Origin of the sequence: Entomohabitans teleogrylli, from assembly GCF_001484765.1 — a bacterium.
GTDB classification, from domain to species: Bacteria; Pseudomonadota; Gammaproteobacteria; order Enterobacterales; family Enterobacteriaceae; genus Entomohabitans; species Entomohabitans teleogrylli.
Genome location: NZ_LLXO01000021.1, coordinates 1 through 56970, shown reverse-complemented (window position 1 = coordinate 56970; position 56970 = coordinate 1). Strand labels below are relative to the sequence as shown.

At 56.9% G+C, this 56970-nt stretch carries 58 protein-coding genes (1 of these 58 only partly in view); 17 read left to right on the top strand and 41 right to left on the bottom strand.

The genetic code is table 11. From position 1 onward, the window contains the following. From sucA to sdhC, 5 genes are all read right to left on the bottom strand, one after another. Positions 1-1332, bottom strand: the 5' end (the start) of a protein-coding gene (sucA, locus tag AQ981_RS20345; protein WP_058913587.1) for a 2-oxoglutarate dehydrogenase E1 component. It extends 1482 nt beyond the left edge of the window; 1332 of the gene's 2814 nt are visible here — the first part of the coding sequence; it begins with the start codon at positions 1330-1332; the stop codon falls past the left edge of the window. A 300-nt stretch (positions 1333-1632) separates the two neighbouring features. Continuing rightward, complete coding sequence (gene sdhB, locus AQ981_RS20340; protein WP_058913586.1) at positions 1633-2349, bottom strand: succinate dehydrogenase iron-sulfur subunit SdhB; 717 nt, start codon at positions 2347-2349, stop codon at positions 1633-1635. Between the two features lie 15 nt (positions 2350-2364). After that, on the bottom strand, positions 2365-4131 hold the full coding sequence (sdhA, locus tag AQ981_RS20335) for a succinate dehydrogenase flavoprotein subunit (RefSeq protein ID WP_058913585.1): 1767 nt from the start codon (positions 4129-4131) through the stop codon (positions 2365-2367). Further along, entirely contained in the window at positions 4131-4478 is a 348-nt protein-coding gene (sdhD, locus tag AQ981_RS20330; protein ID WP_058913584.1) for a succinate dehydrogenase membrane anchor subunit, read from the bottom strand. Before sdhD ends, sdhA begins: the two co-directional genes overlap by 1 nt. After that, on the bottom strand, positions 4472-4876 hold the full coding sequence (sdhC, locus tag AQ981_RS20325; RefSeq protein ID WP_058913583.1) for a succinate dehydrogenase cytochrome b556 subunit: 405 nt from the start codon (positions 4874-4876) through the stop codon (positions 4472-4474). The genes sdhD and sdhC overlap by 7 nt, the downstream gene beginning before the upstream one ends. 641 nt (positions 4877-5517) lie before the next feature. On the opposite strand from sdhC, the gene AQ981_RS20320 reads away from it, so the two are divergent. Both AQ981_RS20320 and AQ981_RS20315 read left to right on the top strand, forming a co-directional pair. Continuing rightward, on the top strand, positions 5518-6804 hold the full coding sequence (locus AQ981_RS20320; protein ID WP_058913582.1) for a citrate synthase: 1287 nt from the start codon (positions 5518-5520) through the stop codon (positions 6802-6804). Positions 6805-7003: 199 nt separating this feature from the next. Next, positions 7004-7456, top strand: coding sequence for a nuclear transport factor 2 family protein (locus AQ981_RS20315; RefSeq protein ID WP_058913581.1), 453 nt, complete (start codon positions 7004-7006; stop codon positions 7454-7456). 52 nt (positions 7457-7508) lie between these two features. Here the strand turns inward: AQ981_RS20315 and fliR are convergent, their stop codons facing one another. The 13 genes from fliR to fliF form a co-directional block, all read right to left on the bottom strand. Then, positions 7509-8294, bottom strand: coding sequence for a flagellar biosynthetic protein FliR (gene fliR / locus AQ981_RS20310; protein WP_058913580.1), 786 nt, complete (start codon positions 8292-8294; stop codon positions 7509-7511). Positions 8295-8297: 3 nt separating this feature from the next. Further along, positions 8298-8567: a flagellar biosynthesis protein FliQ gene (gene fliQ, locus AQ981_RS20305; protein WP_058913579.1), complete on the bottom strand. Its 270-nt coding sequence runs from the start codon at positions 8565-8567 to the stop codon at positions 8298-8300. 19 nt (positions 8568-8586) lie between these two features. Then, a complete protein-coding gene (fliP, locus tag AQ981_RS20300; protein ID WP_058913578.1) occupies positions 8587-9351 on the bottom strand; it encodes a flagellar type III secretion system pore protein FliP in 765 nt (254 codons plus the stop codon). Beyond that, complete coding sequence (gene fliO, locus AQ981_RS20295) at positions 9348-9758, bottom strand: flagellar biosynthetic protein FliO (protein WP_058913577.1); 411 nt, start codon at positions 9756-9758, stop codon at positions 9348-9350. Before fliO ends, fliP begins: the two co-directional genes overlap by 4 nt. Next, on the bottom strand, positions 9758-10162 hold the full coding sequence (gene fliN, locus AQ981_RS20290) for a flagellar motor switch protein FliN (protein ID WP_058913576.1): 405 nt from the start codon (positions 10160-10162) through the stop codon (positions 9758-9760). The genes fliO and fliN overlap by 1 nt, the downstream gene beginning before the upstream one ends. A 6-nt stretch (positions 10163-10168) precedes the next feature. Continuing rightward, entirely contained in the window at positions 10169-11167 is a 999-nt protein-coding gene (gene fliM / locus AQ981_RS20285) for a flagellar motor switch protein FliM (protein WP_058913575.1), read from the bottom strand. Between the two features lie 5 nt (positions 11168-11172). After that, entirely contained in the window at positions 11173-11670 is a 498-nt protein-coding gene (gene fliL, locus AQ981_RS20280) for a flagellar basal body-associated protein FliL (RefSeq protein WP_058913574.1), read from the bottom strand. A gap of 143 nt (positions 11671-11813) precedes the next feature. Then, complete coding sequence (locus tag AQ981_RS20275; protein ID WP_058913573.1) at positions 11814-12884, bottom strand: flagellar hook-length control protein FliK; 1071 nt, start codon at positions 12882-12884, stop codon at positions 11814-11816. After that, positions 12884-13330, bottom strand: coding sequence for a flagellar export protein FliJ (fliJ, locus tag AQ981_RS20270; protein WP_121500699.1), 447 nt, complete (start codon positions 13328-13330; stop codon positions 12884-12886). Before fliJ ends, AQ981_RS20275 begins: the two co-directional genes overlap by 1 nt. A gap of 15 nt (positions 13331-13345) precedes the next feature. Continuing rightward, the gene (fliI, locus tag AQ981_RS20265; RefSeq protein WP_058913572.1) at positions 13346-14698 is read right to left on the bottom strand and encodes a flagellar protein export ATPase FliI; all 1353 of its coding nucleotides are present in this window, start codon (positions 14696-14698) and stop codon (positions 13346-13348) included. Next, the gene (locus AQ981_RS20260; protein WP_082683235.1) at positions 14695-15390 is read right to left on the bottom strand and encodes a flagellar assembly protein FliH; all 696 of its coding nucleotides are present in this window, start codon (positions 15388-15390) and stop codon (positions 14695-14697) included. The genes fliI and AQ981_RS20260 overlap by 4 nt, the downstream gene beginning before the upstream one ends. Beyond that, complete coding sequence (fliG, locus tag AQ981_RS20255) at positions 15383-16369, bottom strand: flagellar motor switch protein FliG (RefSeq protein WP_058913571.1); 987 nt, start codon at positions 16367-16369, stop codon at positions 15383-15385. The genes AQ981_RS20260 and fliG overlap by 8 nt, the downstream gene beginning before the upstream one ends. After that, a complete protein-coding gene (fliF, locus tag AQ981_RS20250) occupies positions 16369-18027 on the bottom strand; it encodes a flagellar basal-body MS-ring/collar protein FliF (protein WP_058913570.1) in 1659 nt (552 codons plus the stop codon). The genes fliG and fliF overlap by 1 nt, the downstream gene beginning before the upstream one ends. A 261-nt stretch (positions 18028-18288) precedes the next feature. Here fliF and fliE point away from each other — a divergent pair, with 261 nt between their 5' ends. From fliE to AQ981_RS20210, 8 genes are all read left to right on the top strand, one after another. Beyond that, on the top strand, positions 18289-18603 hold the full coding sequence (gene fliE / locus AQ981_RS20245) for a flagellar hook-basal body complex protein FliE (protein WP_071608966.1): 315 nt from the start codon (positions 18289-18291) through the stop codon (positions 18601-18603). A gap of 118 nt (positions 18604-18721) precedes the next feature. Further along, positions 18722-19585 carry a CheR family methyltransferase gene (locus tag AQ981_RS20240; protein WP_058913569.1) on the top strand — a complete coding sequence of 288 codons (864 nt, stop codon included), beginning with the start codon at positions 18722-18724 and terminating at the stop codon, positions 19583-19585. Next, entirely contained in the window at positions 19582-20628 is a 1047-nt protein-coding gene (locus AQ981_RS20235; RefSeq protein WP_058913568.1) for a protein-glutamate methylesterase/protein-glutamine glutaminase, read from the top strand. Before AQ981_RS20240 ends, AQ981_RS20235 begins: the two co-directional genes overlap by 4 nt. Before the next feature lie 62 nt (positions 20629-20690). After that, entirely contained in the window at positions 20691-21080 is a 390-nt protein-coding gene (gene cheY, locus AQ981_RS20230; RefSeq protein ID WP_058913567.1) for a chemotaxis response regulator CheY, read from the top strand. A 23-nt stretch (positions 21081-21103) separates the two neighbouring features. After that, positions 21104-21724, top strand: a complete 621-nt coding sequence (gene cheZ, locus AQ981_RS20225) for a protein phosphatase CheZ (RefSeq protein ID WP_058913635.1) — start codon at positions 21104-21106, stop codon at positions 21722-21724. 90 nt (positions 21725-21814) lie between these two features. Continuing rightward, positions 21815-22963 (top strand): flagellar biosynthesis protein FlhB, encoded by a 1149-nt coding sequence (flhB, locus tag AQ981_RS20220; RefSeq protein ID WP_058913566.1) that lies wholly within the window; start codon positions 21815-21817, stop codon positions 22961-22963. Continuing rightward, a complete protein-coding gene (flhA, locus tag AQ981_RS20215; RefSeq protein ID WP_058913565.1) occupies positions 22963-25062 on the top strand; it encodes a flagellar biosynthesis protein FlhA in 2100 nt (699 codons plus the stop codon). Before flhB ends, flhA begins: the two co-directional genes overlap by 1 nt. Beyond that, entirely contained in the window at positions 25059-25490 is a 432-nt protein-coding gene (locus AQ981_RS20210; RefSeq protein ID WP_058913564.1) for a flagellar protein FlhE, read from the top strand. The genes flhA and AQ981_RS20210 overlap by 4 nt, the downstream gene beginning before the upstream one ends. Positions 25491-25574: 84 nt before the next feature. On the opposite strand, the gene AQ981_RS20205 is transcribed toward AQ981_RS20210, so the two are convergent. The 3 genes from AQ981_RS20205 to fliD all read right to left on the bottom strand — a co-directional run bounded on the left by AQ981_RS20205 (position 25575) and on the right by fliD (position 27821). Further along, complete coding sequence (locus tag AQ981_RS20205; protein WP_249226357.1) at positions 25575-25913, bottom strand: flagellar protein FliT; 339 nt, start codon at positions 25911-25913, stop codon at positions 25575-25577. Beyond that, positions 25906-26313 (bottom strand): flagellar export chaperone FliS, encoded by a 408-nt coding sequence (gene fliS, locus AQ981_RS20200; RefSeq protein WP_058913563.1) that lies wholly within the window; start codon positions 26311-26313, stop codon positions 25906-25908. Before fliS ends, AQ981_RS20205 begins: the two co-directional genes overlap by 8 nt. A 68-nt stretch (positions 26314-26381) precedes the next feature. Continuing rightward, positions 26382-27821, bottom strand: a complete 1440-nt coding sequence (gene fliD / locus AQ981_RS20195) for a flagellar filament capping protein FliD (protein WP_058913562.1) — start codon at positions 27819-27821, stop codon at positions 26382-26384. Positions 27822-28367: 546 nt separating this feature from the next. Between fliD and AQ981_RS20185 the strand changes: the two genes are divergently transcribed. Then, complete coding sequence (locus tag AQ981_RS20185; RefSeq protein WP_058913560.1) at positions 28368-29492, top strand: FliC/FljB family flagellin; 1125 nt, start codon at positions 28368-28370, stop codon at positions 29490-29492. A 115-nt stretch (positions 29493-29607) separates the two neighbouring features. Here the strand turns inward: AQ981_RS20185 and AQ981_RS20180 are convergent, their stop codons facing one another. The 18 genes from AQ981_RS20180 to flgB form a co-directional block, all read right to left on the bottom strand. Further along, positions 29608-30114, bottom strand: coding sequence for a chemotaxis protein CheW (locus tag AQ981_RS20180; RefSeq protein ID WP_058913559.1), 507 nt, complete (start codon positions 30112-30114; stop codon positions 29608-29610). A gap of 21 nt (positions 30115-30135) precedes the next feature. Beyond that, positions 30136-32115 (bottom strand): chemotaxis protein CheA, encoded by a 1980-nt coding sequence (gene cheA, locus AQ981_RS20175; protein WP_058913558.1) that lies wholly within the window; start codon positions 32113-32115, stop codon positions 30136-30138. Beyond that, positions 32084-32977, bottom strand: coding sequence for a flagellar motor protein MotB (motB, locus tag AQ981_RS20170; protein ID WP_071608965.1), 894 nt, complete (start codon positions 32975-32977; stop codon positions 32084-32086). The genes cheA and motB overlap by 32 nt, the downstream gene beginning before the upstream one ends. Next, positions 32974-33861 carry a flagellar motor stator protein MotA gene (motA, locus tag AQ981_RS20165; RefSeq protein ID WP_058913557.1) on the bottom strand — a complete coding sequence of 296 codons (888 nt, stop codon included), beginning with the start codon at positions 33859-33861 and terminating at the stop codon, positions 32974-32976. The genes motB and motA overlap by 4 nt, the downstream gene beginning before the upstream one ends. 104 nt (positions 33862-33965) lie before the next feature. Beyond that, positions 33966-34523 (bottom strand): flagellar transcriptional regulator FlhC, encoded by a 558-nt coding sequence (gene flhC, locus AQ981_RS20160; RefSeq protein ID WP_058913556.1) that lies wholly within the window; start codon positions 34521-34523, stop codon positions 33966-33968. A 14-nt stretch (positions 34524-34537) separates the two neighbouring features. Next, positions 34538-34876 (bottom strand): flagellar transcriptional regulator FlhD, encoded by a 339-nt coding sequence (flhD, locus tag AQ981_RS20155; protein WP_058913555.1) that lies wholly within the window; start codon positions 34874-34876, stop codon positions 34538-34540. Between the two features lie 348 nt (positions 34877-35224). Beyond that, the gene (locus tag AQ981_RS20150; RefSeq protein WP_058913554.1) at positions 35225-35974 is read right to left on the bottom strand and encodes an RNA polymerase sigma factor FliA; all 750 of its coding nucleotides are present in this window, start codon (positions 35972-35974) and stop codon (positions 35225-35227) included. A 400-nt stretch (positions 35975-36374) separates the two neighbouring features. Continuing rightward, positions 36375-37298 carry a flagellar hook-associated protein FlgL gene (gene flgL / locus AQ981_RS20145; protein ID WP_058913553.1) on the bottom strand — a complete coding sequence of 308 codons (924 nt, stop codon included), beginning with the start codon at positions 37296-37298 and terminating at the stop codon, positions 36375-36377. Between the two features lie 51 nt (positions 37299-37349). Next, entirely contained in the window at positions 37350-38993 is a 1644-nt protein-coding gene (flgK, locus tag AQ981_RS20140) for a flagellar hook-associated protein FlgK (RefSeq protein ID WP_058913633.1), read from the bottom strand. 115 nt (positions 38994-39108) lie between these two features. Beyond that, on the bottom strand, positions 39109-40044 hold the full coding sequence (gene flgJ, locus AQ981_RS20135; protein ID WP_058913552.1) for a flagellar assembly peptidoglycan hydrolase FlgJ: 936 nt from the start codon (positions 40042-40044) through the stop codon (positions 39109-39111). After that, the gene (locus AQ981_RS20130) at positions 40044-41165 is read right to left on the bottom strand and encodes a flagellar basal body P-ring protein FlgI (RefSeq protein WP_058913551.1); all 1122 of its coding nucleotides are present in this window, start codon (positions 41163-41165) and stop codon (positions 40044-40046) included. The genes flgJ and AQ981_RS20130 overlap by 1 nt, the downstream gene beginning before the upstream one ends. A gap of 11 nt (positions 41166-41176) precedes the next feature. After that, positions 41177-41839, bottom strand: a complete 663-nt coding sequence (locus tag AQ981_RS20125; protein WP_058913632.1) for a flagellar basal body L-ring protein FlgH — start codon at positions 41837-41839, stop codon at positions 41177-41179. Between the two features lie 126 nt (positions 41840-41965). Further along, complete coding sequence (gene flgG, locus AQ981_RS20120) at positions 41966-42748, bottom strand: flagellar basal-body rod protein FlgG (RefSeq protein ID WP_058913550.1); 783 nt, start codon at positions 42746-42748, stop codon at positions 41966-41968. 20 nt (positions 42749-42768) lie between these two features. Beyond that, a complete protein-coding gene (locus tag AQ981_RS20115) occupies positions 42769-43521 on the bottom strand; it encodes a flagellar basal body rod protein FlgF (RefSeq protein WP_058913549.1) in 753 nt (250 codons plus the stop codon). Positions 43522-43532: 11 nt separating this feature from the next. Then, positions 43533-44759 (bottom strand): flagellar hook protein FlgE, encoded by a 1227-nt coding sequence (gene flgE, locus AQ981_RS20110; RefSeq protein ID WP_058913548.1) that lies wholly within the window; start codon positions 44757-44759, stop codon positions 43533-43535. Between the two features lie 44 nt (positions 44760-44803). Continuing rightward, on the bottom strand, positions 44804-45481 hold the full coding sequence (locus AQ981_RS20105) for a flagellar hook assembly protein FlgD (RefSeq protein ID WP_058913547.1): 678 nt from the start codon (positions 45479-45481) through the stop codon (positions 44804-44806). Positions 45482-45492: 11 nt separating this feature from the next. Further along, positions 45493-45897: a flagellar basal body rod protein FlgC gene (gene flgC / locus AQ981_RS20100; RefSeq protein WP_058913546.1), complete on the bottom strand. Its 405-nt coding sequence runs from the start codon at positions 45895-45897 to the stop codon at positions 45493-45495. An 8-nt stretch (positions 45898-45905) separates the two neighbouring features. Continuing rightward, entirely contained in the window at positions 45906-46319 is a 414-nt protein-coding gene (flgB, locus tag AQ981_RS20095; protein WP_058913545.1) for a flagellar basal body rod protein FlgB, read from the bottom strand. 280 nt (positions 46320-46599) lie between these two features. Between flgB and flgA the strand changes: the two genes are divergently transcribed. From flgA to AQ981_RS20065, 6 genes are all read left to right on the top strand, one after another. Then, complete coding sequence (gene flgA, locus AQ981_RS20090; RefSeq protein ID WP_071608970.1) at positions 46600-47277, top strand: flagellar basal body P-ring formation chaperone FlgA; 678 nt, start codon at positions 46600-46602, stop codon at positions 47275-47277. A gap of 73 nt (positions 47278-47350) precedes the next feature. After that, positions 47351-47635, top strand: coding sequence for a flagellar biosynthesis anti-sigma factor FlgM (gene flgM / locus AQ981_RS20085; RefSeq protein ID WP_058913543.1), 285 nt, complete (start codon positions 47351-47353; stop codon positions 47633-47635). A gap of 17 nt (positions 47636-47652) precedes the next feature. Next, the gene (locus AQ981_RS20080; RefSeq protein ID WP_058913542.1) at positions 47653-48096 is read left to right on the top strand and encodes a flagella synthesis protein FlgN; all 444 of its coding nucleotides are present in this window, start codon (positions 47653-47655) and stop codon (positions 48094-48096) included. A gap of 230 nt (positions 48097-48326) precedes the next feature. Then, positions 48327-49589: an SrfA family protein gene (locus AQ981_RS20075; protein ID WP_058913541.1), complete on the top strand. Its 1263-nt coding sequence runs from the start codon at positions 48327-48329 to the stop codon at positions 49587-49589. A 4-nt stretch (positions 49590-49593) separates the two neighbouring features. Next, complete coding sequence (locus AQ981_RS20070) at positions 49594-52542, top strand: virulence factor SrfB (protein ID WP_058913540.1); 2949 nt, start codon at positions 49594-49596, stop codon at positions 52540-52542. Continuing rightward, positions 52539-54692 carry a virulence factor SrfC family protein gene (locus AQ981_RS20065; RefSeq protein ID WP_058913539.1) on the top strand — a complete coding sequence of 718 codons (2154 nt, stop codon included), beginning with the start codon at positions 52539-52541 and terminating at the stop codon, positions 54690-54692. The genes AQ981_RS20070 and AQ981_RS20065 overlap by 4 nt, the downstream gene beginning before the upstream one ends. Positions 54693-54784: 92 nt before the next feature. On the opposite strand, the gene AQ981_RS20060 is transcribed toward AQ981_RS20065, so the two are convergent. Together AQ981_RS20060 and AQ981_RS28200 are read right to left on the bottom strand one after the other, a co-directional pair. Next, on the bottom strand, positions 54785-56455 hold the full coding sequence (locus tag AQ981_RS20060) for a methyl-accepting chemotaxis protein (protein WP_058913538.1): 1671 nt from the start codon (positions 56453-56455) through the stop codon (positions 54785-54787). Positions 56456-56747: 292 nt separating this feature from the next. Beyond that, a partial coding sequence (locus AQ981_RS28200; RefSeq protein WP_249226356.1) for a hypothetical protein occupies positions 56748-56970 on the bottom strand: 223 nt, incomplete at its 5' end.

Genomic DNA, 56970 nt, shown 5'->3' with positions numbered 1-56970 from the left:
GAAATCCAGCGCCAGGCGAGTCACAAAGGCCACCGCTTCCGGGTCGTCGGCATTGACGTGGAAAATCGGCGCCTGCACCATTTTACCGATATCGGTACAGTACGGCGTTGAACGCGCATCCAGCGGGTTAGAGGTTGTAAAGCCTACCTGGTTGTTGATAACGATACGCACCGTACCGCCCACTTCATAACCACGCGCTTTCGACATGTTCAGGGTTTCCTGAACCACGCCCTGGCCGGTTACCGCGGCATCGCCGTGAATGGTGATCGGCAGAACCTGCTGGGTGCTGCCCGGCTGATCCAGACGGTCAAGACGGGCGCGTACGGAGCCAATCACCACCGGGCTGACAATTTCGAGGTGCGACGGGTTAAACGCCAGCGCCAGATGCACCAGACCGCCTTCGGTCTCGACGTCGGACGAGAAGCCCATATGGTATTTCACGTCGCCGGTGCCGAGATGCTCTTTATGTTTACCGGCGAATTCGTCGAACAGATCCTGAGGTTTCTTACCCAGTACGTTGATCAGTACGTTCAGACGACCGCGGTGCGCCATCCCCAGCACCACTTCGCGGGTACCGTTATTACCGGCATGGCGAATAAGCTCTTTGAGCATCGGAATTAGCGCATCGCCCCCTTCCAGGGAGAAACGCTTGGCGCCCGGGAACTTCGCCCCCAGGTAACGCTCCAGCCCTTCGGCGGCGGTCAGTTCGCTTAAGAAACGCTTTTTCTCCTCAGCGCTAAAGCTGGGTTTACCTACCACGGATTCAACGCGCTGCTGAATCCAGCGTTTCTCTTCCGTGCTGGTGATATGCATATACTCCGCGCCAATCGAGCCGCAGTAGGTCTGCTTCAGGGCTGCAATCAGATCGCCGAGCTTCATGGTCTCCTTGCCGATGGCAAAAGAACCCACGTTAAAACTTTCCTGGAAATCGGCTTCGGTCAGGTTATGGAATGCCGGATCGAGATCCGCCACCGTATCCTGTTTCCACAGCCCGAGAGGATCAAGGTTTGCCTGCTGATGCCCGCGGAAGCGGTAAGCATTGATAAGCTGCAGGACTTTTACCTGCTTGGCATCCGCTGCCGGGTCCGTAATCGAAGAAGAGGTATAACGTGAGGCATCCTTCGCCAGACGACGGAAATAATCACGCGTTTTGGAGTGGAATTGTTCCGGTCCTGAACCGTTCGCGGGCAACTGCTGAAACAGTGTCCGCCAGTGGGTGTCCACTGAATCAGGATCGGTTAAGAAGTCTTCATAGAGCTGCTCTATGTAGGACTGGTTTGCGCCCGCCAGCCAGGAAGAGTCCAGCCAGGGCTTCATCGCGCCGTTCTGCATCGTGATCCCTTAAGCATTTTTATGCTTATTTCGCCGTAGAAACTACCACGCACACCGGAGTATGCGTACCGGGGTTCACTTTCGCGGGCTTATTGTTCATCCCGCAAAGGAACCTTTAAAAACTGCCATTAATCGCTGACTTTCAGACTGCGGCGCTATCGACCACCCCGCGAGCGCTGAACGCCCTGACTAATACCGGACCACCACACCTGGCGGTTTTTAAAGGTTTCCTGCAATTTCGCCCCTCTCCCCTGAGAGAAGAGGGGGCGAAGACAGAGAAATGATGTTCTCTCGTCTGACTTACGCGCTGCGCTGTAGCAACATCGACTTAATATGGCCGATAGCCCGCGTCGGGTTCAGTCCTTTCGGACATACACTGACGCAGTTCATGATGCTGTGACAGCGGAATACGCTGAATGCATCGCTGATGCCTTCCAGACGACTGTCGGTTTCAGTATCGCGACTGTCGATCAGGAAGCGATACGCCGCCAGCAGCCCCGCCGGGCCGATAAACTTATCCGGATTCCACCAGAACGACGGACAAGACGTTGAACAGCAGGCGCACAGGATACACTCGTACAGACCATCCAGTTTTTCACGCTGTTCCGGCGACTGTAAATGTTCGCGAGCCGGCGGATTTTGCCCATTATTCAACAGGTAAGGCTTAATCTTCTCATATTGGGCATAGAATTGCCCCATGTCTACCACCAGATCGCGCACCACCGGCAGCCCCGGCAGCGGACGGATGACAATTTTCTTGCCCGCGTTAACCAGCGCAGAGACCGGCGTAATACAGGCCAGACCGTTCTTGCCGTTCATGTTCACGCCGTCAGAACCGCAGACCCCTTCGCGGCAGGAGCGGCGAAACGCCAGGGTCGGATCTTTCTCTTTAAGCTGAATCAGCGCGTCCAGCAGCATCATGTCCCGGCCTTCTTCCGCTTCGAGGGTGTAATCCTGCATCCGCGGCGCGTCATCAACATCCGGGTTATAGCGATAAATAGAAAATTCGAGTCTCATTTCCAGGTCTCCGCATTAGTAGGTACGCACTTTCGGCGGGAACGCCGGACGCAGTTTAGGCTCCATGTTGACCGTACGGCGCGTCATGGACTCATGCTGCGGTTGGTACAGGGAATGGCACAGCCAGTTTTCGTCATCGCGATCCGGATAGTCGAAACGGCTGTGGGCGCCGCGGCTCTCGGTACGGAAATTCGCCGATACCGCCGTGGCATATGCCGTTTCCATCAGGTTATCCAGTTCCAGGCATTCAACGCGCTGGGTGTTGAATTCGCTGGAAGTATCGTCCAGACGGGCATTTTTCAGGCGTTCGCGGATCACTTTCAGTTGCTCCAGCCCTTTTGCCATCGCATCGCCTTCGCGGAATACCGAGAAGTTATGCTGCATGCACTCCTGTAGCGCTTTGCGGATTTCTACCGGATCTTCGCCGCTGCGGGTATTGTTCCAGCGGTTGAGGCGATCCAGAGACCCTTCGATATCCGATTCGCTGGCCTCGCGCAGCGCGCCCTGCTCCGCGATCGACTCCTGCAGATGCAGACCAGCGGCGCGGCCAAATACCACCAGGTCAAGCAGCGAGTTGCCGCCGAGGCGGTTAGCGCCATGAACCGATACGCAGGCGATTTCACCCACCGCGAACAGCCCCGGAATCACCACATCTTCACCGTTTTCATTCACGGTCAGCGCCTGACCGGTCACTTTGGTCGGAATACCGCCCATCATATAGTGGCAGGTCGGGATAACCGGGATCGGCTCTTTGACCGGGTCAACGTGGGCAAAGGTGCGCGACAGTTCGAGGATCCCCGGCAGACGGGATTCCAGCACCTCTTTACCCAGATGGTCGAGTTTCAGTTTCGCGTGCGGACCCCACGGGCCGTCGCAGCCGCGACCTTCGCGGATTTCGATCATGATGGAACGCGCCACCACGTCACGGCCCGCCAGGTCTTTGGCGTTCGGCGCATAACGCTCCATAAAGCGCTCGCCGTGTTTGTTCAGCAGGTAACCGCCTTCGCCGCGGCAGCCTTCGGTGACCAGAACCCCGGCGCCGGCGATACCGGTCGGGTGGAACTGCCACATTTCCATATCCTGCACCGGCACGCCGGCGCGCAGCGCCATACCGACACCGTCGCCGGTATTAATGTGGGCGTTGGTGGTGGACTGATAGATACGGCCGGCGCCGCCGGTCGCCAGCACCGTGGCGCGGGCTTTGAAGTAAACCACTTCACCGGTTTCGATACACAGCGCGGTACAGCCGACCACCGCGCCATCCTGGTTTTTCACCAGATCCAGCGCATACCACTCAGAGAAAATCGTGGTGTGGTTTTTCAGGTTCTGCTGATACAGGGTGTGCAGCAAGGCATGGCCGGTACGGTCAGCCGCCGCCGCGGTGCGCGCCGCCTGCTCGCCGCCGAAGTTTTTCGACTGGCCGCCGAACGGGCGCTGATAAATACGACCGTCATCAAGACGGGAGAACGGCAGACCCATATGCTCCAGCTCAAGAATGGCTTCCGGGCCGGTCTTACACATATATTCAATGGCGTCCTGGTCACCGATATAGTCGGAACCCTTTACCGTGTCATACATATGCCATTCCCAGTTATCTTCATGGGTATTACCGAGCGCCACGGTGATGCCACCCTGCGCGGAAACGGTATGGGAACGGGTCGGGAATACTTTGGACAGCAGCGCACAGGACTGTCCGGACTGGGAAATCTGCAGCGCCGCGCGCATACCTGCGCCGCCTGCGCCAATAACAACAGCATCAAATTCTCTGACTGGCAGTTTCATTACACACCCCACACCACAACAAATCCATAAATCACGTAAACCACTAAGGCAACCACAATCGCCAGTTGCAGAAACAGGCGAATCGCCAGTGGTTTAACGTAGTCGGTCAACACCTGCCACATGCCGATCCAGGCATGAATCAGCACTGAAACCAGCGCCAGCAGAGTAAACACCCTGGTGAAAGAGGAAGAGAAAAAACCGTACCAGACATCCCAGGTCACTTCACCGCTGGTCGCGAAGAAGCCCACCATGTAGAGAATGTAAAGCGTCAGGACAATAGCGGTGGCGCGAATCAGAATGAAGTCATGTACGCCGTTGCGTCCAAGTGCTGAGGCGTTGCTTACCATACGAGGACTCCTGCGAGAAGTGAAAGCACGACAGTAATAATGAAAGATAATGTCGCGGAGCGTTTACCCGCCTCCAGCGTCTCTTCCAGATAACCAAAATCCATCAGCATGTGGCGAACCCCTACCACAACGTGATAAGCCAACGCGGTCAGAATGCCCCACATGATGAATTTAACGAAAAAGCTTCCCATGATGGCCGAAGCGGTCAGGAAACCTTCCGGAGAAGAGAGCGAGAGGCCCAGCAGCCAAAGCAGAATACCAATCGCCACAAAAGTTATGACGCCGGAGACGCGATGGAGGATAGAGGCAATTGCCGTGACAGGGAACTTGATCGTTGTCAGATCAAGGTTAACAGGTCGTTGTTTTTTCACGTTTTTTATCATGAATAGCGCCCACATGCTGTTCTTATTATTCCTTCCTCCGGGGTCTGCAGGCGGGTCAGACAGCGTTTCGTTTCCATAACTGCGGCTCATATAAAAACGGCCTGTCCACAGAGAAAAACGGCAACTCACTACGCTGGTGGCTCCCGGTAGCAGGGTATTCCGGAGACCTGGCGGCAGTATAGGCCGTTCACAATATCATTACAATTAACACACAAATAGTTTGCCGATTTTTGTCCCAAACAGTGACACGGGTCACGAATACAACATTATTTTAAAATTTACTTATTTGATTTGACATGAATTAAACATTATTGTTACAAACATAACCAGAAATGCCGTATAATTCGTAAAAGTTATAGGGCTACTCTTTCACGTGAATATAAGTTATGTAACAGTGAGGTGGTATTGACCGAACTGACCAGTCCCGGTATTAGTGATATACAGGTTTGATTACTACGGACTGCTAACTTTCTGATTTGCTGCTGTTTCACCATGGTCGGGACGGTTGCCAACAGCGCCCTTTGCTCTGTACCCTGGTTACCTCCTCTCACACAGAGCTACGAGCCGAATAACAAACCGGCAACGTCTGCCCAGGGCTTGAATGCAAATCCGGATACGTGCAGTCTACTGCATACAAGGCGCTAAGGAGACCGTAAATGGCTGATAAAAAAGCAACGCTCACCTGTCAGGGTGAAGCTGCCGTCGAACTGGATGTGCTAAAAGGCACACTCGGTCAGGACGTTATAGATATCCGTAGTCTTGGTTCGAAAGGGGTGTTTACTTTTGACCCGGGTTTCACCTCTACCGCATCATGTGAATCCAAAATCACATTTATCGACGGAGATGAAGGCATTCTCCTGCACCGCGGCTTCCCGATTGACCAACTGGCGACCCACTCCACTTATCTGGAAGTGTGCTACATCCTGCTGTATGGCGAAAAACCCACCGCAGAACAGTTTGAAGAGTTCAAAACAATTGTTACCCGCCACACCATGATCCACGAACAGATTACCCGTCTGTTCCACGGTTTCCGTCGCGACTCACACCCAATGGCGGTGATGTGCGGCGTTACCGGCGCGCTGGCGGCGTTCTACCATGACGCAATGGACGTCAACAATCCGCGCCACCGCGAAATCGCCGCATTCCGCCTGCTGTCCAAAATGCCGACCGTGGCGGCGATGTGTTACAAATATTCGATTGGTCAGCCGTTCGTATACCCGCGTAACGACCTGTCCTATGCCGGCAACTTCCTGAATATGATGTTCTCCACGCCGTGTGAAACCTACGAGGTGAACCCGGTACTGGAGCGCGCCATGGACAGGATCCTGATCCTGCACGCGGATCACGAGCAGAACGCGTCAACCTCAACAGTGCGTACCGCAGGCTCTTCCGGCGCTAACCCGTTCGCCTGTATCGCTGCCGGTATCGCCTCCCTGTGGGGACCGGCGCACGGCGGCGCCAACGAGGCCTGCCTGAAGATGCTCGAAGAGATCAACCGTAAAGAGCATATTCCGGAATTCATTCGCCGCGCTAAAGACAAGAACGACTCTTTCCGCCTGATGGGCTTTGGTCACCGTGTCTACAAGAACTACGACCCGCGCGCCACCGTTATGCGCGAAACCTGTCACGAAGTGCTCAACGAGCTGGGCATGAAGGACGATCTGCTGGAAGTGGCCATGGAGCTGGAGCATATTGCGCTCAACGACCCCTACTTCATTGAACGCAAGCTCTACCCGAACGTGGACTTCTACTCCGGCATCATCCTGAAAGCGATGGGTATTCCGTCGTCGATGTTTACGGTTATCTTCGCTATGGCGCGTACCGTAGGCTGGATTGCCCACTGGAACGAAATGCACGACGACGGCATTAAGATTGCCCGTCCGCGTCAGTTGTACACCGGCTATGACCGTCGCGACTTCGTCTCTGATGTGAAGAAAGGCTGATAAGCGAACCGCTGAACGCCTCTGTTAACGCGTTTAAGATACTGACAAACCCCATACTGCGGTGTGGGGTTTTTTATTTTTATTTGCTTAAGCCACTGGCCCCCCTGTGGCGGGGATCCTACCCTTTTAGCAGCCAGTTCCGACACGCGCTGGCGGTTTTCCTGACAGTCACCCCGTTATCCACCTGTGCGAGATCTTTATGTTAAAACAATCGCTGCTGATACTTTCCCTGTTTGGTGCCCTGGCCACTCCCGCGCTGGCAACCCAGACCGATAATGAACAGAAAAACAAAGAAAACGTGGTCAATTTTTATAATAAGGCGCTGAATGATAAAGATTTCGCCGCGGCCAGACCCTACCTGGGCGATGAATACATCCAGCACAACCCTACCGCCGCCGATGGCGTTGAAGGCTTCCAGCGCTTTATTGAGTTTCTGAAAAATAAATATCCCAACTCGCGCAGTGAAATTAAGCGAGTGCTGGCGGATGGCGACTATGTGATTTTACATGTCCAGACAACGGGCCGGGAACCGGGCGTGACCAAAGCCATCGTCGATATTTTCCGGCTCAATAAGCAGAACAAAATCGTCGAGCACTGGGACGTTATCCAGACGGTTCCGGAAAAAGCGGCAAACAATAACGGCATGTTCTGACCCTGATTCCGGCGCACGCAGGAGCCAATCGCCAGGCTCTGCCGGCGCCGGATTAATCGGCCCCCAGCAACACCAGCAGTTGCCCAAGATGTTCAAACATCGTCATCAGCAACCTTTCAAAAAACGGCCCCAATGTGGACATACCGGCCATCAGCGCCCACATTCCGACGGTCAGCGTCAGGGGAAACCCCACCACAAAAATGGAGAGCTGCGGCGTCAGGCGGTTAAGCAGGCCGAGGGAAAAGTTAATTGCCAGCAGCAGCGTGACAATCGGTAGCGCCAGCATCAGACCGCTGCGAAAGACGACGCCCGCCGAGTGGGCAAGATAGTAAAACGCCCCACTGTTCAGCCCCTGCGTCCCCACCGGCAGCGCGACAAAGCTGTCGCTGAGTACGGAAAGAAACCACAGATGACCATTGAGCGACAGCAGTAACAGCATCGCCAGCAGATTGAGGATCCGCGCAATCACCGGCATATTGGTGCCGCCGGAAGGGTCGAAAAAGGTGGCGAACGACAGTCCAATCTGCAAACCTATAATCTCGCCGGCGGTACGCACCGTCACGAAGATCAGCTGCATCATCAGCCCCATCGCGGCGCCAATCAACAATTGCTGACCCATCACCAGCAGACCCGACAACGAGACGATAGCCAGCTCGATTTCCGGCAGACCGGGGCTGATGAGAAAGGTAATCAACAGCGCCAGGCCGATTTTCACCTTCTTCGGGATTTCGCTTTCATTAAAGACCGGCGCGGTAGTGAAGATAGCCAGCACCCGCAGCGCCGGCCAGAATAGCTGGTTGACCTGCTGCGTCAGCGCTTCTATAGACAGGGTCAGCATCGCTTAGCCGATAATGTAAGGCAGGTTGCTGTACAGCGTGCGCATATAGTCAATGAACAGGGTCAACATCCACGGGCCGAGGCAAATGGCCACCGCCAGAATGACCAGAATCTTGGGAATAAAAGAGAGCGTCATCTCATTAATTTGCGTCGAGGCCTGCAAAATACTGATGATCAACCCGGTAAACAGCGCCGCCAGCAGTAGCGGCACCGCAATCATCAGGCCGACTCTCACCGCCTGAAACCCCATCGCCAACACGCTTTCTGGCGTCATTCCGATCTCCTTGCGCAGGCTAACTAAAGAAACTCTGGGCCAGTGAACCGATGATCAACTGCCAGCCGTCCACCAGCACAAACAGCATCAGTTTGAACGGCAACGAGATAGTCGCCGGCGGCACCATCATCATCCCCAGCGCCATCAGAACGCTGGCGACCACCAGATCGATAATCAGGAACGGAATAAACACCGTGAAGCCTATCTGGAAAGCGCTTTTCAGCTCGCTGGTGACAAAGGCCGGCAGCAAAATACGCAGCGGCACCGCCTGCGGCGTGGCGAAATTGTCCTCTTTAGCCATGCGCGTATACAGCGCCAGATCCGTTTCACGGGTCTGCTGCAGCATAAACTCCTTCATCGGCGTCGCCGCCCGCTGTAACGCAGTCTCCATCGATATCTTATCTTCGCTCAGGGGCTGCCAGGCGTGACGGTAGATATCATTAAACACCGGCGACATCACGTAGAAAGTCACAAACAGCGCCAGCCCTAACAGCACCTGATTCGGCGGCGTGGAGGGGGTACCCAGCGCGTTACGCAACAGCCCCAGCACAATGATGATGCGGGTAAAACCGGTCATCATCAGCAGTATCGCGGGCAGAAAGGTGATGGAAGTCAGCAGGAATAAGGTTTGGAGCGGCAGAGACCAGCTTTCTGCCCCGGAACGCAGCAGCATGACATCGCTATTGGCCGCCAGCCCTGCCGGAGCCGCCAGCAGCAGCGCGCATCCCAGCCCCCACAGCGCTCCCCTGATGCGCCGCCGGGCGGCATTTCGCGCACTTTTCATGATGCCGGCTCCGGTCGGTTTTTCCTGAGTATTCTGTCCAACAGGCGCTGGAAATGGCGCTCCGGCAACGTCCCGGGAAGCGGATCGCTGGCCTCCTCTTTCCCCAGGGTAGCAAGGTAGCTGATATGCGACGACGTCACCCCCAGCAGCAGCCGTTTGCCCTCCACCTCAACAATTACCACCCGCTCACGGGGTCCCAATAGTTGGCTGCTGGTGACTTTCAGCGGCTTGTGACCGCGCACCGCGCCGGGGGCCAGCCCCGCGCGCCGGACTATCCACGCCACCGCAGCGATAAACAGTAAAATCAGCGCCAGAGCGCCGCCAACATCAAACAGCAGCGCGCCGGGCGCCGCGCTGTCAAGCGCTGGCGCCAGCCCGACCATCTCGCCGGAAAGAGGATTTTTCATTAGCGGCTCAGGCGGTGCATACGTTCCGAAGGGGTAATAATATCGGTAATGCGGATCCCGAATTTATCGGACACCACCACCACCTCCCCCTGGGCAATCAGATAACCGTTAATCAGGATATCCAGCGGTTCTCCGGCCAGACCGTCCAGCGTGACTACCGAGCCCTGACTCAGGCGCAATAACTCCTTGATAGTCATTTTGGTGCGCCCCAGTTCCACCGTCATCCGCACCGGAATATCAAGAATCAAATCCAGATCTTGCGAAAAATGACTCATCGCGGCTTCCGCCGTTCCGGGAGCGGCGGCCCCGGCGCTTTCCGCGCCGAGCTGTTCGCTCATCGCCTCGCCCCACAGATCGTCAATGGCGGATTTATCAGCATCCGCAGTGGATGTGGTGTTACTCATGGGTAACTACTCCTTTTTTAAAGATCCTAAAACGGGGTTGATCATCTGCTCGACTTTCAGGGCATATTGCTTATTCACACAGCCATACAGGCCGGAAAATACCGCGACACCGTTCACTGAAACCTCAACACTGTCCGGCTTGTCGATGGTTATCACATCCCCCTGTTTCAGCTTCATAACGCGCGACAGACGGGTTTCTATTTCCGCGAAATTAGCCACCAGTTCCAGTTCGGTCTCGCGCACCTGCGACGCCAGAGTGTCGCGCCACTGGGCATCTTCCTGGCGGGAGTTTTCCATCGGCGGGTTGGTCAACAGTTCGCGCAGCGGTTCAATAATGCTGAAGGGGATGCAGATCTCGAACTCGCCGCGGTGGGGACCGATTTCGACATAAAACGGCGTAGTCACCACAATATCGTTGGGCGACGAGGTGATATTGGTGAATTTGACCTGAACTTCCGCACGGACATATTCAGTGCGCAGCTTGTAGATTGAACTCCACGCGTAGTCGTAGGCCTCCAGCGCCATTGTCATGATGCGCTGAATAATGCGCTGCTCGGTCGGGGTAAATTCACGCCCGTCCACCTTGGTAGGGAAACGACCATCGCCGCCAAACAGATTATCCACCGCCATAAACACCAGATTGGGCGAAAAGACGAACAGCGCAGTGCCGCGTAGCGGATTCATATGGACCAGATTCAGGTTCGTCGGTACCGGCAGGTTGCGCGCAAATTCGTGGTAGGGCTGGATTTTAATATGACCGGCGGTGACATCCGGGCTGCGGCGCAGCAGGTTAAACAGCCCGATGCGAAACTGGCGGGCAAAGCGTTCATTAATAATTTCCAGCGAATGCAGGCGTTCGCGCACCACACGGCGCTGAATATTCGGATCGTAGGGTTTAATCCCGTCATCCCCTGGCGCCACGGTGCTATGGTGTTCGCTTTCGCTACCGCTGCCGCCATTTAACAGACGGTCGATTTCCGCCTGGGACAATGCACCGTCAGACATAATCGCTACCGCAGAATAAAGGCGTTAAATAACACATCGGTCACCGTAATGCGCTGGCTGGTGGAGAATGGCTGATTCACCACCTCTTTAATTTTATCTACCAGACGATATTTCCCCTCGTCGGTAGATAACTCTTCGGCGGTCTGTTTCGAAAATAAAATAAGCAGTCGACTACGTACTTCGGGTAAAAAACTGTCGAGCACGTTTTTCGCTTCGTTATCCGCTACCCGCAGCGTTAAGCCAATATACAGCACCCGATCAATTTCCTGCTCGGTGGGTTTCAGGCTCACCGTAAAAGTATCCAGCGGCATATATATCGGATTGATCGGCGGCGCCGGTGGGATATTCTGCTGGCTGACATTGCCATGCTGCTTAATATTATTCATCTCATACAGCGTATAGCCCGCCGTGGCGCAGGCGCTCAACGCAACCAAAAGTAACAGCGGGATAATAAACACATTTCGATTACCCCCTGATGGCGTATTTTGATTCCTTTTTGGCATGGTATGAAAATCCTGATGTCTGTTATTTGGATGCTGGTATGCGTCTTTTGAATTATATCCGCCATTCTATTACAGCCAGGCGACGGAACAATTCGCTAAACAGGTGAAATTACTGCTGGCTGATTTATGGTTAACAATGGCGCTCAGACATAAGTATTAATTCCCCCACGGCGCGGAGTCACCCCCATAGCGCCGTCCGCTGCGCTATCAAACTCCTCAGGGTGAGCGCCCTCCTCTTGCTGGCGGCGCGCAGAAGATGGCGGACGATGTTCATCATCCCGCGCCGCGGCGGATTCCGATCCGACGCTGCTGTGGCTGAGCTGAATCCCCGCCTCCGACAGGGCGTGGCGCAGAGTCGGCATCGCCGCCTCCAGCGCGGCGCGCACCTGGTGATGTTCACTGAACGCCTGCAGACTGACCTGCTCATTATTGAGGCGTAGGTGAATTTTAATCACCCCCAGCTCCTGCGGATTGAGACGGATTTCAGCGTGATGGATATGGTTGCGGGTAAATACCGCCAGTTGCTGACCCAGCGCATGGCGCCAGGCGTCACTGCCCGGCGGCGGCGCAATGAACGCTGTCGCGGTCGGCGGCGCCGCGCTTAATGACGCAGTATGCGCAACGCCAGCCGCCGGGCTACTGACGGAGGCGCTGAGCGGCGCCGGATTGTCTGCCGTCATCGCCACCTTCACCGGCTGGCGCCCTTCCCCTGCCAGCGGCGCCGCCTCATTGCTGCGGCCCGCGCCCTCCCGCAACGGTGTGATAGCAGGCAATCGCGGCTCCTTTACTTCCGTGGTCAAAGGGGCTTTTTCCGCGATCTCCCGCACCGGCGTCGGCGGGCCATCGCTAAAGGAGAAAGCCGCCATCGCTTTGCTCAACGGCGTGGGATCGCCCGGCATCTGTGCAGTACGCAGCGGCATAGCGAGCTCATTGCCTTCATCAGCGACCGGCGGCGGTACCGCCTGCGGCGCCAGTAGCGCAGCGACCTGTTCGATATCGATCAATAACGCGGGCAACACCGCCGTCGGCGGAGGATCGCGCTCCGGCGGCGCCTTTTCAGGCGGCGCAGCGAGTAATACGGGCGTTTCCGGCAGCAGCAACTGGGCCATTTTCTCTTCCAGATCGGCGGCAAAAGCGCCGGTCTCTCCACCTGGCATCAGGTGCTCGTCAGACAGTGGGCTGGAAACTATTAACCCGGGGAGGATATTCACCATCACATTCCCTCTTTGCTATGGCCGGCGCGCCGGGCAAACTCATCCATCTCTTTCTGTTCCTGACGCTGTTCCCGGGCCAGGCGTAGCGTATCGGCGCGCTGCTTCAGGATATCGAAGGCATTCAGACGCTGCTTATCCTGGCGCCATGACGCCAGCGCCTGGTTAACCGACTGCTGGCAATCATTGACATGACGGGCGTGCTGACCCATAGCCTGGCCGAGAGAATCGATAAACAGTTGCAGGTTAACCAGCTCCCCCATCGTCAGACCTTTGCCGACAATATGGTCATGCAGCGCCTGTTGGTACTCCTGCTGGTAACCGGTAAGTTGCTCCATCTGGTTTACCGCCCGGCTATAGTCCTGCTGAACCCTCCCCAGTTCCGCTGTGGCGTCCTCAAGCTTCTGCTGCGCCAGATGGCGCAGCATCTCCATCGCAGTGGTGGTCATCGCGTCATCCTCCTCTTAACCGGCAAAAATCGCCTCCAGCAGACGCCCGGCGTCATCGTAGCTGCAGTTTTCATTGATGTTCTGGCGCAGCCAGGCTTCCATCTGTGGATACAGCGCCACCGCGCTGTCCAGCAGCGGATCGCTGCCCGCGGCATAGGCGCCGACGCTGATCAAATCGCGGTTGCGCTGGAAAGCGGAAAGCAGCTGTTTAAACCGACATACCGTGGCGTGGCGCTGGCTGGTCACCAGTTCAGTTATCGCCCGGCTGACAGAGGCTTCAATATCGATCGCCGGATAATGGCCCGCCTCCGCGAGGCGGCGCGACAGCACAATATGACCGTCAAGAATGGCGCGCGCGGAATCGGCGATCGGGTCTTGCTGATCGTCCCCTTCGGTAAGCACGGTATAGAAAGCGGTGATCGACCCGCCGCCCTTAATCCCGTTACCGGCGCGCTCAACCAGCGCCGGCAGTTTGGCAAAAACTGAAGGCGGGTAACCTTTGGTCGCCGGCGGTTCGCCGATCGCCAGCGCGATTTCGCGCTGCGCCATGGCGTAACGCGTCAGGGAATCCATGATCAACAGCACATCTTTGCCGCGATCGCGAAAATCCTCGGCGATGCGCGTGGCATAAACCGCCCCCTGCATGCGCAGAATCGGCGAGATATCCGCCGGGGCGGCGATCACCACGGAACGCTTCACCCCTTCTTTGCCGAGAATGTTTTCAATAAAATCTTTGACTTCCCGCCCGCGCTCGCCAATCAGCCCGACGACAATCACGTCCGCCCGGGTGTAGCGCGCCATCATCCCCAGCAACACACTTTTACCCACCCCGGAGCCGGCAAACAGCCCCATCCGCTGGCCGCGCCCCACGGTCAGCAGGCCGTTAATCGCCCGTACGCCGACATCCAGCACATCTTTAATCGGGTCGCGCAACAGGGGATTGAACGGCGCAGTAAACAGCGAGTCGCAGTGCTGGCGGCCAGGCGGCGGCAACCCATCCAGCGGACGGGCGCAGGCATCCAGAACCCGCCCCAGCAGCGCCGGCCCCAGCGGTAATTGTTTGCCAGCGCTGCCCTCCAGCGCGTAAACGCGGGCGCCGGGCAACACACCGTCGACGTTCTCCAGCGGCATCAGGTACAGCACATTGCCGTTAAACCCCACCACCTCGCTTTCCACCCTGGCGATGCCGTTATTGTGGCGACGCTCGACAATACACAGGGTGCCGATCGGCAACTGTAGCCCCACCGCCTCCATCACCAGCCCGGTGGCGCGGGTGAGCTTACCGTAGCGGCGGAACGCCGGCAGCGTGGCGATGCGCGCTTCCTGGCTATCGATAGCCCCCAGCCAGTGGGTGAGACGCGCCATCATCGGCACGACTCCTCGCGGCTCAGATCGCACAGCTCCCGCCAGCGGGTCTCCAGGGTGGCGTCAATCTCCCCCAGCGGTGAAGTGATGCGGCAGCCGCCCGGCAACATATGCGCATCGCCGCGCAACTGCCAGCCCAGCGATTTCAGCGTAGCGCCGAGATGCTGCTCCACCAGCGCGACCTCTTCATGGTTGACCCACAGTTGCGCCTCCCCCTTCAGCAACGGGTCCTCTTCCACCAGTTGCTGAATTTTTTCCAGCAGCAAAGCGTTATCAATGACCACGCTTTTACCTACCAGGGCGCGCACCGCGCTCAGCGAAAGCTGTACCAGACGCGATGGAATCACGCAGTCGAGACTATCCAGCGCGGATTTAAACGCCTCCAGAAGCTGGTTGAGCTGCCCGGCATTGTGCGCCAGCTGCGCCTGCGATTCGGCCAGCCCCTGCTCCAGCCCCTGCTGGCGACCCTGGCTCAGCCCCTCTTCATAACCGCGTTGGCTCCCTTCTTCGAGGCCGCGCGCCTCGCCCTGGGCAAATCCGGCTTTCTCAGCCTGCTGGCGCAAACGGGATAATTCAGCCTGGAGCAGTTCTTCTGACGGGTAGTTTTTGGCCGGCGCCGTTATCTCGGGTTCGCGGTGGCGGGATTCCGCCAGTAAATCCGTCGGCTGCCAGTGCTGCCAGTTTTTATCAGACATAGACATCCTCGCTGCCGCCAATCACCACTTCGCCGCTCTCCGCGAGGCGGCGCACCACCAACAGAATATTTTTCTGCTCGGCCTCGACCTGCGACATACGCACCGGCCCACGCGAGTTGAGATCTTCCTGCATAATCTCCGCCTGGCGGCGTGACATATTGCGGAAGAATTTATTACGCAACGGCTGATCGGAACCTTTCAGGGCGACAATCAGCGATTCGTTATCCACTTCCTGAAGAATGCGCTGGATACTGCGGTCTTCCATATCCACCAGATTTTCAAACAGGAACATCTCATCGATAATTTTCTGAGCCAGATCCTGGTCAAATTCGCGCACCGCCTCGATAGCCGACTCTTCCTGCTGGGTTTTCATCAGATTGAGGATCTCCGCCGCCGGACGAACGCCGCCCATTTTGCTGCGCTTAAGGTTCTGACCATGCAACAGGCCATTGAGGACTTCGGTCAATTCCTGCAGCGCGGCGGGCTGGACGCCGCCGAACGTAGCGATACGCAGCATGATGTCATTGCGTTCGCGATCGTCGAACTTCGCCAGCACATCCGCCGCCTGGCCGCGCCGCAGGTGTACCAGAATGGTAGCGATGATCTGCGGGTGTTCGTCGCGAATTAAATCGAACACCATCGCCGGCTCCATGAAATTGAGCGTTTCGATGCCGTTATGGCTGTTTTGCGAATCCAGCAAATCTTCCAGCATGCTGGAGGCGCGCTCTTCCCCGAGCGCCTTCACCAGTACGCTGCGCAGGTAGTCGCTGGTATTGACGCTCAGCGCCGCGAATTCAGTCGCGTCTTTCTGAAACTCCCTGAGAACGCTGGACAATTCTTCATGGGTGAAACCGCTGATGCTGACCATAGCCGAGCTGATTTGCGTGACTTCCCGGGTATTGAGGTGCTTAAACACTTCCGCCGCACGCTCATCGCCCAGCGTCAGCATCACCACGGCGCTCCTTTCATAAGCATTCATTACTGAGCGTGCTCCTTATTCATCCACTGCCGCAACACCAGCGCGATCACCTGCGGATCCTGTTCCGCCATTTCACGTAGCTGCTGCGTATGTAGTTCGGCATCCACGCGCTGCTGCGCTTTAACTCTGGCTCCGCTCTCTTTTTCACGGACCAGGGCATCCAGTTCCGCCTGGCGTGCCTCTTTCTCCAGCTCCAGGCGCTGCAGCGCCAGCTCCTGATGGCGTAACCAGGAAGGCTGAACCGCTTTGCGCCATAACACCCAGGCGACAATGCCGATCAACAGATAACGTACCGCCGCCATCAGCAGATCGATCACATCAGGCTGGCGCCACAGCGGGATATCCGCCTCTTTATCGGCGCTGCTGAACGGCGAATTGACGACATTGACGGTATCGCCGCGCGCCGCGGAATAGCCAACGGCCTCTTTCACCAGCGCGTCAATTTGCGCCATCTGCTGCTGTGATAGCGCTTCGTCCACGCCCTCTTTTCCCGGCAGGTGATTGATGACCACCGCCACGGAAAGGCGTTCGATAGTGCCACCGCCGCGCCTGATATGGGTCAGGGTACGGTCCAGTTCATAATTGACCGTTTCATCTTTGCTGCTGTTAATGGGCGTCAGCGCCGTTGATTTGTCGCCTGCCGCCGTCCCCTGAGACGCGGTTATCGGTTGGGTGAGCGGCGCTGCGGCCGGCGTCGGCGGCTGATTACTTAGCGCTCCCGGTACGCCGCCCACGCCAGAGCTTCCCCCCTGCTGCGCATCGCTGCTCTGACGGCTGCGGATCGCCCGCTTTTCCGGGGCGTTATTCGGCTGATACTGTTCGGCGGTCTGTTCGTGGCTGGTAAAATCCAGTTGGGCGGTCACCTGCGCTCTGACGTTTCGGGAACCGACCAGCGGCGCCAGGATAGCGTGAATCCGCTGCTGATAGTCGGTCTCCACCTCCGCGGTATACTTTAATTGCGAAGAGTGCAGTTGCCCGGCGCCGTTCTGGGTCAGTAACCGACCGCTCTGATCCACCACGGTGACGCTTTCGGCGCTCAGACCCGGCACCGCGCTGGCGATTAAGTAGCCTATGGCGCTCACCTGTCCGGGCTCCAGCATCCGGCCCGGGTGCAGATTCACCGTCACTGACGCGGTCGGTTGCTTTTGCTCACGAACAAACAGCGAAGGTCTGGGAATAGCCAGATGGACGCGGGCGCTTTGCAGCGGTCCCAGAGATTCAATCGTCCGCGACAGCTCCCCTTCCAGCGCCCGCTGGTAGTTCACCTGCTCACTGAACTGGCTGATACCGAATTTTTCCTGGTCGAGCAGTTCAAAACCCACCGAGCCGCCCTTCGGCAACCCCTGCTGAGCCAGTTTCAGGCGCGCATCATGTACCTGGTCCGCCGGCACCATAATCGCCCCGCCCCGGTCGCTAAACCGGTACGGGATATTCATCTGCGTCAGTTGCGCGACAATCGCCCCGCCGTCCCGGTCGCTAATATTGCTGTATAGCACCCGATAAGCTGGCGCGGTGGCCCACAATGTCAGAGCGATGATCGCCGAAAGGGCCGCGGCGGCACTCACCAGTAATACAAGTTTTGGATGTGCGCGCAGGCGTTCAAGCGCCGTCATCAGAGTAGCAATGTTATTCTTACTGGCATTAGTTGTGGCATGCATGCCGAATTCCCGTAACAAATAAATAACGCCCCCGACACGCCTTATTACGTGCCGATATGCCGCCCGATGGCAAACTGAAACCACACTTGTGAATCGTTGGCAAAATTCAGAATCCTATTATCAGTGAAACGGTTTTTTTTTAAGTCGTAATAAGCGAAAACTTCTGTCTGCTTATCGTATTTTTTCCGCCGCGCCACACCATGGTAAGCTGCAAAAATAAGCCCCACTGTATTCGACAAACATAAATAACAGGAAAATCTAATGACCATTAATCCAGTAAACGGACTGGCGGAATCCATCCCCGTCAGTCAGGCGCCGGTGATTCCCGCGCCGGGAAATAACAACCATAAACCGGTCTCCTTTTCCACACTGTTATTTAACGGCGTAAATAAAATTAATACTCTGCAATCCGCCGCCAGAGCGCAGTCAGAAGGTTTTATCTCCGGTTCGCCGGATATTGCGCTTAATGATGTGATGGTCGCACAACAAAAATCATCTATCGCTTTAAACCTCGGTATTCAGGTACGTAATAAAATGGTTAGTGCCTACCAGGAAATTATGAATATGGCGGTATAAACCGTGTCATTAACGCCCAATAAACACACCAGCAACACTGTATTGACCGAAGTATTGATGTTTCTCTTCGCTGGCGGCGATAACCCGTCTGTTGATCATCCTGCGCCGGATGCCATATATGAATAATATTTGTCGTGCTGCTCAAACCACCCCTCGCGCATTATCGATCGAGGAAAGTATTAGCAGCGCTGAAATTGCCAGAATCGGCGCCCTGATTTACCAGCGCGCCGGTATTGTGCTCACCCATCAGAAACGCGATATGGTCTATAACCGTCTTTCACGCCGCCTGCGTGAATTGAACATGACCCATTTTAGCGACTATCTGCGCTATCTGGAGGACAACCCTCACTGCGCCGAGTGGCAGGCATTTATTAACGCGCTCACCACCAATCTGACCTCATTTTTCCGCGAGTCTTATCATTTTCCGATTCTCGCCGGGCACGCGCAGGCGCGACGCGGCGCCTACAGCGTATGGTGTACCGCCGCCTCCACTGGCGAGGAGGCCTGTTCCGTCGCTATCACACTGGATGAAACGTTAGGCCGCTGCGCCGCCGGCCCACGGGTATGGGCGACAGATATCGATACCGATGTTCTGTCCACCGCCAGAGCAGGTATTTATCGCTTAAACGACCTCAGCAGCCTGACGGCTGAACAAAAAAAACATTACTTCCTGCGCGGCGTCGGCGCCCAGCAAAATCGGGTGAAAGTCAGAAAAACGCTGCTGGAGACGATTCATTACCAGCACCTCAATTTACTGGATCAGACCTGGGATGTTCCCGCGCCGTTTGACGCGATTTTCTGTCGCAATGTGATGATCTATTTCGACCAGAAAACCCAGACCCTGCTGCTCAAGCGCTTTGCCGGATTACTCAAGCCAGGCGGTCTTTTATTCGTTGGTCATTCTGAACACTTCGGCAATATCAATGGGTCTTTTCGCCTGCGCGGCCAATCCGTGTATGAACTGTCCGGGGAGAGAGGATGAACAAGATTAAAGTGCTGTGCGTGGATGACTCCGCGCTTATCCGCAATATTATCAGCGACATCGTCAATCAACAGCCCGATATGGAGATGGTAGCCACGGCGCCGGACCCGCTTATCGCCCGCGATCTGATCAAACGTTTTAACCCCGACGTCCTGACCCTGGATGTCGAAATGCCGCGCATGGATGGCCTCGATTTCCTGGCGCATCTGATGCGCCTGCGGCCCATGCCGGTCGTGATGATCTCTACCCTGACCAGCAAAGGCTCAGAGATTACCCTGAGCGCGCTGGAACTTGGCGCCGTCGATTTTGTCGCCAAACCGCAAATGGGCATTAAAGAGGGCATGCAGCAATACAGCGAAACCATTGCGGAAAAAATTCGCATTGCGGCAAACGCCGTGGTTCGCCGCCGTCCCGCTCACACGCCGCCCCCCACGATGCTCTGCGCGCCGCGACCGGGCAGCGAGAAAATCATTGCCATCGGCGCTTCCACCGGCGGTACGGAAGCGCTGCGTCAGGTCCTGGAGCCGCTTCCGGGTTCCTGTCCGGGTCTGGTGATCACTCAGCATATGCCCGCCGGTTTTACCCACTCTTTTGCCGCCCGGCTGGACAAACTGTGCCGCATCGCCGTCAGGGAAGCGCAGGACGGCGAGCGGGTGCTCCCCGGCCATGCTTATATCGCCCCGGGAGCGCGGCATATGGAACTGGCGCGCAGCGGCGCTAATTACCATATCCGTATCCACGACGACGCGCCGGTTAACCGCCATCGTCCGTCAGTGGATGTCCTGTTCCACTCTGTCGCCGCCTGCGCCGGGAAAAACGCCACCGGCGTTATCCTCACCGGCATGGGCAACGACGGCGCCAAAGGGCTACTGGCCATGCGCCAGGCCGGCGCCCATACCCTGGCGCAGAGTGAAAAAAGCTGCGTGGTTTTTGGTATGCCGCGTGAAGCCATCCTGTCAGGCGCCGCCTGTCAGATAGTCGACCTGGAACAGATGAGCCAGCAGATGCTGAATAGCGTGACGGGCCAGGGACACCGAATCTAACGCAGCCGTCGCTGCTTACTTACCTGCCCCGCCAGCGGGGATAACCAATATCAGGAATCAATATGGCCGATAAAAATTTACGCTTCCTGGTGGTCGATGATTTCGCCACCATGCGTCGCATTGTCCGTAACCTGCTTAAAGATCTTGGCTTTAATAACGTCGACGAAGCGGAGGACGGCCTTGATGCGCTGGGGAAATTACGTGAAGAAAAATACGACTTTGTCATCAGCGACTGGAATATGCCCAATCTGGACGGACTGGAACTGTTGTCAGCGGTTCGCAAGGACGGCGCCCTCAGCCACCTGCCGGTGCTGATGGTGACGGCGGAAGCCAAGCGGGAAAATATCATTGCCGCCGCCCAGGCCGGCGCTAGCGGCTATGTGGTGAAACCATTTACCGCCGCCACGCTGGAAGAAAAGCTCAGCAAAATTTTTGAAAAGCTCGGGTGGTAAGCATGGATGCGCAAAAGGAAAAAATGACGCCCCCAGACGAGAATTTCAAAGAGCTTTTCTCGCGCATTGGCCATCTCACCCGTCTGCTGCGCGACAGCCTGACCAATCTTGGCCTTGAGCGGGCGATTATTGACGCCGCGGAGGCGATCCCCGATGCCCGCGATCGCCTGTGCTATGTGGTGGGGAAAACCTCCCAGGCCGCCGACCGCGCCCTGACCTGCGTGGAGACCGCGCGCCCGCTGCAGGATGAACTCAGCGCCTCCGCCAGCGCCCTGAGCGCGCGCTGGGACGCCTGGTTCGCGGCCCCACAGGAACTGACGCTCGCCAAAGCGCTGGTCAACGATACCCGTCGTTTCCTCAGCGATACCCCGAAAATCGCCGCCCAAACCAATGAGCAACTGATGGAAATCATGATGGCCCAGGATTTTCAGGATCTCACCGGCCAGGTTATCCAGCGGATGATGAATCTTATCGAGCAGGTTGAAAAAGAGCTTATTCAGGTGCTGCTGGAAAATGTCCCCTACCCTCAGGAGTCGCAAACCACGAGCAACCTGAAAAACGGGCCGCAAATCGATCAGTCAAAAAGCGGCGTCGTCGCCACCCAGGATCAGGTTGACGATCTGCTGGAAAGCCTGGGCTTTTAACGCGCCCGAATCCGCTAACCCACGCCGCCCACTCACCCCCGCGGCCTGGATCAGCAACACCCTTTTACCGCCACAGAGAATCCGGAGCCAATGTCACAGCAGGACAGTGATGCAGAAAAGACCGAAGAACCTACCCCCCAGCGCAAGGCGAAAGTTCGCCAGGAGGGCAATGTTCCCCGCTCCAGGGAACTGACGTCACTGCTGATGTTACTGGTGGGCTGGGGGCTTATCGTCTCTGGCGGCGATCTCATCGCCCGGCGGCTGGCGCTGTTGCTGCACAGCGGCCTGAGTTTCGACCGCATGCTGCTACTCGACGCCAGCGCCATGGCGCGCCAGTTGCGACACCTGCTGGTCATGGCGGCGACCTCGGTGGTGCCGCTGCTGCTGGGATTGCTGCTTACCGGGCTGGTGGCGCCGATGCTGCTCGGGGGCATCAATTTCAGCGCTAAATCGCTGAAAGTCGATCTTAAACGCCTCAATCCGCTGTCTGGTCTGAAGCGCATGGTGTCTGCGCAGATGGTTTCGGAACTTCTCAAAAGCGTCCTTAAGGTAGCACTGGTGGCCACGGCCGCCGGACTGTTTCTCTACGCCAGTAAACACTCGTTGCTGCAACTCAGCGCCATGCCGCCAGGGGAGGCGCTCGGCGCTGCCCGCGGGCTGATCGCCGGATGTTTGCTGATGGTGATCCTCGCGCTAATCCCAATGGTCGGTTACGACGTGTTCTGGCAGATTTTCAGCCACCTGAAGAAACTGCGTATGACGCGTCAGGAAATCCGCGACGAAATGAAACAGACCGAAGGCAATCCGCATATTAAAGGGCGCATCAGGCAGCTCCAGCGCGCTGCCGCGCGCTCGCGCATGATGAGTGAAGTCCCGAAAGCCGATGTCATCATCACCAACCCCACCCACTACGCCGTGGCGCTCAACTACCGGGAGGGCACAATGGCCGCCCCGGTGCTGCTGGCTAAGGGCGCCGGGGAAACGGCGTTGAAAATCAGAGAGCTGGGTCGCGAGCACCGTATTCCGACGCTCGAAGCGCCGCCGCTGGCGCGAGCGCTGTTCCGCCATTGCGAACCCGGCGAACCGATCCCCGGCGAACTCTACAGCGCGGTGGCGGAGGTGCTGGCCTGGGTCTATGGCCTGCGCCAGTGGCGCCAGAACGGCGGTACCGCGCCCGCTAAACCAACCAACTTACCGGTGCCCGCGGCACTGGATTTCCCACAAGAGAGTCAAGAGTAATGGCCGGCTACGCTAGCAAACTACGCATCCCTGATCTGAAACAGACCCAGTGGCAGATCCTCGCCGGGCCAGTATTCATCATGATGATCCTCGCCATGATGGTACTGCCGCTGCCGCCTTTTATCCTCGATATGCTGTTTACCTTTAACATTGTCCTGTCGCTGATGATATTGCTGGTGGCGATGTTTACTCAGAAGACCCTCGATTTCTCGGCGTTTCCCACCATACTGCTGTTTTCCACCCTGCTGCGTCTGGCGCTGAATATCGCCTCAACGCGCATTATCCTGATGGAGGGGCATAACGGATCCCATGCCGCGGGGCGGGTGGTTGAAGCCTTTGGCCATTTTCTGGTCGGCGGCAATTTCGCCATCGGTATCGTGGTTTTCGCCATCCTGGTGATTATCAATTTTATGGTCATCACCAAAGGCGCCGGACGTATCGCGGAAGTGGGCGCCCGTTTTGTGCTGGACGGGATGCCGGGTAAACAGATGGCTATCGATGCCGATCTCAACGCCGGGCTAATCGGTGAAGAAGAGGCCAGAAAGCGTCGCAATACCGTCACCCAGGAATCCAATTTTTATGGTTCGATGGACGGCGCCAGCAAATTCGTGCGTGGCGACGCCATCGCCGGTTTGATAATCATGGCCGTCACGATTATCGGCGGCCTGCTGGTGGGTATTCTGCAACACGATATGAATCTCTCCACGGCAGGCCAGACCTACACTCTCCTGACCATTGGCGACGGTCTGGTAGGACAAATTCCGGCGTTGATTATCTCGACCGCCGCCGGGGTTATCGTCACTCGCGTCGCCACCGACCAGGATGTCGGCGAACAGATGATCGGCCAGTTGTTTAACAACCCGCGCGTCATGGTGCTGACCGCCGCTATCGTCGGCCTGCTGGGGATTATTCCCGGTATGCCGAACCTGGTGTTTCTGCTGTTTACCGGTTCTCTGCTCGGCGTGGCCTGGTGGCTGCGCGGGCGCGAGTTGCAAAACGACGCCAGCCCCCGGCGCAATGAGGAAAAAGCCAGCGCCCAGGCCCAGGCTGAAGCCGCGCAGATCAGCGAAGCCTCCTGGGCTGATGTGCAACTGGAAGACGCACTCGGGCTGGAGGTCGGCTACCGCCTGATCCCGATTGTCGACAGCGCGCAAAACGGCCAGTTGTTGACGCGTATCCGCGGAATCCGCAAGAAGTTCGCCCAGGAGATGGGATTTCTGCCGCCGCCGGTCCATATCCGCGATAATCTCGAACTGTCGCCCTGCGCGTATCGCATTCTGCTCAAGGGGGTGGAGATTGGCCGCGGCGAAGCGCAGCCTGACCGGCTGATGGCGATTAATCCCGGCTGTTCGGAAGGCTCCCTGCCCGGCACGCCCTGCCAGGAGCCGGCATTTGGCCTGCCGGCCATCTGGATTGATGAGGTGCTGCGCGAACAGGCCCAGACCCTCGGCTATACCGTGGTGGACGCCAGTTCGGTCATCGCCACGCATCTTAATCACCTGATCGCCAGCCATACTGATGAGTTGTTTGGTCGCCAGGAGACCCAGCAGTTGCTGGAGCGTCTTGGCAAAGAGATGCCGAAACTGACCGAAGATCTGATCCCCGGCGTGATATCCCTGACCACCTTCCACAAGGTGCTGCAAAACCTGCTGGCGGAACGTATCTCGATTCGTGATATGCGCACCATCATCGATACCCTGGCCGAATTCCCGGGCCAGCAGCACGATGCTGACGAACTGACCGCCCAGGTGCGTATCCGGCTGGGCCGCGCGATTACTCAGCAGTGGTTCCCGGGGGACGACGAGATTCAGGTTATTGGTCTCGATCTTAACCTTGAGAGGCTCCTGATTCAGGCCAGCCAGAGCGGCAGCGCTATTGAACCGGGCATTGCCGAAAATCTGATGCGCCAGACGGAGAAAGCGATTCTCCAGCAGGAGTCGCTGGGCGCGCCGCTGGTGCTGCTGGTTAATCAACCGCTGCGATTTATGCTGTCACGCTTCCTGCGGCGGGTTTTCCCACAACTGGCGGTGCTGTCAAACCTTGAGATCAGCAGCAACCGCACCGTGCGTATGACCGGGATTATCGGCGGTGCATCATGAAGCGGGGAGTGCGCTGCGCGCTCCTGTTCTGCCTGTCATTACCGCTAACGCTGCACGCCGCCAGCGGCGCCTGGAGTCAAAAGAGCGCTGGCGGCGTGCTGAGCGTCGGCAATCAAAAACTCAGTAGCTCACGCCTGGCCGCGCCGCCGGGTACCACGGCGCAGGCCCGGGTGACCCGTATTTCATGGCAGATAGCTTTACTGACGCCGCCCCCGCCAGAGCTGGAGGCACACCTGTGCAGCCCCGCCCGCTGCATTAAACTTCACGGCCTGGCGGGCAGGCTAACACCGGATGTCGCGCTGCCTTCACGCGGTCCGTTCTGGTTTGTCTATATCGTTAAGCGTCGCGGGCCGCTTACGCCGCCGCTACATGTGGTGAGCAATACCCTGACCGTCAACCACGCCGTCTCCCTGGCCACAGATGAATAGCCCCGGGGACGGGCGGAGATTAACAGAAAAACAAACAATCAGCGCCATTCGCTGCCGGACTGGCAGCGAATATAGCGCGGCGGGTTACTGGAGCATGGAGGTGAAGTGGCTTGAGTAGGCCTGGGTATACTTTTTGCCGCGGTTCAGCGCCGACATATCCCGGCACAGAACATCAAGACGATCCTGCAACACGCGATTAATTTCAGCTTCATTTTCTATCAGGCGGTTAACAATCCCCCTCAATTGCGCTTTCTCGTCGGGCATCAGTTCACTGTGCTGGCGTTCCACCATCTCCTGCAGCGTGGTGACATAGTCCCCCGCCAGTTCAATAAATCGCTGCCACTCGCCCTGTCTGGCCATCGCCAGGAGTAGCGTGTTCTGTTGATAGAGCGTTTCATAGTCTGCAATAAAAGACTTAGCCATGAGGTAGCCGCCTGTGCTGAGGGTCAATTTCTTTCCAGGTACTGGCCAGGTTCATTAACAGCTCATCAATATGGGCCAGTTTTTCCGGTTCGTTGCGTAAATTGCATTCCAGTAAAGTACGTGACATGTATTCGTAGAGCATCTCAAGCTGGCCGGCAATCTCTTTACCCCGATCGTGATCGAGGGCGGCGCGCAGCCCGTTATCAATGATATTAATGGCCTTTGAGATCATCTCGCCGCGCTTCGCGACCTCGCCGTTGGCGAAATAGATTTGCGCGCGCACAAGCGCATTGTGCGCGCCATCAAACAGCATCGAGATGAGTTGATGCGGCGTCGCCCCCGCCAGTTGGCTCTCCAGACTCACCTGGGCATAGGCTTTAATTTCCCGGCTACCGTACATAGCGAAACTCCATGGTGAACGGGCAGAACGCACCGGTGTCCTACCCGGAATGGTTTACATCATCAATATCAGCGCAACGTCTGCAAAATCGCCGAAAGCTGGGCGCTCATACTGTTAAGCCGACTCATGGTGGTATCAAGCTGCTGGAACTGTACCCGGTGGCGCTCAACGGAAGCGTCAATCAGACGCTGTGTTTTGTCTATCTGATTTTGCAGAATATCGACCTGCGAGTTCAGGCTGTCGGTGGACATCTGGATAATGCCGTCGATTTTATTCTCTTTATCCCCGATATATTTGGTGATGATACTGTCCAGCGTGGCGGCGAGCCCCGGGTTCTCTTCACTCCCGACAAACATCAGCGCGATGCCGTCGGCATTGTCGGAAATCGCCGCATCAAGCTTGCTTTCATCAAGGGTCATCTGGCCGGTGGCGGCATCAATCTTAATGCCGATATCCGCCAGAGCGCCAAACTGCGCATCGCCAGGGCCATACACGCCATTCGCCGCCGAACGCAGCTCCCCTACCATACCGCGCAGGGTCGCATCCCCCATCAGGGCGCCATTTTGCGCATTGGCGCTGGCCAGTTCGTTATTCCCGAGACTCGAAGCATCATAAGGGACATACTTACTGGAGCTGGCCGTAAGTCCCATCAGCGAGTTGTACTGGGCGACAAACTCCTGCACGCGGCTTTTGACGGCTGAAGGGTCTTTATTCAGCGTTAACTGTTCGGCCTCCGTGGATTCGGCCTTCAGGGTCAGGGTAACGCCGTCCAGAATATCGCTGATGGTGTTGTTGGAACGGGTAAAATCGCTGCCGTCGACGGTCAGCCGGGCATCCTGCGCCGCGGAGACCACCGTCATGCGGTCCCCCTGTTGCTCATCGCCGCCATGGCGGGTATTTAACACGTCGCCAAGCTGGTCATCGCCGTCCACACGCACGCTCATCTCGCCTGCGGAGCCGGTTTTTTTCGAGCTCAGTACCAACTGATACCCCTCGTCGGTACGCTGAACAGAGGCGCTGACATCGCCATTTTCCCGGTTAATCGCCCGGGCTATCTGACTCAGAGAGGTTTCATCATCCCTGAGCTTCACTTGCATTTTGCTGCCGTCCTGCTGGGCGATAGTGATGGTGCGCGTCTCTCCGGTCTCTGCGCCCAGCCGTTGCTCCTGGCTCTGATGAGGCGCGGTTTTGATCTTATGCGCCATCGCCAGTTGGTGTACCGTCACCGAATGGGTATCCGCACGCGCATCGGAGGTGGCAGTGGCGGTAAATGCCGTGTTACTGCTCACCGCCAGCGTGTTAAACGCTTCGCCATTGAGCTTTGCGACGTTGGTTTGCAGCGCCGCCAGCGAACCGGAGATCAATCCCCAGGCCGATACCCTGGATTTATAGCTACTCTGCAACGCGGTATAAGGGGTCAGGCGCGCCTGTTCGCCGCGCCTGATTTGCTCAAGCATCGTTGCCGTATCCAACCCGGAACCAATACCTAAGGATGATATAGTCGCCATCCGGCTCTCCTTGTGGCGTTATTTTATACATTCATGGTCATACTATTAATTATCGGTTTTAGCGCTGCAAAGATTAATTTTTTTACAGTTATCCGGCAACCCGACAACGCCACCAAAACACTTACTGGCGTTTTTCAGGAATTCAGCGAATATTTTCCGTGTTGTACCGGCGTGCCCGTTGTTCAAAACAATGAAATAACCACAAACCTGACAGCAATTCAGCGGATTGCCATAAAAAATTAAAAATAAAAATAATCACCAACAAAAACAATGCACTAATAAAACAGCGAAAGTAAGCGCACTTATGCGCGCAATTCTAAGGCTAATCGTCGGAACTAACATTGACTGACAAAAAAGTCTTAAATATGGCCCTTTTCTTATCAACCTCGCGCGATACAACCCACCCCCGTTGATGCATTTAAGAAAATTTCACTCGGTAGCTAATTTTAGTTTTTTAGTCGCCAACCGATATTTCTGGTATGCGCAAGATATTACGCATAACTAAAAAACGATTCGTTTTTAGAGATATTAAATAAGGAGCTAAATATGTCACAGGTCATTAATACCAACGCACTGAGCCTGGTTGCGCAAAATAACCTGAACAAATCCCAGTCTGCGCTGGGCACGTCTATCGAACGCCTCTCTTCCGGCCTGCGTATCAACAGCGCCAAAGACGATGCGGCGGGTCAGGCGATCAGTAACCGCTTCACCGCCAACATCACCGGTCTGACCCAGGCGTCGCGCAACGCCAACGACGGTATTTCTATCTCTCAGACAACCGAAGGCGCTCTGAACGAAGTTAACGACAACCTGCAGAACATCCGTCGTCTTACCGTACAGGCGCAAAACGGCACTAACTCTGAGTCCGATCGCAAATCCATCCAGGACGAAATCAACGCCCGTCTGGATGAGATCAACCGCATCTCTGAACAGACCGAGTTTAACGGCGTGAAAGTTCTGAGCAAGGATCAGACGCTGGGGATTCAGGTCGGCGCCAACGACGGCCAGACCATTGATATCAACCTGAGCAAAGTGGATTCGACCACTCTCGGGATGAGCGGCTTTGATGTCACCACTATCGCCAGCAAAGTGAACGCAGGCGCCACCATTGCGACGGCCGGCGCCGCCTCCAGCTATCAACTGGAAGACGCTGACTTAACCAGTATGAAAGAAACTGCGTTCGGCGTAGGCGGCAGCGGCGATATTTTCCAGGTTAAAGATGACAACGGTAATGATGTACTGGTTGCGGTAGGTAAAAACAGCAGCGGCGCCGATGTCGCGAAAGTGGTTACCGCCACGACGACGCAAAAAGTGGACGGTTCCAGTAACCCGATTCCCGGGGAGTTCACCGTCGCGTTCACAGCAGCCACCGATGCCACAGCCGCCCAGTTATCGAAAACGTCGCCGCTGGATACCATTGACGCCGCCATGGCCCAGGTCGACGAACTGCGCTCCGCGCTGGGCGCCACCCAGAACCGCTTCGATTCGGTCATCAGCAACCTGAACAGCACGGTGAATAATCTTTCCGAGTCCCGTTCACGTATCCTGGATGCCGATTTCGCTTCTGAAGTCTCTGAGATGAGCCGCGCCAACATCCTGCAATCCGCCGGTATTTCGGTGCTGGCCCAGGCCAACCAGGTTCCGCAGAACGTTCTGTCTCTGCTGCGTTAATCGTCCTGAGTAATAAAAAGCCCGGCCAGTACAACACTGGCCGGGCTTTTTTGCGCCTGCGGTTCGGGGAATACCTCGCCGTCAGCAGAAGATTCCCCCCACGCGCCGCGGGAAATTACGCCACCTCCGCAGCGGAAATTTTCTCCACCAGCGCCATCTCCTCACTGCTGAGCAACTTCTCAATATCCACCAGAATCAGCATCCGCTCATCCACGGTGCCCAATCCGAGCAAATATTCCACCGCCAGCGTCGAGGAGATATCCGGCGCCGGCTTAATGTGATTGCCGTCCAGCGTCAGCACGTCGGAGACGCCATCGACAATGATCCCCACCACGCGGTCGGAAAAATTGACAATAATAATGACCGTATTGGCATTAAATTCCGCCGCATCAAGGCGAAATTTAACCCGCAGATCGACAATCGGGACGATCACACCGCGCAAGTTGGTTACGCCAATAATAAAGTCCGGGGTATTGGCAATGCGCGTAACGCGATCGTAACCACGAATCTCCTGTACCTTAAGGATTTCGATGCCGTACTCTTCTTCACCCAGCGTGAAGACCAGATAGCCCTCACCCATGTTCTGCTCACTAAACTGCTTTTCTGCACCCGAGAAATTCATGCCGTTACCTTCGCTACCACGTTATAAAATCGTTTTTTCTCTCTGCCGCTTTTGCTTGCTCAACGCAACCAGCCCGGCAATATCCAGAATCAACGCTACATTCCCGTCGCCGAGGATCGTGGCGGCAGAAATACCCGGTACCCTGCGGTAGTTTTGCTCAAGATTTTTCACTACCACCTGATGCTGGCCGATCAGCCGGTCTACCAACAGGGCGTAATGGCCGCCGGCGCTTTGCACTATCACCGCCACCCCGTCACAGGGTTGTCGCGAAGCGTCAGGGATGTCGAATACCTGATATAACTCAATCAGCGGGATATACTCATCGCGCACCTGCAGCACCAGCTCATCGCCGGCCATACGGAACAGCGCATTTTCCGCCGGTTTCAGCGATTCCATCACCGTGCTGAGCGGCAGCACATAAATTTCCTCGCCGACCTGAACGGACATACCGTCAAGAATGGCCAGCGTGAGCGGCAAAATAATCCGGATAGTCGAGCCTTTGTTGGGCCGCGAATCAATCTCAACATGGCCGCCCATCTCCTGAATATTACGCCGTACCACGTCCATACCGACGCCGCGCCCGGACACATCCGTCACCTTTTCCGCCGTGGAAAAGCCGGCGGCAAAAATCAGCATCCACACCTCTTCATCGCTGATATTTTCACTGAGCGTCATCCCCTGGGCGCGGGCGCGGTCGAGGATCTTTTCCCGATTCAGACCGGCGCCATCGTCAATCACCTCAATAATGATGTTCCCGCCGTGGTGCCCGGCGCACAGCGTCAACTGACCAGTTTCAGGTTTTCCCTGCTGCCGGCGCTGCTCCGCGGATTCAATGCCGTGATCGAGGCTATTGCGCAACAGATGGGTAAGCGGATCGATAATCCGCTCAATCAGGCTCTTATCCAGCTCAACCGAGCCGCCGGTCATCGTCAGCTCGACCTTTTTATTCAGCTTACCGGCCAGATCGTGCACCAGACGCGGAAAACGATTGAAAACAAACTCCATCGGCATCATGCGTATCGACATCACCGACTCCTGCAGATCGCGGGCATTGCGCTCCATCTCGGCGATGCTGCTGATTAAGCCGTCATGCTGCGCCGGATCCAGAGAGCCGGAGAGCTGTGAAAGCATGGCCTGAGTAATAATGAGCTCCCCGACCTGATTAATAATCCTGTCGACTTTTTCCACCGCGACCCGTACGCTGCCGGACTCCGCCGCTCCAGCCCGGGTTGCCGGTTTCACCCTTTGCGCCGCCTGCGGCGCCGCGGCGCCAGCGCTGTCCGGGGCCGCGGCGGCCTGCGCAGGAGGCGCGGCGCTTAGCTCGCTGATAGCAATTTGCCCGGGCTCCAGTACAAAACAGAGCACCGCGCAGATATCATCAATGGCGACACTGGTGTGCAACTGCACATTCAATGTCCCGTCCTGCTGCTGTTGATCGCGGATAGCCCCGAGATTGCCCAGCTCTTCAATCATCAGGGAATATTCGGCCTGTTGCAGGCCGCTGAGGCAAACCTGCAAATCTCGCCCATCCTGCGGGCTGACAGGTTCCACGGGCGGCGCCGGCGCAGGCGCTGGCACAGGCGCTTCATCCCGCGCCAGCTGGCGTAATGCCTCGCAGATATACTGAAAGGCGTCCGGATCGGGCTCTACAGAGGCTTTATAGGCATTGAGCTGCTCTTGCATAATATCTTTACTTTCCAGGAACAGATTAATCATCTCACCGCTCAGCCGCCGCTGACCGCTGCGGGCATCATCGAGCAAATTCTCCAGTAGATGCGTGGTTTGCTGGAGAACGGAAAAACCAAACGTCCCCGCCCCGCCTTTAATCGAATGGGCGGTGCGAAAAATAGCATTGAGTATCTCTTGATCCGGCGAGGCGCAATCCAGCGCCAGCAGATGACGCTCCATCTCGGCCAGCAACTCATCCGCTTCCGCAAAAAAGGTTTGATAAAAATCACTCACGTCCACGTTATTCGCCTTTCTTCTTAATGGTGGCCACATCCGCCAGCGCTTCGGCAACCCGGTGCGGGGGGACAGTGTCCTGAGACAAAATCGCTTTCTCTTTTTCCCGGCTGAGAACCAGAATGCTGATCCGCCGGTTACGCGGATCGTCCGGCTCGGTTCCCGGCTGGCGCATGGTATCCGCAGTACCGATCACCCGCAGAAATTTGCCCTGCGCCAGCCCCGCCGCCGCCATGGTCCGGCGCGACGCATTGGCGCGATCGGCCGACAGTTCCCAGTTGCTGTAACCCACGGCGCCGCCGGAATAAGGTAACGAGTCGGTATGACCGGTAAGGTTGATACGGTTCGGCAGATCGTTGAGGACCGGCACCAGCGCCTGGAGAATGTCGCGCATGTAGGGTTCAGGGGTAAAACTGCCGACGCTGAACATCGGCCGCTCCTGACTGTCGATAATCTGCACCAGCAACCCCTGATCGGTAAGCGACAACAGTAAATTCGACTGGAAGTTGCTCAGCCGCGGATCGCTTTTAATCAGCGATTCCAGCTTTTCACGGGCATGTTGTAAATTTTGCAGGTTCCTTTGCCTGTCGAGCTTCTGCAGGGTTTCCCGGAGCATTTCGCCGTCCTGACGGAGAAAATCATCGCCGCCGCCGGGGATCGGGCTTTCGCTCAGGCTGGCCTTATCGCCATGGCTGATAGCGACTTTAAGCGGCATTTTGAAGTATTCGGCAATCTGCTGGCGCTGCTGGGGCGTGGAGGTCTCCAGCAGCCACATCACCAGAAAAAAGGCCATCATGGCGGTCATAAAGTCGGCGTAGGCTATCTTCCAGGAGCCGCCATGGTGGCCATGCTTATGCCCTTTACGCCGGCGCACCACCACCGGGTGGCTATTGTTACTCATGACGCGCGTTCCGTCGCGCCGCTGCCAACACTTTTCACCTGGCGGATGTGCTCTTCAAGTTCGCTGAACGACGGACGTTCGCTGGAAAAGAGCGTCTTACGGCCAAATTCGATAGCTATCTGGGGCGCATAGCCATTAACGCTGGACAGCAGCGTCACCTTGATACATTGCAGCATTTTGATCTCTTCGCTGCTCTTCTGGCGCAACAGCGTCGCCAGCGGCAAAACGCCCCCGTAGGCCAGCAGAATACCGAGAAACGTCCCGACCATGGCATGGGCGATAAGCGCCCCCAGCTCCGCCGCCGGACGATCGGCAAAGGCCAGTGCGTTCACCACCCCCATGACCGCGGCCACAATACCGAACGCCGGTAGCCCATCCCCGAGCGCATTCAGGCTACTGGCCGGCACATCCTGTTCGTGTTCGCAGGTTTCAATTTCTTCATCCATTAACGCCTCGATTTCGAACGCGTTCATATTGCCGCTGATCATCAGACGCAAATAATCCGTGACGAAAGTCATCAGTTGCGGGTTGGCCATCAGGCGTGGGTAAGCAGAAAAAATGGCGCTGTTTTGCGGATCTTCAATTTCGTTTTCCAGCGACATCATGCCGTTTTGCCGCCCTTTGCTTAACAGCAGATACAGCATTCCCAGCAGATCGAGATACAGCGCTTTGGTGTATGAGGAGCGTTTAAACATGCGCGGCAGCGCCTTGAGCGTCGCCTTAATCGCTTTACCGTTATTGCCGACGATAAAAGCGCCGATCCCGGCGCCGCCGATAATCAACAGCTCAAGCGGTTGATACAGCGCTCCCAGCGCCCCGCCGCTCAGCATGTAGCCGCCGAAGACCGTCAAAACCACCACCAGATAACCCACAATAACTAGCACATGAACTCCTCAATAACGTTAACGCCCGCCCCGGCGGCTGGTTACTCTCGATTACCATGACGTGTATGCGCCCCTATCCGTGCCGGCGCTGCCGGAAACCCGCGTTAACGGGCTACCCGGCTCTGCGCGGCCTGAATGTCATACAGCTTGTTTTTCTTCATTGCCCGGGAGGGCGGGCAACATAAACTACAGGTGAAAGGCTGTCTGGCATGTTGCGCCGTGACCACAAAACCGCCGCCGCAATTGCTGCATTCGGTATGCTCAATCATGCCGCAGTCGATAAAACGCAACAGGGTCCAGGCCCGGGTCAGCCCCAGTACCGGCTTAGCACCGGGTACCACCGGGCACTGTTCCAGATAGAGGCGATACGCTTTCACCGTCGCTTCAATCGGGCGACAGTTTTCGGTTTTCTGGATATACAGGTGGATGTTGTAAAACATCGAGGAGTGGATATTTTGCTCCCACGCCATAAACCAGTCTTCGGAAAACGGCAGCATGCCCTTCGGCGGCGGACACCCTCTTAGCTCTTTATACAATTTCAGCAAGCGCCTGCGACTCAGGCTGGTTTCACTCTCCAGCACCTGCATCCGGGCGCCAAAGGAGATCAGCGCCATGGCGATCTGTACTTCTTTGATCTCTTCTAAAATACTTTTCTCACTCATAGCTGGTCACCCGGTCAGACAGCTGGAACTTCTTGCTCGGAAAGCGAATTCAGCAGGTCGGTGGATAAAATGATCCCGGTATGAATTTGCTGTAACGCGTCAATGCGCGACTCTTTGGTCAACAAATCGACTACCATTTCGTTATCCACCCGCAAGCGGCAAATAAGCTGGTTGGTTGACGCCAGTTTTATCAACTGCGGCAACGCGAGATCTTTTAAGCTATCAATCATTTTTTCCGGCAGGCCAAGGCGGAATCCCGCGGCAATTTTGTCTTCACGGATTAACTGCTGAGCGAGCAGCAAATAAGACAGGTTGATATCATGAATGCTTCGGGTTTGTTCATCGAGATGCATTTTATTCCTCAGATTTATACCACGTGTAATTTCCGCCTGGAAATTAACAACAATAATCAGGTTACATATTAAGAACAGTTAAAATCACCCGAGTTATCATTACTTCCGTGTGTACTTCCGATCGTTCCATGCATATTTTATGACTTCAGGTCACAAACCAATTATCGTGACAAAATCATGGTAAGCAAATTAATTTTATTGCCATCAACAGCCATTAAAAAATTCGCGATAACACGCATTCTTAAACCACAATTAAACGCCCCTGGCGCTATATTGCAAATAACTGTAAAGCAGACTGACAAACACTGAGAATTCCTGAGCTCTTATTCACGTCAGCGGTCTGATCAATTACCGCGTTCTGCGCCGCCTGGACTCCTCGACGGCAATATCAAGCCGCGCCCGCAGTCGCTTAATAGCCAGACTATGTAACTGGCTAACCCGGGTTTCCGTCACCCCCAATACTGCCCCTACCTCTTTCATATTCAGTTCTTGTTGATAATAGAGATTAAGCAACAGTTGCTCTCTTTCCGGGAGCAGATTGATCTCATGGACAATCTGCTTCTGGAGCTTTTTCATGGTCAGCGTATGCAACGGATTAAGCTGCTCGCTGTGCGCATTCGCCTGTTCAAAGCCGCCTGTCGATGTTTCCATTAACTCATCGAGGGAGTAAAGCTGGCTGCTGTTGGTATCGGCCAGCATCTGCTGGTATTCACGCAGCGATACCCCCATGGCCGCCGCGGCTTGCGCTTCCGTCACCGCCTGACCGCTCTGTTGCTCAAGCCGCTGAATCACCGCGGTCATCTCCCGGGCGTTAGTGCGCACGCGCCGCGGCACCCAGTCCCGCTCCCGCAGCTCATCCATCAACGCCCAGCGCACCCGTTGGGTTATCCAGGTGCTAAGACCAATGCCTTTACCAGGATCAAAATCATCAATAGCGACCAGTAATCCCATTGCCCCGGCCTGTATCAAATCATCCAAATCAACACTGGCGGGTAGCCGCGCCTGCAGGCGCAGCGCTTCATGGCGAACCAGCGACCCATAGCGGGTCCAGAGTTCATTTTTATCCATCACCCCGCCGGGAGTATAAAGACCGTTCATCGTAACATTATTCCAGCAGCAAGACATTGGCCAATTATTATTGATAACCTAAAAATCAAACAGCCTGATAAGCTCGAGTATTAATGGCTATTTCGCTATATCACGTTTTGCTTTGTAAAGAATAACCCGGACTAAATGGTAAAAAATACCGTAAACTGATAACCCGGGAAATTAATTTACCATTATCACCAGAATCAGTTCTGAATAAAAAAATCCATTACCAGAAAATTCCTGGATCCCGCCGTAGAAAAGAGCACAAAAAAAGCGCAACTTCGCTATTCAATCATTAAAAAACGCCTTTAATAATAAAAATCAAAATCCTTTCACACCGCTTTATACAACATCCCAACAACATATAATTGACATTATTTTCGCAAACTACCGTTGAGTTTAATAATGACTAACGCAAGATATTAAATATCGACATCTGCTGCATGGTCTGGAATACCATCATCGACGAACTCAAGGCAAACTCCGACATTTTTGATTGCGACACCAGAGTAATCATCGAATCCGGATCAGACCCGACGGTTTGCTGAAGACGCGATTGTAGCGAGATCTTTTGCGTGTCGGCGTTGTAACTTAACGCTTCAATATGCTGCAGATTGGTCCCGATCTCCGCCTGGCATTTCCCCAGATTGTCAATTCCCTGCAAAACAGAGACGTTGACCGCATCAAGGGTCGCCTGCAGCGCTTCGCGGTCGCTATCGTCGACCACCGGTTGGTTCAGCGCCGCTATCGCCTTATCCAGCGCCGCGAAAATGTCGTGCTGGCTGCCGCTCATGAAAACATCGCGCCCGGTATGCCCCACTTTCATCTCCGTGCTATCCGCCACCATCTGGGTCATGGCCGTATCGCCGCCGCGATAGCTGCCATCCTCCAGAAATGGCGCAGTACCAGTTTTATAGCCGGCAAAGATATAGCGCCCGTTGCTGTTCTTGCTGTTAGCCAGATCCATCATGTTATTGCGGATCCCCTCAATCTCCGTGGCCAGCGCCTGGCGGTCGGCATCGGAATAGGTTCCGTTACCGCCGGCGACAATCTTTTCCGCCAGATTTCCGGTCATCATACTGGCGACAGAGTTCAGTACGTTATCCTGCTGCGCCAGCGCGTCCATGGCGTACATCCGCGCGGTGTCATACTGGCTGATGGACGCCAGCGCGTTCTGATACACCACCGCCTGGGAAGCCCCGGCGGGATCGTCAGAAGGTTTCAGTAAAATCTGCCCTGACGAGAGACGCAGATAGATATCATTACCGTCGCTTATCGCCCGGGATAAGCTGTCGATATTGCTTTGGTACATATAGTGAGTACTAAGACGCATCGCCCACTCCTTCCTGTTGTTACCTGCGCGCCCCTGAGCAGCGCGGCAGCATTAACGGATACTTAAAATGGTGTCAAACAGCGTGGTGGCGGTTTGTAAAACCTGGGCATTCGCCTGGTAATACTGCGAGAACATCTGCAGGTTGATGTACTCTTCATTGATATCCACGCCGGATACCGCCTGCTGCTGATAACGCACGGCTTCCAGCGCCTTTGCGCTGGTGGTGGCATTGGCCTTCAGCGCCGTCATCGCGCTTCCCACCGAACTGACCAGACTGGCATAGGCCTCGGTCAGAGTGGCTTTCCCCAGCAGCGCCTCATCTTTAATGGCGATCAGCTTTTTAATATTCTCATTGTTGCTTTCCTCATCCGCATCCGCGGAAGAGGAAGCCGCTATCTGGCTACCATCGCTAATCGCCACGCTGAGATTGTCCGCCACCCCGGCAACCGGATTGAGCATAAAACTGTCATTCGGCCGTGGGGTTCCCTGCGGTTTGAAGGCCATGCCTTCAAACATTAACTCGCCATCCGGCCCCGTGGTGGTGGGGACCTCGCTGCCATCGCGGCGGCTCACCTGCCAGTCGCTCTTTTCCGGGCCTTTAAAGGTAATGATGTAGTCCTGCGCCTGCACCCGGGAAATATCGCTGTAGCTCACCGCCAGCGTTGCGTCGCCGGCATTATTGCCATTGACCAGCGCCTGCGGTTCGCCGAAGGTAAACAGCGGGCCGCCGGGATTTCCCTGCAAATCGTAGCCGGCTTCGTTGACCTCATTGAAGCGATTAGCCATTTGCAGGGCCAGCATATTCAGTTGGTTGCGGGCGTCTTCCAGATCCTGATTGCGGAATTTGAACAGCCCGCCCAGCTTGCCGGTAGTCACTTTTTGTTCATCCAGCGCCAGGGCGTTGCCGGAGGCATCCACGTAACTGACCACGATTTTATTCGGGTTTTCCGGAGATGGCGCGGCCTCCAGCGACCAGGCGCGATCGCCGTTGACCAGCGGCAGGCCGTTGGCCATGGTCACATCGACACAGCCGGTAGTCGGGTTTTCGATGACCCGCACGCCAATCTGGCCGTTTAACGTGTCCAGCATCCGATCGCGATGGTCGAGCAGGTCAAGGGGCACGGTACCGGTTTGGGCATGGATTTTACTGATTTGCTGATTCAGTTTCGCCAGCTGTTCGGCGCTGGCATTAATGTCATCCACGCTTTGGGTTATCTGGGTGTTGGTGTTTTTTTCCAGCCCGTTGAGCGATTTGCTACTGCTCTGGTATTGATAAGCGGTAGCCCGAAGCTGGGATAACGTCTCCTGGCGAGCGGCCTGATTCACCGGATCGCTGCTCATTTTTTCCACGGCGGAGAAGATGTTATTCATAGAAACCGAAAGATTAACGGTATCATCGCCCAGCATATTATCGATTTGGCTGAGTTGCTCATAGCGTCCGGCCAGCGCCTGATATTCACCGGCCGCGCCGCGAACCTGATTATTGATAAAACCATCATAGGCGCGCTGAACGCCGTTAATCTGCACGCCGTAACCGAAGAAGCCAATCCCGGTCGCTTTTCCCCCGGCTTCACCCAGCATAATGCTCTGGCGACTGTAGCCCGGCGTCATGGCGTTGCTCAGGTTGTTACCGACAACATTCAGCGCCGACTGCGCGGAGCTGAGGCCGCTCTGGGCCAGGTACATAAGATTCATAATATCCAACGCTCTGTTTCAGTATCGACAGGATTAAGCCGCTTATCCCGCAACGGAAAAGGCCCCTCTTCAGTTATTAATCGGCTCAAGCGCCATTAACTAAAACGCCAGCCGGTTAAAATAATGAAGAAAGATCGTTTTTGTAGGCATTTAATGCCTGGTTAACATTTCCTTTAATTTGTTGCATCACCGAGATCAGTTTTTTTGCATAGTGAGGGTCGGTGGCATAGCCCCCGGACTGCAGCGCGTGGGCCGCGGCCTCCGGCGTGGTGGATTCCTTAACCCGCTGGTAGCGCGGATTGCCGGCGATCAGCGCGGCGTAGTCGGCCAGCGCTTCGGAATAAGAACCATAGACCCGAAACGCCGCTTTCACTTTTTGCGCCCGCCCGTCGATATATTCGGTGGTCGTTATCTCCGTGGTCGCGCCTTTCCAGCCCGGCGTGGCCTTGATGCCGAATAAGTTATGGCTGGGCCTGCCGTCGCGGGTCAGGATCTCCCGGTTTCCCCACCCGGATTCCAGCGCCGCCTGGGCAATAATCAACTGATGCGGCACGCCGCTTTTTTTCGCAGCGGCGATTGCCGGTCCCATCATCCGGGCGATAAATCCTTTGCTGCCGGCGCGCGCGCTGACGACGCGCCTCGCGCCGCTCTCCTGCGCCGCCTCGCGGACGACGGGCGCATAGCGCGACGCCACCCGCTGCGCCAGCCCTCCCTCCGTCAGCGCTCGCGCGCTGTCCGGCGCTGCCGCTTCCTCCCCCCCCATCTGCCGGGTAATCAATTCGGCAAAACCCAGCCGGCCCTGAGCGGCAATATCCTGGGAAATCTGCTGATCGTACATCGCCGTAAACATCCCGGTCTGCTGGCTGTTAAACAGCCCGCCTTTCACGGAGGCTTCACGCATACTTTTGAGCATCATCTGAACAAACAGGCCTTCCATTTGTTCAGCGACGGCGCGGATCCCCTCCCGGGGGGTCTCTCTGGCGGTGCGACGCAGGGCGTCCAGCGCCCGGACATCAAACGCCGCCGCCTTACCTGGCGTCATACGGGTCATCAATTGGCCTCCAGCTTCGCGCGCAGACAGCCGGCGCTTTTCATCGACTGCAGAATCGACATCAGTTCCCCAGGCGTGGCGCCTAAGGTGTTGAGCGCCCGTATCACGCTGTTAAGGTCGGCGCTGGTATTCACCTTTTGTAGCGAACCGCCCTGCTCGCGCACCGCGACCTGGGTCTCCTGAGTGACCACCGTCTGGCCGCCGCCAAACGGCGTATCCGGCTGGCTGACCTGGCTGGTTTGCGCCACCTCCACGGTTAGCGACCCCTGAGCGACCGCACAGGCAGTCAGGGAGACATGACGATTCATCACCACCGAGCCGGTTCGGGAATTGACAATCACCCGCGCCTCCATCGGCCCAACCTGCAGCGGCATATTCTGTACTTCGCCCAGGAAACGCACCCGGGCGGCGCTGTCGGTCGGCGCGAACAGTTTTATCACCCGGGCATCTTCCGCTACCGCGATCCCGCCGCCAAAGCGCCGGTTAATCTCATCGCTGATTTGCTGCGCCAGGGCAAAATCCCCGTCATTAAGCTGCAGGCGCACCACGTGCTGATCCCCGAAGCTCATCGGCACCTCGCGCTCTACCGTGGCGCCGCCGCTGATACGCCCGCCGTTAAGCTGGTTACTCTGGGTGCTATTGCCGCCGCTCCGGGCGCCGGCGCCGGACACCAGCAGATTGCCCTGCGCCAGGGCATAAATTTGGTTATCGACCCCTTTGAGCGGCGTCATCAGCAGCGTACCGCCGCGCAGGCTTTTGGCGTTGCCCATTGAGGAGACCACCACATCGATTTTTTCCCCGGCGCGGGCAAACGGCGGCAGTTCGGCGGTCACCATCACCGCCGCGACGTTTTTAAGCTGCATATTGGTGCCGGGCGGCACCGTGATCCCCAGTTGCGAGAGCATGTTATTCAGGCTCTGGGTCGTAAAAGGGGTTTGCATGGTCTGGTCGCCGGTGCCATCCAGCCCCACCACCAGCCCATAGCCCATCAGCGCATTGCTGCGTACCCCCTGAATAGTGGTCAAATCGCGAATCCGCTCCGCGGTCGCCGGCGATGGCAGCAACGCGCCCATCCCGGCGCACAGCAGGTTCAGACAGAGTATCAGGCAAGAATTTTTCATTAGTCCGTTCACTAGAAAGGTGAAACGTTGAGAAACAGGCGCTGTAGCCAGCCCATCCGCTGCGCTTCATTGATATAACCGTTGCCGACATATTCAATGCGCGCATCGGCAACCTGGGTGGATATCACCGTGTTACTGCCGCTGATGGTGCGGGGATTCACCACGCCGGAAAAACGAATAAATTCGGTACCCTGGTTGATGGCGATCTGCTTTTCGCCAATGACGCTCAGGTTGCCGTTCTCCAGTACCTGGCGCACCGTCACGGTAATGGTGCCGCTGAAAGTATTCTGCGCCGCGGCGCCGCCTTTACCGTTAAAACCGCTATCCCCGCTGACCGCGACATTCGCCCGTTCATTGCCGAACAGGCCGTCCAGCAGGCGCGGCGTGGTTTTAAAATCCAGCCCGGCGCTGCCGGCGCGGCTGGCATTCGCCGAGGAGCTTTTACTGGCGCTAACGTTTTCCTGCAGCACGATGGTCAGGGTATCGCCGACATTGCGCGGACGCCGGTCTTCAAATAGCGGCTGATAACCATAATTCATCGCCTGACCGGCCTGAAAAATAGACCCGTTCGCCGCCGCAGGGGCCGCCGGCATCGGGCTGGCGCTGGTCTCGCCAGTCACCAGCGGCTTTTGCGTCACGTAGGCGCAGCCGGACAGATTCACAGCCAGCACCATCGGCACAAACAGGCTCAGGCGCGGAAGGCGAAGAGCGCGACAGACGCGATTTCTCATAGCAGTTACCGGGATGTGGCTACCCTGAAAACCTCCGGAGAAATGACCGGACCGCTTTCAGGGCGGCGATTAAAGTTGCATCAAGCGCTGTAACATCTGATCGGATGTCGACACGGCTTTACTGTTGATCTCATAGGCGCGCTGGGTCTGGATCATGTTCACCAGCTCCTCAGCGACATTGACATTCGAGGTTTCGATAAACCCCTGATTAAGCCTGCCCGCGCCGTTCAACCCCGGCGTCGATTCATTGGGCGCGCCGGAAGCCTGGGTCTCGAGATAAAGATTCTCGCCAATGCTTTCCAGCCCGGAATCATTGATAAACGTCGCCAGGGTTAACTGGCCTATCTGCTGTGGCGCCGTCTGGCCGACAATCGTCACGCTGACGGTCCCGTCGCCGCCCACGGTCAGGGTATTGGCATCCTGCGGGATAGTGATCGCCGGCTGGATAAGGTAACCGCTGGAGGTCACCAGTTGGCCGTTCTGATCAAACTGGAAAGAGCCATCGCGGGTCCACGCCGTGCTGCCATCCGGCAGTTGCACCTGGAAAAAACCGCGCCCCTGAATCGCAATATCTTTACTGTTGTTGGTTTGCGTCAGGCTTCCCTGGCTGTGGATGCGTTCAGTGGCGACCGGGCGCACCCCGGTTCCCAGTTGCAGCCCGGAAGGAATCGTGGTCTGCTCCGAAGACTGCGCTCCCGGCTGGCGCAGCGTCTGATAGAGCAAATCTTCGAACACCGCGCGCTGGCGTTTAAAACCGTTGGTTCCCACGTTCGCCAGGTTGTTGGAAATGACATCCATGTTGGTTTGCTGAGCTTCGAGGCCCGTTTTGGCAATCCATAAAGAGCGGATCATGAACAATATCTCCTGACCGGTTAGCTGATAGTAAGTAACTGATTGGCGGACCGGGCGTTCTCATCCACGGTGCCGATCACTTTCATCTGCATCTCAAAACTGCGCGCGGTAGCGACCATATCCACCATGGCTTTCACCGGACTGACATTGCTGCCTTCCAGCGCGCCAGGGATCAATTTCAGTTGCGGATCGGCGGGCAGGATGGTCTGGCCGTCATTGGCCTCAGCGATGGCGTGAAACAAACCGTCATCCCCCTGACGCATCGCCGATATCGCGGCGTGCGCCAGTTTGATACGCCCGACCTGCGCCAGAGCGCTGGGATCGTCCCCGGCGCCCAGCGCGGACAGCGTGCCGTCCGCGGCGACGGTAATTTCCGACTGCGGCGGCACCGCAATCGGCCCGCCGTCGCCCAGCAGGGCGAATCCGCGTACCCGCAACTGACCCTCGCTGTCCACGTCAATATTGCCGCTGCGGGTATAGGCTTCGCTGCCATCGGCCAGCGCCACCGCCAGCCAGCCGTTTTGCGGCAGCGCGACATCGAGGTTGCGCCCGGTGTAATTGACCGGCCCCATGCTGTCGTCGTGCCAGGGGGTGGATTCGGCCACCAGCGCGCGCGTCGGCAGAGTCGGGCCCTGTACCGGCACAGCGCGATGCGCCGCCAGTTGGGCGCGAAACCCGTGAGTCGCGGCATTGGCCAGATTGTTGGAGGTAACAGCCTGGCGGTGAAGGGCCGCACTGGCGGCCCCCATAGCGGTATAAATTGCGCGATCCATAATTCCCGCCGTTAACCGAGATTGACGAGGGTCTGAAGGATTTCAGACTGAGTGCGGATGGTCTGCGAGTTGGACTGGTAGTTGCGCTGGTAGACAATCATGTTGACCATCTCCTGGCTGAGATCCACATTCGACGCTTCCAGCCGGTTCCCGTAGAGCGTGCCGAGGTTACCGGTGCCGGAAATACCGGTAACCGGCTGACCGGACTGCGGGGTTTCCGACCAGCAGTTATTCCCTTCCGACGCCAGGCCCCCTGGATTAGTAAAATTCGCCAGCACCACCTGGCCGAGAATCTGCTTCTCGCCGTTGCTGTAGGAGGCAATCACCTGGCCGTTATCGCCCACCACATAACCGTTCATCAACCCCGGCGCATAACCGTTAGTCCCCGGGCTGTCCATCGCGGTATCGCTGGCCTGCTGCGTCATACCGTCCAGATTCAGCATAAAATCCAGCGCATCGGCGCCGTTGTAGCCGGCGCTGCGTACCGCCAGTTGCGCTGGATTAGTGGTTAACTGGCCGGATGCGTTAAAGGCGATTTGCGTCGCGGCGTACTGCGGCTCACCGCCGGCGTTCAGCAACGGCGATGTGGTATCGCTGGAGTACGCCGTCCACTGGTTATCAGCGGTTTTCACGTAGTACACATTGATGGTGTGTTTATTACCGAGGCTGTCGTAAGCGTTCATCTGGCTTACTGAGCTATAGCTTTGCGGATCTGCCGGGTCGAAGGGCCTGGCCCCGGTGTCGACGATAGCGGTTCCCGAATCAAGATTCCCCTTCATAAAACCGCTGGTGGAGGCATTGGCCGGCATCTGCCCGGTCGGGATCCGGATAGGCCCGACGGCCGCCCCGGCCTGAATAGTCGGCGGTGTCCCCGTCGCCTGGTAACCGGTGAGGTACATCCCCTGGTTATTAATGATGTAGCCATTGTGATCGTTTTTAAACTGGCCGTTGCGGCTATAAAACACACTGCCCGCTTCATTCACCAGTCGGAAAAAACCGTTGCCGGAAATGCCCATGTCCAGATTACTGTTGCCCTGGCCGAGCACCCCGTCGCTAAAGTTTTGATTCACGCCGGCGACCTGGACCCCCATCCCAATCTGTGACCCGGCAAAGACATCGGCAAAGGCAATCGCCCCCGATTTGAAACCTACCGTCTGGGAATTGGCAATATTATTACCGACGACATCCAGCGCTTTTGACGCCGAGTTAAGACCGCTAAGTCCTTGTGAAAAGCTCATATCTCTTCTTCCTGACGCAGAATGTGAATTGGCTGATAATCTGATTACTCAACAAGATAAATCTCGCCGAGAGTGGCATTGCCCTGCAGGCCCAGTTCCAGCACCGCCCCCGTTGGGGTGTAGGAGACGCCCTGAACCTGCGCTTTTTTCAGCGCCACGATTTCCGGCGTGCTGCCATCGGCGCTGGCGGCGCTGTACGACACGCTGAACACGCCGTTTTCGATGGTGCGCGGGTCGCTGGGCTGGAAGTTATCCAGACTGTCCAGCGTGAATTGCTGGACGCCGGCCTTCACTGGTTTCAGTTCGGCAGTCCAGGCGTTGCCCTGGGCATCGGTCAGGATGACATTGACCACGTCAGCATCGCCGCTGGCTGAAAATGCCATCGTCTGGTTGCCGCCTTCGGCGTTAGAGACGGTGGTATCCCCTTCCAGCAATACGCTGCGGCCAATCCACTGCGTGGCGTTCATCTGCTGCATACTGGTCACCAGCATACCGACGGTATTGACCGTCGAATTCAGTTGCTGTACTCCCGCCGCCGTCTGAAACTGCGTCAGTTGCGAAGTAAGCTGGTTGTTATCCATTGGATTGGTGGGGTCCTGATTCTGCATCTGGGCGACGAGGAGGGTCATGAAGTTATTCATCAGATCCTCAACGCTATCCCCCATGGCGCCACGCTGGCGGGCGGCGATATTGCTCTCATTGATGATGGGTGAAACGGCCATAACGTTCTCCCTTATTGACCCAGCGTCAGTGTTTTCAGCATCAGCGCTTTGGCGCTGTTCATCACTTCCACATTCGCCTGGTAACTGCGGGAAGCGGAGATGGTATTCACCATTTCGCCGACCACATCGACGTTGGGCATCCGTACATAGCCCTGGGCATCCGCCAGCGGATTACCCGGCTGGTACACCAGGCGATCCGGCGCGCTGCTCTCCACCACTTCGCTCACCCGTACGCCGCCGGTCGACTGCCCGGGGGCGCTATTAACCTGAAATATGACCTGGCGAGCGCGATAAGGATTACCGTCGGGACCAACAGCGCTGTCGGCATTGGCCATATTACTGGCGCTGACATTCAGCCTCTGGGATTGCGCCGCCATTGCGGAGCCAGAAATATCTAATATGCTAAATAGCGACATAATAATAATTAACCCTGACTGATAACGCTCATCATGCCCTTAATCTGTGCGCCGAGCATGGTTAAGCTGGTTTGATATTTAATATTGTTATCTACGAAACTGACGCGTTCACGATCCATATCGACCGTATTACCGTCTGCGCTCGGCTGATCGGGAATGCGATACAGCAACGGATGATTATTCACCACCGCCGCACGCCCCGCAATATGCTTCCCGGAGGTCATCGTCAGATGCACCGCGTGCTGAACAGGCGGCTGTTTCGCCAGCGTTTTTTTCAGCTGCGCCGCGAAATCAATATCCCTGGCCTGGTAGCCTGGAGTATCCGCATTGGCGATATTCGACGCTAAAATATTTTGCCGTCGGTTCAACAGACCCAATGCCTGTTGCTGGAACTGAAGTGATTGTTCAAGCTTATCGAGCATCCGCCTGGCGCCTCTTTTTTAATTAAAAACCACATTGACATAATAAATAGCGTCGGACGAATCCGATAACCTGAAAATAGAACAAAAGTAACCGCTTTTGGCTTACTCGCCCATATCAGGAAATCACCGCGAATTAATACCATCAATATGGCGACAAAACCGATGGCATTTTACCGCTTAGCCAAATAGCGCATTAATATATAATCCCTGGCCTGTACTCGTCCTGAAGCGTAATTTCATGCCGGCCGGAGATCGCCTGCGAAATAAGGCAGAGGTATTCATGTGGTACCGTAATCGTTTAGTGCTCTGTGCCGTCGCGCTAATGGTCAGCCATGGCGCCAGGGCCGGCGAAACGCCGCTACTGGCGCAAATCAGCAGCCTGTTTAACCGCGACCAGACATCAGGCATCACGCGCAGTGTTACGCTACTGACCCCTGAAAAACAGCTGGCCGGGCTGTGCGATAATCCCACTTTATCCCTGAGCGGCAGTGATAAACGTCTGGCGGGTAATCGCAGCGTTATCGCCCGGTGCGGCGCACAGCGTCGGTTCATTCAGGTACGGATCAATGCCCACGGGAAGTGGTGGACGCCGAATCGCACGATCCGCGCCGGGGAAGCCATTCAGGCGCAAGATTTACAGCCGCAGCAGGGCGTGATGGATAGCCTGCCGGCTGAGCTGGCGCTGAATAAAGCGGACATTGTCGGGCGCATCGCCACACGCGTACTCTCGCCCGGTCAGCCGCTGGTGGAGAGCCAGCTACGGCAACGCTGGAAGGTCAGAACCGGGGATCATATTGAGCTACTGGCGACCGGAGAGGGATTTACTATCCGCACCACCGGTACCGCACTGGATAACGCCGCCTTAGATCAAACTCTGCGTATCCGGACCCGCTCCGGGCAAATTGTCACCGGGAAAGCCGTCTCCGCCGGCAAAGCGACGATTTATCTTGCCCGGTGACTTTAGTTTATCCTAATTACGCCGATATAGAGTTACAGACACCATGATGAACGATTGACGGCGAGGATGATTTATGAGCATAGATCGCATCACCCCGGTAACGCCCGGCCATGCTCAGCATGATGTGGCCCTGGGCAGTAAAAACAGCGCCTCATCCTTCGCGCCGTTCGGTCATTCACCGTGCGCAACCCGGGTGCAGCTCAGTACGCTGACCCGGCAAATAGATAACGAGCATGCGCAGGATATCAATCCCGGACGCATTGCCGCCATTAAAGCCGCCATCGCGGCCGGCGAACTGCCAGGCGATAGCGATAAAATCGCGCAGTCTTTACTGCAGGATATTCTTCAGTTTTCTTAACTACCGAGCATACCGCCATGGAAAAATTACACGCGATTCTGGTGAAAATGCAGGACTCAATGACAGAACTTGAAACAGTAATCACCGAAGAGATGGAGCAATTAAGACGGCCGCAAATTAACCCGGTTTTATTGCAGATAGTTTCCGATAACAAAAGCCGCTTGTTATCCACCATTAGCCATTACGATAAGTTGCGCGTCCGTGAAGAGCAGCGCCTGCATATTTCTGCGCCTTATCATCAACATAAGCTCTTTGCCGCGCGCTGGAAAAAAATCTCCCGCTGCGCCGATAACGCCAACCGCGCGAATCAGGATATTTATGTTCTGCTTGAGATGCATATGCAGAAGAGTACGCAGTTACAGGCCATGCTTAATAAAGCAGGCGATCGCGCTACCCTCTATAACCCACAGGGCGAGGAGAAAAAAACGCTTTCCGGAAAAATTTATAATCTGAGTATTTAACGCACTCGCGTCGCGTTTACCACCAGAAGCTTCAGTGCTTTTTATGAAGCTTCTTTTTTTCCCCTCCGGCACCGCTAAAGCCCGTCACGATCAATTCAACCACGCCAATGGGTTTATTAACCGCCATTTTCAGCGGATCTTCCGGCGTTTCCCGGCAATTATTTTTTAATTAAAGCCGTTAAACTAACCCGACCTCGCTTCCGTAAAGCAAAACAGACCAGGGTTAATCAGTGGCAAAAACATTACTGCGCAGCGGCAGCATCAATGATTTTCTCGCGCTGGGTGAAAACGGCCAGACAATATTCGATTCGGCACGACAAATCCGCGAAACGCTAAGGCTCCGGCAACAACAGTCGCTGGCGGACTGCCTTGCCATTCCACAGACCGATGATAGCGGCGACAAAGTGGACTGGTACGCTCCCGGCGCCGGCAAAGTGGTCCCCTGGAATGCCGCCAGTGAGTCACAGCGTATTCAGGCGCTGGATTATCTGGAGCGCGCAATGCAGGCGGCAGCACTGCTCATCCAGCAGTGCCTGGAGGCGGAGAAACCGGCTCTCCAGCGCGTCGGGATGCTGCTGGAAAATATTTTCCGCTTCCCGGCCAGCCAGCACATTTATCTGGTTGATGGCCGCCCGGTGATCACTTTCTGGGGCTTCAGCCGCCAGAACGCGCCGCGTGAGCAAGATGCGCTGGCCTGCCTGCGCGCCAGTCTGCAACCGCCACCCGAGGAATTCACGCCGCCGGCGGAACCGGCGCCGCCAGCAACTATCGCCCCCCGGAGCCAGCCGCCGCAGCCAGCCGCACAAACGCCGCCTGCGCCGTGCCCATTTCCGCCACAGCCGTCATCGCCGTCGCCCAACCCGCGGCGGCGGATACTGCTCCCTGGCGTCGCGCTAACGTTACTGGCAATCGGTCTGTCGCTGGCGTGGTACTGGCTGGCGCCGGCACTCGCGCCGCAGCCCCCCGCCGCGACGCCTGTGTCGCCTGCCCCTGTAGCGCGCCCTGTCCTGCCGGTGCTGAACGACACTCTGCCGCTCCAGCCCGCCCAGGTAAGCGCGCCGCCGCCCTCCCCGGCTCAGGCGCTCCCGTCCGCGCCGCCGCCGGTCGCCAAAGATGCGCTGGTACTGCCGGCTGAGGCGGTTAAAGCGGGAACGACCCGTTTTCTCAACGGCGCCTGGCGCGCCACCGTGGAATTCAGCGACGCCATTGGCGGCAAACCGCCGGTGCTGCGCTATCAAATCAACAATAACAACGGCACTCTGCGTCTGACCCATGGCGAAGGCATTACCTGCCGTAGCGAGATTCACGCCGGGCTGATGCAGTCCGGCAATCTGGTGATTAAACCACGCGCCCGGGCGCGATGCAGCGACGGTAGCCGCTTTACTGTGCCGGAAGTGATCTGTACTCAGGGGCTGGAGGGCGCGGCGCGCTGCTCCGCCCGCTATGAGGGAGGAACCGTCGTCCCGGTGACCTTCAGAAAAGTGGGGAAATAGCGCTATGATCCATAATCCATCGGCCATCACCCTGATTCAAAACAGCGGCATTCAGTTCCTCGACTTCGCGCTGTCTCCCGCGGCCACCGCCGGTAAAACGGGTAATTTTGTCCGCCAGAGCGCCAACGGCCCATTGCTGCGGCTGGATTACTGCCAACAATCAGGCAAATTCACCCTTCCCGGACTGAACGACGGCGAGACCGAAATCGTCAGACCGGAAAAAAGCTATGCTCATGACTATTCACTCCAGGTGCTGGACGGCGTCTGGCTGCCGCTCCCTTGCCTGCGGGTCAATGCCGGGCACTGCTTAACCGACGGCCCCGCCAACTGGGTCCGTATGCAATTACGGCGTCTGGATACCCCGGATGCCGCCGGCAATACCGTACATATGACGCTGGCCTTTGATACCCGGATTGCCGACGACGCCGGCTGCCCGGCCACGCTGGCCCCTGGCGCCGACGATGTGCGTAACGGCGTCCATTTCGCGCTGGCGATGCACAACTGCGACGTCAGTGATTTCCTCGATCAAACCTGGGTCGACGGTTGGTTACGGGAGATATTTATCCAGTTTGCCAGCCAGCAGGAGGGCCGCAGCGAGAACGACCTCGCCAGCGCCATGAAAACGTTTGAATATCAGGCGCACTATCTCAATTTACTGGAAATTCTGGTCTGCCAGTTACAGGTGCCGGAAGTCAAACTGATCGGTGAAACGCCTCATACCCCGGCCATCCCCGTCGATCTGGTGCTGGATGTCGGCAACACCCACACCTGCGGTATTCTGACCGAAGATCACGGTGAGCAGAACAGCGGCCTGAACCAAAGCACCGAGCTGCGGATCCGCTCGCTCAGCGAGCCGCATCGGATCAGTGAGGCGCTGTTTTCCAGCTATCTCGAGTTCAGCGAAGCGAAATTCGGCAAAGCGAATTTCTCAATGGAAAGCGGGCGCGAGCAGGCCTTTATCTGGCCTTCCATGGCGCGTACCGGGGAAGAGGCGCTGCGCCTCGCCACCCGGCGTAGCGGTAGCGACGGCGCCAGCGGACTCTCCAGCCCGCGGCGCTATCTGTGGGATGACTCGCCCGCCCGCCAGCCCTGGCGCTTCGGTCAGTCAACGAACGCGTCACATCGCGAACTTCCGGCCATGGCAATGCCCCTGACCAACCTGATAGATGACGATGGCCAGCCGCTCTATTGCCAGCCGCTGTCCCGACGCCTGCCGGTTTTCACTCCGCTTTACAGCCGCAGCTCGCTGATGACCCAGATGCTGTGTGAACTACTGGCCCAGGCGCTGTCGCAAATCAACAGCGTTGCCCACCGCCGCCGCATGGGGCTACCCGCGTCCCCCCGCCAGCTGCGCCAGCTGATTCTTACGCTCCCCTCGGCGATGCCGAAGCAGGAGCGGGAAATTTTTCACCGGCGGATGCAGGAAGCCATCGCCCTGGTCTGGAAGGGGATGGGCTGGCATCCCCACGACGATGCTCTGTTCCCGGACGGTGCACAGAACAACAGCAGCGTGCCGCTGCCTGGCATCCATATGGAATGGGATGAAGCGACCTGCGGTCAACTGGTGTGGCTGTATAACGAAGTACAGCGTCACTACGCCGGCCACAGCGGCGAGTGTTTCCGCAATCTGGCGCGCCCGGACCGACTGCTGGCCGCCGACGAGCCGCCGGGCAGCACCCTGCGCTGCGCGTCGATTGATATTGGCGGCGGTACCACCGATATGGCGATTACCCAATATCAACTTGATGACGGCGTCGGAAGCAACGTAAAAATCATTCCGCGACTGCTGTTCCGTGAGGGTTTTAAGCTGGCCGGGGACGATATCCTGCTGGATGTGATTCAACTGTGCGTACTGCCCGCCATTGAACAGGCGATGCACGCCGCGGGGATTGCCGATCCGCAGACCGCGATGACCCGGTTGTTCGGCGATGCGGGGCACAGCGGCAATCGCCAGATATTGCGCCAGCAAACCACCCTGCAGATTTTGATACCACTGGGACAGGCGATTCTCGCCCGCTGGGAACAAAGCGACTCGCAGAACAGTTACGCGCCGCTGCCGGGACGCATTGGCGAATGGCTCCCCGATGCGCCAACTGAAAATGTACTGAACTATCTGCAGCAAACGCTGGCGCCGGAGGCGGCGGCGTTCAATCTGCTGGATGTCCCGTTGCAGGTGGATATACAGTCTCTGGACGATGCCCTGCACAGCGGGCGCATGTCCCTGGCGGCGCCGCTGAAATCCCTGTGCGAAGTCATTCACCACTACTGCTGCGATGTTCTGCTGATCACCGGCCGCCCCGCCAGTCTGCCGGGGGTGAAAGCGCTGGTGCGCGCTTTACAACCGGTTCCGGCGAAACGCCTGCTGTGGCTGGATAGTATCCCGGTTCATGAGCGCCTGCCGTTCGCCCACCAGGGACGGATGGTTAATCCCAAGACCAGCGCCGCCCTCGGCGCCATGCTCTGTAGTCTGGCGAAAGATCTGCGGCTGCCGGGTTTCAACTTCAAAACCGCCGATATTCAGGCCTATTCCACGGTGCGCCATCTCGGGGTGCTGGACGGTAGCCCCACGCTGAGCGCCCAAAACGTCTGGTATCAGGATGTCGACCTGGACGATCCTCAGGCAACGCTGGATACGTCGCGACGCTTTGTTCTGCGCGGTAACGCCACGCTGGGATTCCGCCAACTGGAAGATGAACGCTGGCCGGCCTCTGCGTTGTATCAACTGCGGATCAACTCGCCAGAGCTGGCAAAGGATATCGCCGCCGCCGGGACGCTGTCGGTCAGCCTCCGTTATGATCCGCCGCAGGGCGGTTTCGCCCTCGCCGGGGCCTGGATGCAGGACGGTACCCCGGTCGCACTTGAGCAACTCAGCCTGAAGCTTAACACCCTTGCCGGTGGCGATCGGCGCGCCAGCCATTACTGGATTGATAGCGGGAATGTATACCTGAAATGAAGCCATCTACCACACCTCAACAGCTTGCCGACTGGGTAAGCCATGTACGCCAGCACTGCGCTTACCTGGATGCGGAAGCCGATGGCCGTCTGGGCCGCCTGGCGCAGTTGCAGCACCAGCACCAACAGTTGGCGATGCTGTCCGTCACGCCGCTGACCCTCGGGCTTTACGGCCACGCGACGGCCAGTAAACGCCATTTGCTGAACGCTCTGCTGGCGGAAAATAGCGATCGGCTGGGGGTGACGCTGGGCGATCAAACGTTCGATTACTTACAGCATATTCATCGCGGCCCGGCGGCCAGCATAGCGGTACGCTTTACCGACACAGCGCCGCCGCGCATCGACGGTTTTCCGCTACTGCTTGAGCTATTCAGCGAGTATCAACTGGCGCAGCGCCTGGTCACCCGCTATCACTCCCGCCGCGACGCGCAACTTATCCCGGCCAGCGCGATGTCTGCCAGACTCCATGCTCTGCAACAGCGCCGCCAGCCACAGCCGGTCGCCGGTATGACCCGGGCGCAGTTCGCCAGCGTCGCCCAACGCTACCAGACAGCCATTCCCGGCGGGCAGCAGGCGGATGACGGCCTGCTGTACCGCATGGCCGATCTGGCCGCCTGGCTGGCGCCCGGCGATCGCGCCGCGTTGCTGGCGCTGTTGTGGGGAGAAGATGCACAAATCAGCGCCTGCTGGCACAGACAGTCGCGGGCGCTGATTCAGTTGGGCAATGCGCCGCAAGCGCTGGCGCCAGCCAGCCTGGCGCTGGACGATGCTGAGGATTTTCTTTGCGCCAGCGAGGCCGGCCCCGGCGGACCGGATAGCGAAGTCGCCGTCTGCCCGCTGCAACGCCAGCAAGTACAGCCGTGTCAGAGTATCAACCGCCGGGCGCTGCGCGAAATTTGCGCCGGTGTGACTTTCACGCTGAGTCAACCCGGCGCGCTGGCGGATGTCGACATCATTGATATACCCGTCGACCGACTGGAAGAGTACAGCGAGCGCCAACAGCCCGATATGCTGCTCATATGCAACGCAGCCAGCGATCAGCATGATACGCCAGCAGCGGCAGCGGCGCTGACTCGCTGGCAGGAGAAAACAGGCGGCGGCGATCAAAACGCCCACCCGCGCCTGATATGGGCTATCACCCCTTTCGATGGCCGCTTCCGCCAGACACAACATTTCGATGACCATATCCAGCAGCATCTCACCCGGGATGGCAAGCGCTGGGGCGCATTGCAGGCGCTGGACGATCGCAGTATGGACCGGCTGCGCGCATGGCTGAGCAACGCCCTGGGCCCGGCGCGTCACCAGCGCGAACAGCAGCTTCAGGCGACCATCAATCACCTGATAAGCGCCCAGTTCAGCGCCCTGCTCCCGGCATCCGACGATCGGCAGGCAGAACCAGCGAAAGCGCTGGTGCGCACACTACAATCCCGGGCGCCACGCTTTAGCGAACTCCTTGAGCGGCTGACGCTACCGCGCGACACTATCCATCAGTGCTGGCTTGAACACCAGCAACAGCAGCAAATACCCGCCTTACCGGAGCTGGATCTGTTCGTCAGCGACGACACCCCTTCCCCGGCGGCTCAGGGGCTGAACTGTTTTTCGCGTCGCCTCTATCAGCGCTGGGTGAATCACCTGCGCCAGCTCAGCCACAATCCATCGCAGAGATCGCCATGCTCTCTGCCCGCCGCCACCCTTCAGGCACTGTGCGATCTGCTGATTGACAGCGCTTATCGCCTGCAACTGCCGGCGATACTGGAAGACGCCGTGGCGCGCCACCAGGACAATATGGCGCTGGCTATCAGCAGTGCGGAAAACGGGATAAACAATTTTGTCGGCTGGCTGGGTTATCAGCAGATAGCACCTGAGCTACGTCCACGCAGCAAGGTAAATAAAGAGACCGCGGTTTTCGCCCCCGCCCGGCAGGCCAGTGCCGCCAGACGTCTGACACAACTGGGCGAGCCGCCCGCGCAGGGGAATGCCTGTTACTTCTATGACTGGCTGGTGGCCCTGTATCACCGGGCGATGGAGAGTGATGCCGCGCCGCAGCATGGCATCAGTGAAATACAGCAACGCGCCTTACGTCAGTTGTTAAATGCGTTGTGCCAGGATACAGACATAAAAAAAGGTTTATCCGGGGGAGCCCGCGGATAAACCTTAATCGTTAAACGCTGCGTTACAGGGGGAGAGGTTCATCCTCCATGACGCGGCATTCTTTCGGGGCTACCGCAGTAGCCCCGCTGACATCAAAACGTTTCCCAGCTCTCGCTGTCATTTTCCACCGGCGATTTACGCGCCGGCGCGGCAACGGCCTTTGGCGGTTCTGATTTCGACTTGCTGCGTGCCGGCGGCGCCGTTTCCTGCTCAATGTGAAACACGGAGACGGAGTGCATCAGGTTGCCCGCCTGCTCTTCCAGCGCGGCGGCAGCCAGAGCGGAGGCTTCCACCAGTCGGGCGTTCTGCTGGGTCACACGATCCATTTCAGAGACCGCCATCCCTACCTGGTCAATACCGCGGCTCTGCTCTTCAGATGCCGACGCGATCTCGCCCATGATGTCGGTCACCCGCGTCACCGCGTTAACGATATCCCCCATCGTTTCACCGGCGCTTTCGACCATCGCCGAGCCGATATCCACTTTATTCACCGAGTCTTCAATCAGGATTTTGATTTCTCTGGCCGCCTCGGCGCTGCGCTGCGCCAGGTTACGTACTTCGCTGGCTACTACGGCGAAACCACGTCCCTGCTCGCCGGCGCGCGCGGCTTCCACTGCCGCATTAAGGGCCAGGATATTGGTCTGGAAAGCAATGCCGTCAATCACGCCGGTAATATCGGCAATCTTTTGCGAGCTGTCGGCAATCTCCTTCATGGTCACCACAACGTTATCCACGACTTTGCCGCCGCGTTGAGCGGTCTCTGAAGCGCTGCGGGCCAGTTGACTGGCGTGCTGGGCGTTTTCGGCATTCTGTTTCACCGTAGCCGTTAGCTGCTCCATACTGGCGGCCGTTTGTTCCAGCGACGCGGCCTGCTGTTCGGTACGCGAAGAGAGATCGCTATTGCCGGCAGAGATTTCGCTGGAGCCGCTGTAGATAGCATCCGCGCCCCGGCGAACCGCACCAACGGTGCCCACCAGCTCATTTTGCATATTGCGCAGGCTGGCGGCCAGTTGCCCCATCTCATTTTTACCGTTCACATCGATATGGCTAATCAGATCGCCGCCGGCAATCCGACGGATGCTGTCGATGATTTTATGCAGCGGGATTAGCAGAATAGTGCGTATTCCATACCACATCAGCGCAACCGCCAGCGCGATGACAATCAGCGTCCCCAGCAGTGTCCACAGCGCGGCCCGGAAAGTACGCGCACTGTCTTCCTGAACCTGTTTATGCAGCAGTGAATTTTCCTGCAAATAGAGGTTAAAACTCTTCTCAAAGTTCTCCTGATAACTTTGGGTTGAGTGTTCCAGAGCGCCCTTGAGATCGCGCTGCTTCATCAATTCAATCAGCACGTTAAGTTCATAATGATAGGCGTTAAAGCTCTGCGTTATTTGATCAATAACCAGCTTATTCAGACGCGAGTCATGCTCCATGGCATTATGCCGCGTCCACTCTTCTTCTGCCTGTTTGAGCGTGGCATCGGCTTCTTCCAGCAATTCAGTCACCGTCTGGCCGGCGCCGCTATTGTTCATATCCATCATATGACGCAGCGCGGCGCGGTTGATAATCGCGCGGGTCTGCAGCAGATCCATCCAACTTTTGCTGACGTTCGACTCCTGCTGACGAATAATCTCCATGCCCTGGAGGTTATCTTTGTAGTGATTGAGCGAGCTAATAAATAGCCCATTAGATACCAATTGCATGATGATGAATAACACCAGCGCAACGATCAGACTCGTAACAATTTTGATATGGTTTAGCATCGTTTCTGATTCCACGGAGAGATTTGCCTGTATATATCTATCGGTTCGCCCGCAGAAAACTAAACCAGGAAAGAGAGAAAACCAGCAACGGAAACTGGCTTTGGTTGGCGTGGCAAAGATCGCCAGCCAGAGGTTTTGGCCACCGGGCAGGTAAATTCAGGTGACCCGGTTGGCTCGCTGTCCTGCGCCCCGACACGTTACCGCCCTGCGTGGTATCCGTACCTGCCCCCGGCATAATAACAACAGCCCTTCCCTCAGGCATTAGGCATTGCATTAACCGGGTATTGCACCATCATTGCCGCAAGAACACCCGCGAGCTGTACGCCTGCGCCGAGGGGCTGAGCGTCGCTCCCGTTAACCGTAAGAAGATGAAGCAGTGGCTGGAAGGATTTCCGGGCGTGCTGAACGACACCGGCGATTTGCCGGTGTACAGGCGTGGGGACGGGAGCTGTGGGTGAGACTGACGGCTTATAAATAAATATCCTCCGGCATAGCCGGAGGTTTTTCTGATGCGC

Bases quoted from the DNA above. Each gene is read 5' to 3' on its own strand.
- sdhB (WP_058913586.1), bottom strand. From the start codon at position 2,349: ATGAGACTCGAATTTTCTATTTATCGCTATAACCCGGATGTTGATGAC.
- sdhA (WP_058913585.1), bottom strand. From the start codon at position 4,131: ATGAAACTGCCAGTCAGAGAATTTGATGCTGTTGTTATTGGCGCAGGC.
- sdhD (WP_058913584.1), bottom strand. From the start codon at position 4,478: ATGGTAAGCAACGCCTCAGCACTTGGACGCAACGGCGTACATGACTTC.
- sdhC (WP_058913583.1), bottom strand. From the start codon at position 4,876: ATGTGGGCGCTATTCATGATAAAAAACGTGAAAAAACAACGACCTGTT.
- AQ981_RS20320 (WP_058913582.1), top strand. From the start codon at position 5,518: ATGGCTGATAAAAAAGCAACGCTCACCTGTCAGGGTGAAGCTGCCGTC.
- AQ981_RS20315 (WP_058913581.1), top strand. From the start codon at position 7,004: ATGTTAAAACAATCGCTGCTGATACTTTCCCTGTTTGGTGCCCTGGCC.
- fliR (WP_058913580.1), bottom strand. From the start codon at position 8,294: ATGCTGACCCTGTCTATAGAAGCGCTGACGCAGCAGGTCAACCAGCTA.
- fliQ (WP_058913579.1), bottom strand. From the start codon at position 8,567: ATGACGCCAGAAAGCGTGTTGGCGATGGGGTTTCAGGCGGTGAGAGTC.
- fliP (WP_058913578.1), bottom strand. From the start codon at position 9,351: ATGAAAAGTGCGCGAAATGCCGCCCGGCGGCGCATCAGGGGAGCGCTG.
- fliO (WP_058913577.1), bottom strand. From the start codon at position 9,758: ATGAAAAATCCTCTTTCCGGCGAGATGGTCGGGCTGGCGCCAGCGCTT.
- fliN (WP_058913576.1), bottom strand. From the start codon at position 10,162: ATGAGTAACACCACATCCACTGCGGATGCTGATAAATCCGCCATTGAC.
- fliM (WP_058913575.1), bottom strand. From the start codon at position 11,167: ATGTCTGACGGTGCATTGTCCCAGGCGGAAATCGACCGTCTGTTAAAT.
- fliL (WP_058913574.1), bottom strand. From the start codon at position 11,670: ATGCCAAAAAGGAATCAAAATACGCCATCAGGGGGTAATCGAAATGTG.
- AQ981_RS20275 (WP_058913573.1), bottom strand. From the start codon at position 12,884: ATGGTGAATATCCTCCCCGGGTTAATAGTTTCCAGCCCACTGTCTGAC.
- fliJ (WP_121500699.1), bottom strand. From the start codon at position 13,330: ATGACCACCACTGCGATGGAGATGCTGCGCCATCTGGCGCAGCAGAAG.
- fliI (WP_058913572.1), bottom strand. From the start codon at position 14,698: ATGATGGCGCGTCTCACCCACTGGCTGGGGGCTATCGATAGCCAGGAA.
- AQ981_RS20260 (WP_082683235.1), bottom strand. From the start codon at position 15,390: ATGTCTGATAAAAACTGGCAGCACTGGCAGCCGACGGATTTACTGGCG.
- fliG (WP_058913571.1), bottom strand. From the start codon at position 16,369: ATGAATGCTTATGAAAGGAGCGCCGTGGTGATGCTGACGCTGGGCGAT.
- fliF (WP_058913570.1), bottom strand. From the start codon at position 18,027: ATGCATGCCACAACTAATGCCAGTAAGAATAACATTGCTACTCTGATG.
- fliE (WP_071608966.1), top strand. From the start codon at position 18,289: ATGACCATTAATCCAGTAAACGGACTGGCGGAATCCATCCCCGTCAGT.
- AQ981_RS20240 (WP_058913569.1), top strand. From the start codon at position 18,722: ATGAATAATATTTGTCGTGCTGCTCAAACCACCCCTCGCGCATTATCG.
- AQ981_RS20235 (WP_058913568.1), top strand. From the start codon at position 19,582: ATGAACAAGATTAAAGTGCTGTGCGTGGATGACTCCGCGCTTATCCGC.
- cheY (WP_058913567.1), top strand. From the start codon at position 20,691: ATGGCCGATAAAAATTTACGCTTCCTGGTGGTCGATGATTTCGCCACC.
- cheZ (WP_058913635.1), top strand. From the start codon at position 21,104: ATGACGCCCCCAGACGAGAATTTCAAAGAGCTTTTCTCGCGCATTGGC.
- flhB (WP_058913566.1), top strand. From the start codon at position 21,815: ATGTCACAGCAGGACAGTGATGCAGAAAAGACCGAAGAACCTACCCCC.
- flhA (WP_058913565.1), top strand. From the start codon at position 22,963: ATGGCCGGCTACGCTAGCAAACTACGCATCCCTGATCTGAAACAGACC.
- AQ981_RS20210 (WP_058913564.1), top strand. From the start codon at position 25,059: ATGAAGCGGGGAGTGCGCTGCGCGCTCCTGTTCTGCCTGTCATTACCG.
- AQ981_RS20205 (WP_249226357.1), bottom strand. From the start codon at position 25,913: ATGGCTAAGTCTTTTATTGCAGACTATGAAACGCTCTATCAACAGAAC.
- fliS (WP_058913563.1), bottom strand. From the start codon at position 26,313: ATGTACGGTAGCCGGGAAATTAAAGCCTATGCCCAGGTGAGTCTGGAG.
- fliD (WP_058913562.1), bottom strand. From the start codon at position 27,821: ATGGCGACTATATCATCCTTAGGTATTGGTTCCGGGTTGGATACGGCA.
- AQ981_RS20185 (WP_058913560.1), top strand. From the start codon at position 28,368: ATGTCACAGGTCATTAATACCAACGCACTGAGCCTGGTTGCGCAAAAT.
- AQ981_RS20180 (WP_058913559.1), bottom strand. From the start codon at position 30,114: ATGAATTTCTCGGGTGCAGAAAAGCAGTTTAGTGAGCAGAACATGGGT.
- cheA (WP_058913558.1), bottom strand. From the start codon at position 32,115: ATGTGGCCACCATTAAGAAGAAAGGCGAATAACGTGGACGTGAGTGAT.
- motB (WP_071608965.1), bottom strand. From the start codon at position 32,977: ATGAGTAACAATAGCCACCCGGTGGTGGTGCGCCGGCGTAAAGGGCAT.
- flhC (WP_058913556.1), bottom strand. From the start codon at position 34,523: ATGAGTGAGAAAAGTATTTTAGAAGAGATCAAAGAAGTACAGATCGCC.
- flhD (WP_058913555.1), bottom strand. From the start codon at position 34,876: ATGCATCTCGATGAACAAACCCGAAGCATTCATGATATCAACCTGTCT.
- AQ981_RS20150 (WP_058913554.1), bottom strand. From the start codon at position 35,974: ATGAACGGTCTTTATACTCCCGGCGGGGTGATGGATAAAAATGAACTC.
- flgL (WP_058913553.1), bottom strand. From the start codon at position 37,298: ATGCGTCTTAGTACTCACTATATGTACCAAAGCAATATCGACAGCTTA.
- flgK (WP_058913633.1), bottom strand. From the start codon at position 38,993: ATGAATCTTATGTACCTGGCCCAGAGCGGCCTCAGCTCCGCGCAGTCG.
- flgJ (WP_058913552.1), bottom strand. From the start codon at position 40,044: ATGACCCGTATGACGCCAGGTAAGGCGGCGGCGTTTGATGTCCGGGCG.
- AQ981_RS20130 (WP_058913551.1), bottom strand. From the start codon at position 41,165: ATGAAAAATTCTTGCCTGATACTCTGTCTGAACCTGCTGTGCGCCGGG.
- AQ981_RS20125 (WP_058913632.1), bottom strand. From the start codon at position 41,839: ATGGTGCTGGCTGTGAATCTGTCCGGCTGCGCCTACGTGACGCAAAAG.
- flgG (WP_058913550.1), bottom strand. From the start codon at position 42,748: ATGATCCGCTCTTTATGGATTGCCAAAACGGGCCTCGAAGCTCAGCAA.
- AQ981_RS20115 (WP_058913549.1), bottom strand. From the start codon at position 43,521: ATGGATCGCGCAATTTATACCGCTATGGGGGCCGCCAGTGCGGCCCTT.
- flgE (WP_058913548.1), bottom strand. From the start codon at position 44,759: ATGAGCTTTTCACAAGGACTTAGCGGTCTTAACTCGGCGTCAAAAGCG.
- AQ981_RS20105 (WP_058913547.1), bottom strand. From the start codon at position 45,481: ATGGCCGTTTCACCCATCATCAATGAGAGCAATATCGCCGCCCGCCAG.
- flgC (WP_058913546.1), bottom strand. From the start codon at position 45,897: ATGTCGCTATTTAGCATATTAGATATTTCTGGCTCCGCAATGGCGGCG.
- flgB (WP_058913545.1), bottom strand. From the start codon at position 46,319: ATGCTCGATAAGCTTGAACAATCACTTCAGTTCCAGCAACAGGCATTG.
- flgA (WP_071608970.1), top strand. From the start codon at position 46,600: ATGTGGTACCGTAATCGTTTAGTGCTCTGTGCCGTCGCGCTAATGGTC.
- flgM (WP_058913543.1), top strand. From the start codon at position 47,351: ATGAGCATAGATCGCATCACCCCGGTAACGCCCGGCCATGCTCAGCAT.
- AQ981_RS20080 (WP_058913542.1), top strand. From the start codon at position 47,653: ATGGAAAAATTACACGCGATTCTGGTGAAAATGCAGGACTCAATGACA.
- AQ981_RS20070 (WP_058913540.1), top strand. From the start codon at position 49,594: ATGATCCATAATCCATCGGCCATCACCCTGATTCAAAACAGCGGCATT.
- AQ981_RS20065 (WP_058913539.1), top strand. From the start codon at position 52,539: ATGAAGCCATCTACCACACCTCAACAGCTTGCCGACTGGGTAAGCCAT.
- AQ981_RS20060 (WP_058913538.1), bottom strand. From the start codon at position 56,455: ATGCTAAACCATATCAAAATTGTTACGAGTCTGATCGTTGCGCTGGTG.